The sequence below is a fragment of the Aquamicrobium aerolatum DSM 21857 genome (assembly GCF_900113935.1).
Classification (GTDB): Bacteria; Pseudomonadota; Alphaproteobacteria; order Rhizobiales; family Rhizobiaceae; genus Aerobium; species Aerobium aerolatum.
Genome location: NZ_FORF01000003.1, coordinates 55,313 through 111,618 on the forward strand (window position 1 = coordinate 55,313; position 56,306 = coordinate 111,618).

A 56,306-nucleotide genomic window follows, 5' to 3' on the forward strand; every position below is an offset into this window, starting at 1 on the left:
TTGCGGGTGCCGTCATTGGAAATCTGTTCTTCGACCACTTCAGGGCGGGCAACCGTGAAGTGGCGCGCCAGTTCCGCGCGCAGATCCTTGGAGATGTTGCGCATGTCGGCAAAGTCCGACACGCCGCGCACGTAGAGCCAGTGCCACAGCTGCTGGACGCGCATCTTGCGCTGGCGCTCGGGCACGCCGGCATCGCCAAGAGCAAGCGCCATTTCCTCGCGCGACATGCCGATCAGCGACGGCTTTTCGGGCGCACGGGCGCTTGCGCCAAGCATGGCGCGGGTTTCGGGCGAAGTGAGATCAAATGATAGGGTCATGGCCGCATGATATAGGGGCGGTCGCAGCCGCCTGCCAGTTTTGCCGTGGCCATAGCAGAAGAACGTCGTTGCGTCACGCGTTTAGCGCATGTCTCCCGAAAGTGGGAACCGGTTTCGGGACCAAGACATGCGCAAACCCGGTGACTTGAAGCGATGTCTCCCGAAAGTGGGAACCGGTTTCGGGATAAAGACATGCGCGCATCGGGCGACTTGAAGCTGGTGACGCGAGGCCGAACGCGCGCGATGCTTTCAGACCAGCTGCATTGACGCAAAAAGGCCGGGGGTTAACCCGGCCCTCCAGTCGGCGATGTCAGGCCTGCTCAGGAACAGGACTGGATCGAATTCAGTGCTGCGGTGATGCCCTTGAGCGAGAAGGTGTAGCCGGTTGCGTTGCCGCGGCCTGATGTTGCCTGCACTTTCATGTCCGAGCCGCCCCGCATGGCAGCGATCAGCTGAGGTTCCTCGGCGGCATTTTCGAGCCAAGCCGATTTGCCGCGTGTGAACAGCTGGAAGCTCTTGTCGCCAACGCTGACGCGCACTTTCGAATTCGTCTGGAAATCGTAGGACGCGATGAACTGCGGCTCATAGGCGCCGTTCTGGCCGGGCTTCTGGCTGACAAAGAAGAAGATGTCGCCATGATCGAGCGACGTCGGCTGCTTGTCCGTGGGTACGGTCAGAACATAGCAGACCTTTCCTGCGTTCGACGGATAGGAGTAGGTCCCCCATGCGTTGTGCTGGCCGATCTTGGTTGCTGACTGCGCCATCACCGGGCTGGCGAAAGCCAGCATGGCAAGGCAGGAGATCGTCGTAATGGTTCCGCGCATCTTTATAGCGTTATCCCTGTGCGTGTACGGGTGATCGAAGTGGTCCCGATCTGGTGCCATTCGCTTAATTTTACTTAATCTGGGTTACCAAAGAGTGAACCGTATCCGCATTCGGATTGTTGTCGCCTCGAAAACCCAGCCCTGCCCATCGGCTTCACGCTTCATTTCAAGCGCGGCACCAATGTGCATGGCGTCCCTCACCCGTTCAAACGGCCAAAGAAGGCGAGAATTTGACTGAAATGCGCAAGGCGCGAATGGGGGGCGTCAGCTCTGGCGGTCGAGGTCCTTCAGCGCGGCCTTTGCGGCTCTGCGGTGTTCCGGCCGGATATGGCCCTGAATCGCAGCAATGGCGGCGGTCAGGACGGCCAGATCGTCGGTAAAGCCGAACACAACGAGGAAGTCGGGGATCACGTCGATGGGCATGACGAAATAGGCCAGTGCCGCCAGCAGCGTGCCGCGCACCCGCAACGGCGTCTTGCTGTCGAGCGCGGCATAATAGGCCGCGACGACCTCTTCCATGAACGGAATGTAAGCCGCCGCGCGCTTGAGTGTACGCCAGAAACCCTGGCGCACGCGCTTTTCGCGCCGCGAATCTTCCTTCGCATCGACTGGCTTGAGGATCTGGCTGATGCGGGACTGCGGGAGGATCGTGTTCATGGAGAAAAAGATGGGCAGTCCGATTGTTCAGTGCAAGAGGCCGATGACGCGTCTAAACCATGTCTCCCGAAAGTGGGAACCGGTTTCGGGACAAAGACATGCAAAAAACAAGGAGCTAAAGCGCTCGCAGCGAATCTGAAAGATCGCGACGCGCTTTAGCGCGCCATCTCGACTTCGCGTCCGCGTCCCATCGAGGCCATCCATTTGGGAAGCTCCGGCTGAACCTTGATCTGATGCGCATAATGGCCGCGCAGGGCGTCGACCAGCCGTCCGCTGCGCCCCAGCATGTCGTCGGCCATGCCGATCATCACCGAATTCGGCCAGGCCTGCGGACGGATCGCGCGCAGTTCTTCAAACAGCGCCTCTTCGCTGGCGTCCTCGCGCGCCTGCAACATCAGCGTCACCATCGCAGCGGTCGAGCGCGACACGCCCATATGGCAGTGGACGAGGAGATGGCCCTGTGCGCCCGGTTCGGCGTCGTTGGCAAGGCTGCTGCCAAAATCCAGGATGCTTTCCATATGCGCGCGTTCCGGCATCACCAGCCCGGCCTGCGGGTCGATGATGTCATGGAAGCGCAGCGTCGTGCGGTGATGTTCGCCAAAGCTGGAGAACTCAGTCAGTTCGGGACGGTCCGGATCGATCACCGACAGCACATGCGAAACTGCGCGCGGACCATGCGAGGGGATCTCGGCAATGCCGCAAATGGTAAGAACGGAGATGGCAGGGGTAATCATTGTCTATCCAGTAATTGCTTCAGAGCCGCGACCTTAGCCCATCGTCGCCGGTTCTGTCAGGTCCGCGAGCTATCGCGCCGGTCAACGATGTCGTCCATGGCCTTTGCCAGCGCAAAATCGAGCTGGGTCAGGCCGCGGGCGCTGTGCGTCGACAGTCGCACCTCGACCTTGTTGTAGCTGTTGAACCATTCCGGATGATGATCGAGCGTTTCGGCCGCCAGCGCGGCGCGGGTCATGAACCCGAAAGCCTCGCTGAAACTTGCGAACTTGTAGGTTTTCACGATGGCGGTCGCGCCATGTTCCAGCGCCCAGCCCTCAAGGAGGGCAAGAGCCTCAGTGATCGCCGGTCCGTCGAGGGTGTTGCGCGCCATCGCCTACCTCATCGCCTGGGTCTTGATATAGTCTTCATAGGTCGCCGTGTTGCCCCTTTCGCCGCGTGCGTCGAGCGGCCAGGTTTCCTCGACCACGTAGGGACCGCCGCCGATCGAATCGCGCGACGACATCAGCACGAAACGGCTGACCTTGAAGGCTTCGGTGGCGAAATTTCCGCGCGATGACAGATAGTGCGCGAGATCGCCGACGCTGGTGTTGCGCAGCCGCGCCAGCGTCACATGCGGCACGAATTTGCGTGGGTCTGCCGGCAAGCCGAGGCGCTGGCAGATGCGCTCGATTTCGCCCTGCAACGCGAACAATTCTTCGGAAGGTGCCACCCCCGCATAGATCGAATGTGGTTTCTTGGAGCCGAACGCTTCCACCCCCGCCAGCTTCAGCGTGAAGGCGGGGCGGCGGATGCGGTCGAGCGCATTGGCGATCTCGTCGGCGACGTGGCCCTCGATGTCGCCGAAGAAGCGCAGGGTCAGATGATAATTCTCGACATCGACCCAGCGCGCACCCGGAAGGCCACCGCGCAGAAGCGACAGCGACAGCGTGGCATCACGCGGAATCTCGAGGGCGGTGAAAAGTCGCGGCATGGCTACCTCCTCGAATCGACTGCTTTGATCAGCGAAACACCCTTACGACGCAGGGGCAAGCAGTTTTGTGACAGGCCGGCGCAGCCTGGGGATAGTTTGCGCTCACATTCCGCCCGGCCCATCGGCGAGAACCTCTTCGATCAATGGCAGGAAGTTTTCGACCATCCGATCCACGCCCGCAGCGTTGGGATGCATGCCGTCTTCCAGCAACAAGGCGCGTTCGGCGGCCACGCCCTCAAGGAAAAAAGGGTAGAGCGGCACGTCATAACGGGCCGCCAGTTTCGGGAAGATCGGGTTGAATTGCGCGGCATAATCGGCGCCAAGGTTAGGCGCAGCCACCATTCCGGCCAGAACCACGTCGATGTTGCGCTGGTTCAGCCGCTCGATCATCGCGGTAAGATTGTCTTCGGTTACCTGCGGCGCGATCCCGCGCAGCATGTCATTGGCGCCGAGTTCGAGGATGACCATGTCGGTGTCGTCGGGCACCGACCAGTCGAGCCGCGACAGGCCGCCGGCGCTGGTGTCGCCGGAAACGCCGGCATTGGCGATCACGACATCGTGACCGCGCGCCTTCAACGCCGCTTCAAGCTTTTCGGGGAATGATTGGCCCGCATCCAGCTGATAGCCCGCCATCAGGCTGTCACCCAAGCCGACGATCCTGACCGGATCGGCGAACGCAAACGAGGCTGAGGCGACAAGCGCCACGCCGGCACCAACGAGACCGTTCCAAAATGCTTTGCATGCCATGCGAATAGCCCCATATGTGACCAGCCTGCCGTTTGGGCGCTCGCCCGTCTCTTGCCAATATAGGAAGTCAGCGCCGTGACAGAAGCCGTAATCGCGATGAAGGACGTGCACCTGACGCTCGGCGAGGGCGCATCGTCGGTCGATGTGCTCAAGGGTGTCAGCCTGGAAGTCGTGCGCGGCGAGGCGACCGGCATTGTCGGGCCGTCCGGCTCCGGCAAATCGACGCTTTTGATGGTTCTCGCCGGGCTCGAAAAGGTCGATGCCGGCGAGGTCTGGATCGCTGGCAAGCGCATCGACGGGAAGAGCGAGGATGAGGTCGCCGCCTTTCGTGGCCGCAATATCGGCATCGTGTTCCAGTCCTTTCATCTGATCCCCAACATGACCGCGCTGGAAAATGTCGCCGTGCCGCTTGAGCTTGCCGGTCATCCCGACCCGTTCGGTGTCGCCGCGCGCGAGCTGGAAGCCGTCGGCCTGTCGCAGCGTGTGACCCATTATCCGGGCGAATTGTCCGGCGGCGAGCAGCAGCGCGTGGCAATCGCCCGCGCGCTGGCTCCGGAGCCGGCCATCCTGATCGCCGACGAGCCGACGGGTAACCTCGACCAAGCGACGGGCCGTCAGATCGCCGATCTTCTGTTTGCCAAGGCGCAGGAGCGCGGCATGACGCTGGTGCTGGTCACGCATGACCCGGCACTGGCCGCGCGTTGCGCGCGCCAGATCGCGATGCGTTCGGGCCGCATCGAAACCGCACCCGTTCAAGCTGCGGTCCGCGCATGAGTGCGTCCGGCGGCTTTGCCCAGACCCTGCGGCTGGCGGTGCGGTTTTCGTTGCGCGAGATGCGCGGCGGCCTTTCCGGCTTCCTGATCTTCATCGCCTGCATTGCGCTCGGTGTTGCCGCCATCGGTGGCGTCAATTCGGTGGCGCGCGCGATCACGCTCGGCGTCGAAGCCCAGGGGCGCGATCTTCTTGGCGGCGACATCCGCTTCCAGCTTGTCCATCGCGAGACAGACGCAGCCGAAACTTCGTTCCTTGAAAGCATCGGCACGCTGGCGCATAGCGCCAATATGCGCTCGATGGCGCGACTGGCGGATGGCTCCGACCAGACGCTGGTGGAAGTGAAGGCCGTCGATGCGCTCTATCCGCTCTATGGCGAGCTTGTCGCCGAGCCGAACCTGCCTTTGTCAGAGCTGCTCGAAATCCGCGACGGCGTGGTTGGCGCAATTGTCGCCGACATGCTGCTCGACCGGCTCGGCGTGAAGATCGGCGACAAGATCCGTCTTGGAAACGCCGAAGTGGAGCTGCGCGCGCGTCTTGTCACCGAGCCCGACGCGATTTCGGACGGGTTCGGTCTTGCCCCACGTCTGTTCGTCTCGCTCGATGGCCTGCGTGCTTCCGGCCTGATGCAGCCGGGAAGTCTTGTCGAACACGCCTACAAGATCAGGATGGCTGATGGCACCAGCGATGCCGACATCAACCAGATCCGCGAACGCGCCAGCGCAGAATTTCCCAATGCCGGCTGGAGCATCCGCTCGCGCACCAATGCCGCGCCGGCATTGTCGTCCAATATCGAGCGCTTCTCGCAGTTCCTGACGCTTGTCGGTCTGACCGCGCTGGTGGTCGGCGGCGTTGGCGTCGCCAATGCCGTGCGTGCCTATCTGGATTCCAAGCGTGGCGTCATCGCCACCTTCAAGAGCCTTGGGGCGTCGGGCCGTTTCGTCTTCATCGTCTATCTCGTGCAGATGCTGATGATCGCGCTGATGGGCATCGTGGCCGGCCTGATCCTTGGCGCGCTGATGCCGGTGGCGGCAGGGGCGCTGCTGTCGTCGGTGCTGCCGGTGCCAGCGTCCGGCGGCATCTATCCCGGCGCATTGGCGCTTGCTGCGCTGTTTGGCGTTCTGGTCACGCTGGCTTTCGCGCTGCTGCCGCTCGGCCGCGCGCGCGACGTTCCGGCGACCGCCTTGTTTCGCCAGAGGAGCATGGACGCCAATGGCATGCCGCGCGCGGTCTATGTCGTCGCCACGCTGGTCGTAGCCGTCGCCCTTGCGGTGCTGGCCATCAGCACGTCGGGCGATCAGCGCATTGCGGTGACCTTCGTCGGGGCGGCGATCTTCGCGTTTCTGGTGCTTCGACTTGTCGGCTGGGCGGTTCAGGCGCTTGCACGGCGCAGTCCGCGTGTGCGCTCGACCGCATTGCGGCTGGCCATCGGCAACATCCATCGGCCCGGCGCGCTGACACCATCGGTGGTGCTGTCGCTCGGGCTTGGCCTGACGCTTCTGGTCACGCTGGCGCTGATCGACGGCAATCTGCGCCGCCAGATCGCCGGAAACCTGCCCGAACAGGCGCCGAATTTCTTCTTCGTCGATATTCAGAGCGGCGACGCCGATGCCTTTGCCGATCTCGTTGCGAAAGAGGCGCCAGACGGCAAGCTGATCCGCGTGCCGATGCTGCGCGGCCGGGTGATGGAACTCAACGGCGTCGACGTGCGCAAGGTGCAGGTGCCGCCGGAAGGCGCGTGGGTGCTGCGCGGCGATCGCGGCATCACCTATGCGCGCAACGTGCCGGAAAACTCGACTTTGACCGAGGGCAACTGGTGGCCGCAGGATTATGATGGCGAGCCGCTGGTGTCGTTTGCGGCGCAGGAAGGGCGCGAGATCGGCGTCAAGATCGGCGATACGATCACCGTCAACGTGCTTGGCCGCAACATCACCGCGCGTATTGCCAATTTTCGCGAAGTGCAGTGGGAATCGCTTGGCATCAATTTCGTCATGGTGTTCTCGCCCAACACCTTTGCCGGCGCGCCGCATTCATGGTTGGCCACCTTGTCCGACGACAAGGCGACGCCCGCCGATGATGCGCGGCTTCTCAACGCCATCACCAGAGCGTTTCCGGGCATCACCAGCGTCCGGGTCAAGGACGCCCTCGAAATCGTGAACGACATCGTCGCCCAACTCGCGTTGGCGATCCGGGCCGCTGCCGCCGTCGCATTGATCGCCTCGGTTCTGGTTCTGTCCGGGGCGCTGGCGGCGGGCAACCGCGCGCGGATTCACGACGCGGTCGTCTTGAAGACATTGGGCGCGACACGGCGCACGCTGATTGCCGCCTTCAGCCTCGAATATGCGATCATCGGCCTTGCAACCGCAGTGTTTGCGCTGTTTGCGGGCGGATTGGCGGCGTGGTTCGTGGTGGCCCGCATCATGTCGCTGCCCTCGTCATTCCTGCCGGAAGTCGCGGTCTCGACCGTCGTTCTGGCGCTGGTGCTGACGGTCGGCTTCGGGCTGGTCGGAACATGGCGGGTACTTGGTCACAAGGCGGCGCCGGTGCTGCGCAACCTCTAAACCGTGCGTTTGCCATGACAAATTCTGCAATTCACGACGCATTTCGTGATGCAACAGTCTTGTCCTGATGCTCAAGAATGCGCATATTCTGAACAAGGCTTGCTGGAGTTCCGCCAGCGGCGCCTGGGTTTGGGCCCGACACCCGACGGAACATACAGACAAAGAGGAAAATTATGGCTGATCTTCGCAACTATCAGGCACGCGTCGCGACCGCCGGTTCGCGCGCAGATGCCTCGATCGACGAAGGCCTGCGCGCCTACATGATCAAGGTGTACAACCTGATGGCGCTTGGCCTTGCAATCACCGGTCTAGCCGCGCTCGGCACTGTCGCGCTCGCCACCACAAACGATCCGTCGCTGGCTGTCGCACAGCTCGGCAACGGCAAGATGCTGACCTCGGTCGGCGCGGCTCTCTACGGCTCGCCGCTGCGCTGGGTCGTCATGCTCGCTCCGCTGGCGATGGTGTTCTTCCTGTCGTTCCGCGTTGAAAAGATGAGCCTTTCGGCTGCACAGGCGACGTTCTGGGCCTTCGCGGCTGTGATGGGTATTTCGCTGTCGTCGGTGTTCCTGGTCTATACCAGCGGCTCGATCGTGCAGACCTTCTTCATCACCGCCACCGCCTTCCTGGCGCTGTCGCTGTTCGGTTACACCACCAAGCGTGACCTGACCGGCATGGGCTCGTTCCTGATCATGGGCGTCTGGGGTCTGATCCTCGCCTCGATCGTGAACATCTTCCTTGCTTCGTCGGCGTTGCAGTTCGCCATCTCGGCGATCGGTGTGCTGGTCTTTGCAGGTCTTACCGCCTACGACACCCAGCAGATCAAGGAAATGTACTATGAAGGCGACGGCGCATTGGTTGCCGGCCGCAAGGCGATCATGGGCGCGCTGCGTCTCTATCTCGACTTCATCAACATGTTCATGTTCCTGCTGCAGTTCCTCGGCAACCGCGAGTAATCCGGCGCAGACATGACGCAAATGAAAGGGCAGCTCTCGGGCTGCCCTTTTTCATGGGGTGGACGGGTTTTTCAGACGCGCCACGAGAAGTTTTTCTAAAACAATGGCTTAAACAGAAAGTGCGCCGAAGTGGCGCACTTTTGGTCCAAAACAGGGCGCAGCTGGCAAATCAGTGCGACAACAGGGTCGGGCGCAGCGGTTTCCGGAGCGTATGCAGCGTTGCGCCGCCAAGGAAAAAGTCGCGGATGCGCGAGTGACCGAACGCGCCCATCACGACCAGATCGGCTCCCGCCGACGCCTCTTCGAGCGCCTCGCCGACACTGCGCTTGCCCTTCTCGATTTCCTCGAACGTCACCTTCACGCCATTGCGGGCGAGGCTGACCGCAAGCTCGGCGCCGGAAGCTTCGTCCGGCATCTGCTTGTCATGGGCAATGCTGACGATGCGCACGTCGCCAGCGCGCTGCAGAAGCGGCAAGGCATCCCCGACAGCGCGGGCAGCTGGGCGACCGCCGTCCCAGGCAATGACGACCTTGTCGAGGCGGAAGCCGGCCTGGCTGTCCTGCGGCAGGACCAGCACCGGACGGCCCGATTCAAACACCAGCGCCTGAACCATGTCGCGGCTGGCGTCATTGTCGGCGACGAAGGGCATGATCGTCAGGTCGCGCAGGCGGGCCTGTTCGACGAAAGTGTCGGACATCTGGTTGCCATCCGCGACTTTGATGATGCGGGCGGTCGACAAAATTCCGGTGCGGTTGGCGGTTTCCTCGAACGCTGTCTTCTGGGCGATGGCCGAATCGCGCGCTTCGCTCTGGCGTTCCTCCAGCAGCTTTTCAAGCTGGGGACCGTAGGGCCGGCGCGAGATCGGCATCGGCACGCGTGGCTCGGCAATGATGCAGTTGAGATGCGAGTCGAGAAAATTGGCGATGTTGGCAGCTTTTTCGACCGCAGCTGGCGTGGCCGTGTCGGGCCAGGCCGGCAAGGCGAGCAGGATATCCTTCAGCATGGAACGTTCCCCTTCCTGGATGCCTGAAATGATAAGTGAGAAAGATCAGGGTTCAAGCGCTCATATCATCGAGCGACTGATATTTGATGATGTGGACGCTACGCAGGCCGGGCAGCTTGACGATGCCCTTTTCCTTCAGCCGGGTGAAGGCGCGCGAGACGGTCTCGATGGTGAGGCCAAGATAGTCGGCAATGTCCATGCGCGACATCGGCAGTTCGAACTCGGCAAGGCCGCCCTGACGCTCGGCCATATCGAGAAGGAAGGCGGCGACGCGCTCGATGGCGTGCTGGCGGCCCAGCACCAGGAGATGTTCCTGCGTGCGCACCAGGCTTTGCAGCGCCAGAGGCAGCAGCTTGTGCGAGATTTCGGCGGAAGCGCCAAGGCGCATGACTCGCACGCCGGTTGCGCCGATGGCTTCGGCGAAGAAATGATGGGTGCCGTCGGCTTCGAAGCCGAACACTTCGCCGGCCATGTGAAACGCGGCGATCTGGCGGCGGCCATCGGCCAGCAGGCGGTAGACCCGCACCGCGCCATATTCGACCTCGTAGAGCGCCTTTGCCTGCTCGCCCTGACCATAGATCTGCTCGCCGGCGGCAAGGCAGGTGACCTGCTGCACCGGCGTTGCGGCGCTCAATCCGAGACGACGCCCGGCTGGCATCGCGACGGCTTTGAATTCTGATGCGAATTTGTGCACGGTCATGGCGACCTCCATCGGTTCGAACACCGCAGATGTCGCGCGAAACCGCATTTCGCGAAATTCGGTTTAGTCCCTACGGGAAACTACGTATTTGCGCAGCGTCAGGTCGCAGGGGCGCGAAGCTTTCGACGGTTTCGACGAGAAGCCGCCCGAGCAACGGCTTGGTCAGCACGGCGACGCCTTCAATGTCGGAGCGGGCGCGCAGGCGGTCGACCAGCAGGATCAGCGGTTTGGTGGCATGGCCGATCTGTGCCAAAGCCTCGCGGCGCGCGCCAAGGGCATCCTCATCGACCACAACGCAGGACGCTGCGCCCAGACGATCCTGCGCGATGGCCCCGGCCAGGCTGTCGTGAAATTCCAGCTGCAGGCCCTCGGCCTCGAGCGCAAAGGCGATCGAGCGCTGAAGTTCCCGGTCCGGAACGATCACCAGAACTGTCTGGGCCAGTTGCAAATTGTTCTCCCGACGATCAACGCCATGCGTTTTTGCTCCGCCAACCCCTGCGTAATGCGAGGCAAGAGGACGCGCCTTGAGACAAGTCAATTCGTCGCAGGGCAGGTTTGCGCGCGTGTTGCGCTCCTGCGTCACATGGCTAAAGTCTGTCAGTGCCCCTAGACGGCACGTCTGGACCTCAACTTGCATGGCGGGAAAGATGAGATCGCCGTTTGAAAGCCGGTCGCTGCATGCGCTGCCACGCCAGCTCGACCGCAAGACAGCGCTTGTGCTTGCCATTGCCGCCGTCGGGGTGGCGCTGCTGCTGCGTCTCGTGCTCGACGATGTGCTGGTCGAGCGCGCCGTGTTTGCATTGTTTGCGCCGGCAATTCTTATTGCCGCCTTTTCCGGCGGCACCCTTTACGGGCTGATGGCGCTGGCGCTGTCGCTGGTGGCCACCTTCTACCTGCGCGACCTGAAGGTCGGGCCGGGGACGGAAGCGCTGGAACTGGTCATTGTCGCGGTGGCCGGGCTTGCCATTGCCTGGATCGGCGCGATGATCCACCGCGCCCGCGCCGAAATCACCGCGACCCGGCAGGCGCTCGATGAGCAGGCCGCGCATCTGCGCATGATCCTCGACACGGTGCCCGATGCCACCATCGTCATCAACCGCAACGGCCAGATCGTGTCGTTCAATGCGGCGGCGGTGCGCCAGTTCGGCTATGAGGAAGCGGAAGTCATCGGCAGCAATGTCAATGTGCTGATGCCCGAGCCCTACCACACCAATCATGACGGCTACATCAAGCGCTATCTGGAGACCGGCGAGCAGCGCATCATCGGCGTCGACCGGGTGGTCGTCGGACGGCGCAAGGACGGCTCGACCTTCCCGATGAAGCTGGCGGTCGGCAAGCTGGAATCGGGCGACGACCTGTTCTTCACCGGCTTCGTGCGCGACCTGACCGAACGCCAACGCTCCGCCGAGCAGATCGAGGAGATCGAGGGCGAGCTGGCGCGGCTGGCCCGGCTCAACGAACTGGGCGAAATGGCCTCGACGCTGGCGCATGAACTGAACCAGCCCTTGTCGGCGATCGCCAATTATGCGCAGGGCTGCACCCGTCTGCTGCGCGACCGCACAGACGCCGAGTCCGAACGCATGGGCGAGGCGCTCGACGAGATTTCGCGCCAGTCGCTGCGGGCCGGGCAGATCATCCGGCACCTGCGCGAATTCGTCATGCGCGGCGAAACCGAGAAGGTGCCCGAAGACATGCGCAAGCTGATCGAGGAGGCGGGCGCGCTGGCGCTGGTCGGCTCGCGCGAGCATGGCGTGCGCACCGTGTTCGACTTCCAGCCCGGCGCCGATATGGTGGTGGCCGACCGGGTGCAGATCCAGCAGGTGCTGATCAATCTGATGCGCAACGCCATCGAGGCGATGCGCGACAGCGACACGCGCGAACTGACCGTGCGCACTTTGCCGGGCGACAATGACGACGTGGTGGTCGAGGTCAGCGATACCGGGCCGGGTATTTCCGAAGAGGTCGCGTCGCGGCTGTTCCAGCCCTTCGTGACCAGCAAATCCGGCGGCATGGGCATCGGCCTGTCGATCTCCAAGCGCATCATCGACGCCCATGGCGGCGACATCGAAGCGTTGCGCAATGCGCAGGGCGGCGTCACCTTCCGCTTCACCGTGCCCGCCTTCAGGGAGCTTGTCTGATGAATATCGGCGACTACACCGTTCACATCGTCGATGACGAGGAGGCCGTGCGCCAATCGCTCGCCTTCATGCTGACGATGGCCGGCTTCACGGTGCGGGTCCATGCCTCGGCGACCGACTTTCTCACGGCTGCCCCGTCGATCCGCAAGGGCTGCCTGATCACCGATCTGCGTATGCCGGACCTCAACGGGGTCGAGCTTTTGCGCCAGCTGCGCAGCATCGGCGCGGCGCTGCCCGCCATCGTCGTCACCGGCCATGGCGACGTGCCGATGGCGGTCGACGCGATGAAGGCCGGGGCGCTCGACTTCATCGAAAAGCCGTTCGAGGAAGAGGTGCTGATCGAGGCGATCCACCGCGCCGCCGCCGAACTGGAGCGCACCGTCGACGGGCAGGACGTCGCCGCGATCCGCAGCCGGCTGGAGCAGCTGACCGAGCGCGAGCGCGAGGTGTTGCAGGCGGTCGTGGCGGGGCACGCCAACAAGACGATTGCCTATGATCTCGACATCAGCCCGCGCACGGTCGAGGTTCACCGCGCCAATGTGATGGCGAAGATGGAAGCCCGCAGCCTGCCGGAACTGGTGCGCATGGCGATGGCGGCAGGCGGTTTCGCGGCGCGGTGAGCTGCGTCGTGGCACGATCAATTGTGCCAGCCGGCTAATTTCCCACCCTTGCGGTGAAATCTGCGCTATGGGGATGCAGTCTTGTCCTGCCGCGCTGTTCTGCCGAGCTGTCCTTCATGTCTGCCCCTGCTTCTTCCGATGATCGTTTTGCCGCATTCCGGCATTCCGCCTATCTGCGGTTCTGGTCGGCGCGGTTTCTTGTCACCTTCGCGACGCAGATCGTCTCCGTGTCGGTCGGCTGGCAGGTCTATGATCTGACGCGCGATCCGTTCGACCTCGGCATGGTCGGGCTGGTGCAGTTCGCCCCGGCGCTGGTGCTGGTGCTGATTACCGGCGCGACGGCGGACCGCTTCGGGCGGCGGCTGATCATGGCGCTGGCGATTGTTGTCGAGGCGCTGTGCGCGCTGGCGCTGCTGGTGCTGACGCTGCGCGGCGTGACCAGCGTGGCGCATATCTTTATGGTGCTGTTCGTGTTCGGGGTCGGGCGCGCCTTTTTCGGTCCGGCGGCGGCCTCGCTGGTCGCCAATCTCGTGCCGCCGAAGGATTTCGCCAATGCGGTGGCGTGGAATTCATCGGCCTGGCAGACGGCGACGATTGTCGGCCCGGTGGCCGGCGGCCTGCTCTACGGCATTGCGCCCGAAGCCGGATATTCTCTTGCCGGCCTTTTGATGCTGACAAGCGCGGGGCTGATCCTGTCGATCCCCAAGCCGCAGCAGCATACCCAGGCTGAACGTCCGTCGATGGACACGCTGTTTGCCGGCTTCCGTTACATTCGCAGCGAGCCGATCGTGTTGGGCGCGATCTCGCTCGACCTGTTTGCGGTGCTGCTTGGCGGTGCGGTGGCGCTGTTGCCGGTCTATGCGCGCGACATTCTGGAGCTGGGGCCGTGGGGGCTTGGCCTTCTGCGCTCGGCGCCGGGCATCGGCGCGGTGGTGGTGGCGATCTGGCTTGCCGGTCATCCGATCCGCGACCATGCCGGCATCATCATGTTTGCCGGCGTGGCGCTGTTTGGCCTCTTCACCGCCACCTTCGGCATGTCGACGCTGCCCTGGCTGTCGATTGTCGCGCTGGCGCTGTTGGGCGCGGCCGACATGGTCAGCGTCTATGTCCGCGAAACGCTGATCCAGCTGTGGACGCCGGATCGTGTGCGCGGCCGGGTCAACGCGGTCAACATGGTGTTTGTCGGCGCGTCGAACGAGCTGGGCGAATTTCGCGCTGGCACGATGGCGGCCTTCATCGGCACGGTGCCGGCGGTGGTGTTCGGCGGCATCGGTGCGGTCGGGGTCGCGGCAATGTGGGCGTGGATGTTCCCGGCGCTCAGGAAGGCGCGTCGTCTCGACGGACGGGTGTAGGCTCGCGCGTCACCGCCAGCGTGTGGTCCGGCATTGCGCCGGGCTTGCGGCCTTCGAACACCAGCGCGAGGAAATCTTCCAGCCAGCGCCGCAGCTGCATGTCCCACAGCATGCGCCCTGCCAGATGCTCGCGCCCCGGTTGCGCGCCGGGCAGGACAAAGCGCGATGCGCCGTGGACGACCCAGCGCTGCATCATCACCCGCGTCAGCTCGGCATGAAACTGGATGCCCCAGGCGGTGTCGCCATAGCGGAACGCCTGATTGGGATAGTGTTCGGCCTCGGCCAGAAGGGTTGCGCCTGACGGCAGCGAAAACCCTTCGCGGTGGAACTGGTAGACCATGTCGGGCCAGTCGATCAGGCTGCGGCCAGGATCGGTCGCCTTGAGCGGATACCAGCCGATCTCGACCCGTCCGTCCTCGCGCGGGCCGACGCGCCCGCCGAGGTGATTGACCAGCATCTGCGCGCCAAGGCAGATGCCAAGGAAGGGCTTGTTCTCACGCAAGGGGACGGCGAGCCAGTCGGTCTCGCGCTTGACGAATTCGTCGGGATCGTTGGCGCTCATCGGGCCGCCGAAGATCACCGCGCCCTGATGATGCGCCAGCGTCTCAGGCAGCGGATCGCCGAGCGGCGGGCGGCGAATGTCGAGATGGTAGCCGCTTTCGACCAACAGCTGGCCGACGCGTCCGGGGCTCGAGCGCTCCTGATGCAGCACGACGAGTATCTGGCCCTTGTCGCTCATCTCTTGTCGCCCATTTGCGATCAGGCTTCGGGCTGGTCGAGTGCCGCGCCGCGGCGCGCCTGCACTTCCTGACGCATGCGCACCCGGTCGCGCGAGGACACGCCGATCAGCTCGGCGACGCGCCAGACGGTATTGTCCTCCAGCTCGTGCACCTCGCCATCGGCATAGACCATTTCCCACAGAATGCCGATGAACTCGATCTTGGCTGCCTCGTCGAGCTGGCGGTTGAGGACGCTGGTGGAGGAGAACAGATCGACCGCCTCGCGGTGGGCGTCGTCGCCAGCTTCGACCAGCTTGTCGAGATCGCGGCCCGTCAACCCGTAGGATTGGGCGAGAACCTCGCGCATCTTTGCCTGTTCGCTCGCCTCGCTGACGCCATCGGCCTCGATGACGTGCAGCATCAATGCAACGGCGGCAACGCGCGGATCATCGGCGCGAAAACTCTGCTTCTCACGGTTTTCGGCAAGCGCCCCGAAGAAGGATTTCAGTCTGTCCAGCATGAACGCTCAATTCCCGGCCGCATCGTTCTGTCGTGTCGATCTAACCCGATAATCTCCGTCAGAACAACCGGAAGCGCGATGGTGCGGCCTCGTCCGGTTCCGCCTCCTCGACGCCCGGATCGTCGGGCAGGCGTGTCGGCACCGGCGCTGGCTCGTCTTCCGGGTCAGAGGCGGCAAAGTCGGCCAGCGGCGCAGCGGCCATGGCGGCAGCAACGGGCGGAACGACGGACGCGGGTGCCGGGGTCGCAGCCGGTGCGACGGGTCTGGGGGCAGGCGCTTCGGGCTCGATGATGTCGATCACAGCTGGCGTCGGCTCGGGCGCGCGGGGCGCGGGCTTTGCCACGGGAGGCAACGGGGTGGCGGGCGCAGGCGGTGCGTCCGGCAACGTCTCGACGATCTGGCCAAGCCGCTCGCTTGGCGCTTTCCATTCGAAGGCGTCGAGCTTGCCCGACACCGGCGAGACCGGCGCCCAGCGCTCGGAAACGTAGCCATCGGCGACCCAGGCCGGATCGCGCGGCGCGCGCAGTGCCATGCCGAGCCATTGGCGGATCAGCCCCTGATCGCCGGTCTGGGCTTCCTCGATGTCAGCCAGCACCAGATAGGCACCCTCGCGCGGATCGAGCCGGATCGCGGTCTCGGCCTCGCGGCGGGCGAGATCATATTCGCCTGCGTCGAGCGCGGCGCGGGCGACGGCGAGCGCGGATTCGGCGTTGTTGGGCTTCAGCCCTTGCAGCTTGCGGGCGCGGGTGAGCCGGTCATGGGTCGAATCGCCGGCGCGCGCATGGACATAGGCGTCGGCGACTTCCGGGTGCGGTTGCAGCTTCCAGATTGCTTCGAGCACCTTCGCGCCCTTGCGCGTGTCGTCGAGCCGGAACGCGGCCTTGGCGGCGGTGGTGGCGGCGGGGACAAGATCGGGCACGAGCTTGTTGGCCTCAAGCGCGGCGGTGCGCGCCGCTGCCGGGTCGGCGTCGAGCATTTCAAGCGCCTTGGCGGTCAGAAGCACGGCCTTGCGGCGGTTGGCGACGTCCTTGGCGATCTGATGGGTGGATTTCTGGGTGTCGACCAGACGCAGCGCGTCGTCCCATTCGCCCGCCTGGGTGCGCGCTTCAAGCGTCGCGTCGGACGCCCAGCCAAGCTGCGGCGCGGCTTCGGCGGCGCGGGCGGCATAGTGGCGGGCGGCGGCACGGTCGCCAAGACGGTGCGCTTCAAGGTAAAGACCACGCAGGCCCAGAAGCCGGGTTTCGGGATCGTCCACCATCGATTCGAACTTGGCGCGCGCGGCGGCGTGGTCGCCCTCAAGCAGCGAGGCCTGCGCGTCGAGGAGATGCAACAGCGGCTCCTGATCGGCGCTGAGAAGCTTCAGCGCTTCCTTCTTCTTGCGCCGTGCCAGTGTGGCATCGCCAGCCCCGGCGGCGATCATGCCGGTCGACAGCGCCTGATAGCCACGGTCGCGGCGGCGCACGCGAAAATAGCGGCTGATGGCGTAGGGGCTGGTCCAGATGCTGCGCAGCAGCCACCAGCTTGCCATCACGCCGACGACGATGGCGGCGATGATGACGGCGGCGACCATGACGGTGACCTGATAGCGGTAGCCGCCGAAGGTCAGCACCAAATCGCCGGGATGGTTGGCCAGCCAGCCAAAGCCGATGGCGGCGGCGAAAACGAGCAGGAGGAAGAAAAGGATACGCAACATGGTGGTCGTCCTCAGTTCCGCAACGCTGCGGCCATCGCCTCGTCAACCAGCTGGTCGGCGGCCATGCGGGCTTTCAGCCGCTCGATGAAGGTAGCGCCAGCTGCCTGTGCTTGCCCCGGCAGGGTTTCCACCTCGGTGATCGCGCGGGCGTAGTCGCCGGCCTGAACCGCCGCCTCGATGCGGGCGGTGGTTTCGGGAACGCCTGCCCCTTCGACCATGCCGACCGGGCGCACCTGCACCAGTCCCATCGCGCTGGAGGCGAGGCGGTCGAGGACGCCGGCATTCGGATCGACGGGCCGTGCGGCGGCGATCATCGCATTGGCTGCGGCCTCAGCCTCGGCGGCAATCGCCGTGCGGGTCGGAACGCCGGAGGCAGCCAGATTGCGCAACTCGGCGATCTGCGGCGCATCGGGATTGAGCGTGGCGTAGGTCTCCAGTTCGCTCAGGAACGGCGTGCCACGGTCAATCGCCGCTTTCAGCGACGAGGCGGCGACGATCAGCGCGGTGGAGGGCGCTTGGGCGGCTTCCTCGACCTTGCCGGTCAGCTGGGTCAGCGACTGTTCGAGGCTCGACAGACGCGCATCGGCAGCGACCTGCGCCTGACGCGCGGCGGCAATGTCGTCGCGGATCGCGGACAGGCGCTGGTCGAGCGCGGCTTCATCGACACCGCCATTGGCGATGCTGCCCAGATTGGTTTCAAGCGCGGCGATGCGCTCTTCCAGCGGGGTAGCGTCGAAGGCGGGAGCGGGGGAAGCCGAACCATCCGGCGCTTGAGCGATTTCGTTGCGCAGTGCTTCGATGTCACCGGCAAAGCTTTCGGCACGGGTTTCCAGCGCCTCGATGCGGCCTGTCGTTTCGCCATTGTCACCGGCAGGGGCGGGAAGCTGGGCAATCTGGTTGCGCAAGGTGGCAAGTTCGCTCTCCAGCGCCGCGATGGCAGGGCCGGAATTGTCCTGCGGGACGCTGGCTTGCGGGGCCAGAAGCCCGGAATAAGACAGACCGCCGGCAACAAGAAGCGCAACGACGCCACCGGCAATCGCGCCGGGCACCACCGACGAGCGCGGCTTTGGCGCAGGCGACGGCGGCGGAGAGGATGGCTTGTCGTTGCGCCCGAAGGTCGGGCCGGTTGCGGAACTTGCCGTCTCTTGCGGCTTGGCCGGAGATGGTTTTGCTGGCTCAGGCCTGGTTGCCTCAGGCTTGGCCGGTTCCGCCGTCTTGACGGTTTCAGCCTTTGCCGGTTCCGCTTTGACGGTGTCCTCGTTTGCTGACGATGCAGCGGAAGCGGTTGGCTTCTTTTCCGCCTCGGCCTTTTCGCGTGCGACGTCACCGGGGGCGAGGTCGATGGTCACCGGCTCCCTGGTGCTCTTCGAATGGCGCGTATGGGGGGTCTTGACCATTCCGGCGTTCCTTCAACCTGTGGGTGGGCGGTGTCTCGTCCTGATCTAGAGATAAGCTTGAGGCGTGAAAAGGGCACAGGGCGAAAAGCCCTAATCGTGCGACAGCAACAAGCGCATCACGGCGTCTTCAGTGGGGGTATCGTCCACTACCAGCACCTGACTGGCAAGTTTTCGTAATGGGCGTGCGACCTTTTGCGAGATGCAGAAAAATCTGGTGGTTTCAAACAGCGGCGCGGTTTCGGGTTTTTGAGCGATGTCGGCAAGGAAGATCGCGGCGCGCTCGGACAGGCTCATCGCGCCCCAGACGGGCTCATCGCCAAACGCTGCTTTTAGCGCCTCGCCCGCATAGTCGAGCCTGTCGGCCCGGTAGATCTCGATCACTTCCAGCACGATCCCTCTTGCGGCCAGATCCTCGATGAAGCCCGCCGTGCGCTCGACCGCCGCAAGGTGCAGGACGCGGCTGCCGGGGGCAAGCTTCGATGCCATCAACGGCGCAAGGTCGGCGGCGGTTCCCGCAGCCGCGTGAACGGTGGCAAATCCGGCCGCGCGGGCAGCTTTCGCGCTGATGTCGCCAACGGCGAAAGCCGGCTTGGTGCGAAGGGCGGCGATGAGTTCGGGCGGGGTGTGGCGCACCGCGTTGACGCTGGTGAGCGTGACCGCGTCAAAACGCGACAGGTCGCCAAGATCGCCGGGGGCGAGCGCGACAATCCGGGTGAGCGGCAACAGGATTGGCGCAAAGCCGTGCTCAACGAGCCGCTGCGCTGTTTCGTCGGCGCCCGGCTGGGGGCGGGTTACGAGGACGCGCCGTGTCACGACCAGCTGTCGAAGAAGCGCGGCCCAGCCTTTTCGCGGATGCGTAAGCCGGCATCAAGGCCAAGCGCGGCGGCGTCTGACGCCTTGCCCTCGGCGGCGATCTCGTGGACCTCGCGCCCGTCCGGCGTCAGGATCATGCCGGAAAAGCGCAAATGCTCGCCCTCGATGATGGCGTGACCGGCGAGCGGGGTGCGGCAGGAGCCGTCGAGCGTGGCGAGGAAAGAACGCTCGCAGGTGAGCGCCAGACGGGTCGCCTCGTGGCCGATGGGAGCCAGCATGGCGTTGACCGGCGCATCGCCAATGCGGGTTTCAATGCAGATTGCCCCCTGGCCCGGTGCAGGCGGGAAGGCGTCGAGCGGCAGTAGCTCGGTGATGAGGTCGGCAAGACCGAGACGGCGAAGGCCGGCATTGGCCAGCAGCGTGGCGGCGACCTGGCCCTCCTCGAGCTTGCGCAGGCGGGTCTGGACGTTGCCGCGGAAGATCACGACCTCAAGATCGGGACGCAGGCGGCGGATCAGCGCCTGCCGACGCAGCGAAGACGAGCCGACAATGGCGCCGTGCGGCAGTTCGATCAGCTTGGGCGCGGCGCGGCCGATGAAAGCGTCGCGCGGGTCTTCGCGTTCAAGGAAGGCGGACAGCTCCAGCCCATCGGGCAGTTGCGTCGGCATGTCCTTGGAGGAATGCACGGCGATGTCGATGCGCCGGTCGAGTAGCGCTTCCTCGATCTCCTTGGTGAACAGGCCCTTGCCGCCTGCCTCGGAGAGGGGACGGTCCTGGATCTGGTCGCCGGTGGTGGAGATGACGACGATCTCGAACGCCTCTTGCGGCAGATTGTGGGCGGCCATCAGCCGTCGGCGGGTCTCATGGGCCTGCGCCAGTGCCAGCGCGCTGCCGCGCGTACCGATCTTCAAGACATCCATTTGCATGCGTCGCTTCGTCCGTGATAGTGCCGGCCTGAACCGAGGTCAGGCATTTGACCTCTCTCCTATCGGGGAATGACCGGTACAGCAATGATGCGCATTCTCGGCATTGAGACCAGTTGTGACGAAACGGCGGCTGCGGTGGTGGCGCTCGACGATGCGGGCGCGCCGCAAATCCTGTCCAATGTGGTGTTCAGCCAGATCGAGGAACATACCGCTTTTGGCGGTGTCGTGCCCGAAATCGCCGCGCGTGCCCATGTCGAGGCGCTGGACGGAATCATCGAGGCAGCACTGAGCGAGGCAGGCGTTGAACTGTCGCAGGTCGACGGGATTGCGGCGACGGCGGGGCCGGGGCTGATCGGCGGGCTGATCGTCGGGCTGATGACCGCCAAGGCGATGGCGGCGGCAAGCGGCAAGCCGCTGCTGCCGGTGAACCATCTGGAAGGCCACGCGCTGACGGCGCGGCTGACCGACGATGTGGCGTTTCCCTATCTGCTTTTGCTGGTGTCAGGCGGTCACACTCAGGTGATTCTGGTGCGCGGGGTCGGCGACTATCAGCGCTGGGCCTCGACCATCGACGATGCGCTGGGCGAAGCCTTCGACAAGACCGCAAAGCTGCTCGGCCTGCCCTATCCGGGCGGCCCGAATGTCGAACGCCAAGCGGCGCTGGGGGATGCGAAGCGGTTTGCGTTTCCGCGCCCGCTGCGCGGCGAGGACCGGCTCGACTTCTCCTTCTCGGGCCTCAAGACGGCGGTGCGCCAGACCGCAAGTGCGATCGCGCCGCTGAGCGACACCGACATTGCCGACATCTGCGCCGGGTTCCAGCGTGCGATCACCGAGACGCTGGCCGAACGGGTCGGGCGCAGTCTTGAAAAGTTTCGCACGCTCTACCCGCAGGTCGAACGTCCGGCGCTGGTGGTTGCCGGTGGCGTTGCCGCCAACAAGGCGATCCGCGCCACGCTCGACGAATTATGCCCGCGCCATGAGATGCGCCTCGTTGCGCCGCCGATTGCGCTGTGCACCGACAATGCGGCGATGATCGCCTGGGCGGGGATCGAGCGGATGCGGGCAGGACTGGAGAGCGCGGACGCGCAATCCTTCGCGCCGCGCTCGCGCTGGCCGCTCGATGAGGATGCAGCGCCGATCATCGGATCGGGCAAGAGGGGAGCCAAGGCATGACGCAACGCAGCAAGGTCGCGGTGCTGGGCGGTGGGGCGTGGGGCACGGCGCTCGCCGTCACCTCTTTGCGCGCCGGACACGAGGTTTCGATCTTTGCGCGCGATGCGGAGACTGTCGAGGCGATCAACCAGCGGCGTGAGAATCCGCGCTATCTGCCGGGTATCACGCTTGATGCAGGACTGAAGGCAACCAGCGATGTGGGCGCAGCGCTTGAAGGCGCGGAGTGTATCCTGTCGGTGATCCCGGCGCAGGCAACGCGCGGCGTTTTGCAGGAGGTCGCGCCGCTGATCGGGGCGGATGCAAAGCTGGTGCTCTGCGCCAAGGGGATCGAGCGCGGCACCGGCAAGCTGTTGTCGCAGGTGGTTGCCGACCTGGCGCCACAAGCGCGCGTTGCGGCGCTGTCGGGGCCAAGCTTTGCCACGGACGTGGCGCGCGGCCTGCCGACGGCGGTGACGATTGCGGCGCAGGATGGCGAACTGGCCGCCGAACTGGCGCAGCTTTTGTCGTCCTCGACCTTCCGTTGCTATTCGAGCAGCGACCTGACCGGGGTCGAACTTGGCGGGGCGCTGAAGAACGTGCTGGCGATTGCGGCGGGGGCGACCGCCGGGGCGCAGCTGGGCGCGAGCGCGCAGGCGGCGATGGTGACGCGCGGTTTCGTCGAGTTGCGGCGGGTGGGCGCTGCCTTCGGCGCACAGGCCGAGACGCTGATGGGCCTGTCCGGCCTTGGCGATCTGATCCTGTCCTGCGGCTCGGAACAGTCGCGCAATTTTGCCTATGGAATGGCGCTCGGGCGCGGCGAGAATCTTGACGGCCGTCCGCTCGCCGAAGGCGCGGCCACCGCCGAAATCGCGGCGCGGATCGCCCGCGAAAAGGGCATCGAAGCGCCGATCATCGCGGCGGTCGACCAGCTGCTCAAGGGCGGGATCACGATTCATCAGGCCGTGGCGGCGCTGATGGCACGGCCGCTGCGCAGCGAGCACGACGAGACACAACCCTAAGGGAGACGAACATGCTTTTCGCCATCATCTGCAAGGACAAGCCGGACCATTTGCAGGTTCGCCTCGACACGCGCCCGACCCATGTCGACTATCTCAACGGGCTCAATGCGGCGGGCACGCTGAAATTTGCCGGACCCTTCCTTGGCGAAGACGGCAAGCCGCTCGGCAGCCTCGTCGTGGTCGAAGCGGCGGATCGTGCGGCAGCCGAAGCGCTTGCCGCAGCTGATCCCTATGCAGATGCGGGCCTGTTTGCGTCGGTCGAGATCCTGCCCTGGAACTGGGTGTTCAACGCGCCGGAGGGCAAGTGATGCAGTACTGGCTGTTCAAGTCGGAGCCTGACGTCTGGTCGTGGGAAATGCAGAAGGCCAAGGGCGAGGCCGGCGAGGAATGGACCGGCGTGCGCAACTATCAGGCGCGCAACAACATGCGCGCGATGCAGATCGGCGATCTGGGGTTCTTCTACCATTCCAATATCGGGCTTGAGGTCGTCGGGATCGTCGAGGTCTGCGCCCTGTCGGCACCCGATTCGACCAGTGAAGACCCGCGCTGGGACTGCGTTCACATCAAGGCGGTGCGCGACATGCCCAAATCCGTCACCCTCAAGGACGTCAAGGCCAACCCGCTGCTCGCCGACATGGCGCTCGTGACCTCGATGCGTCTTTCGGTGCAGCCGGTGAAACGCGATGAATGGGAAGAGGTCTGCCGCATGGGTGGGCTGGTTCCGGCGCCCTGACGATGGCGTTGTCGCCCGATCAGGCTGCCCGCTTCATCCGCGACAACACGGCGCTGATCGCGCCGCCGCATGTGCCGGAGATCGCGCTGCATCTTGCCGATGAAGCGCATGATCTGTGGCAGCGCACGGAAGAAGAACTGGATGCGATCGGCCTGCAGCCGCCGTTCTGGGCCTTTGCCTGGGCCGGTGGGCAGGGTCTGGCGCGCTATGTCCTCGACAATCCCGATGTGGTGCAGGGCCGCCGCGTGCTCGACTTTGCCAGCGGCTCGGGACTGGTCGGCATTGCCGCCGCCAGAGCCGGGGCAGCGCAGGTGCTGGCGAGCGACATCGATCCGTTCTGCGCTGCCGCGATTGCGCTTAATGCCAAGGAGAGCGGCGTCGCCATCGCCTTCACCGACCGCGACGTGGTTGGCGAGGCCGGCGACTGGGACGTCGTTCTGGCCGGTGACGTGTTTTACGATCAGGCTTTTGCCGCGCGGCTGGTGCCGTGGCTGACCGCATTGCGGGCACGCGGGGCACTGGTGCTGCTTGGCGATCCGGGGCGCTATTATTTGCCCAAGAGCGGACTGACGGCGCTTGCCACCTATGAAGTGAAGGTGACGCGGGCGCTGGAAGATGCCGAGGTCAAGAAGACGACGGTGTGGCGGATGGATGAGGGCATTTCCTAGAATTGCGGAAACGCGAATGCAAAGCCGCTTCGTATTCTTGCTGGCATTGTTTTAGCGCACCACCTTGATGCGCGTGCGCGGCGACAGGTGCGGCAGCAGGCGTTGCATCACCTGCGGCTCGACCGCGATGCAGCCTTGCGTGGGCGGAAAGCCGGGCTTGGCGATGTGGAAGAAGATCGCGCTGCCCCGGCCGCGCCGGCGTGGGCGGATATTGTAATCCATCACGATGCAGCAATCGTAGAGCCGGTCCTTGCGCTCCATCGTCTCGCTGGAGGCGGGGTAGGGCAGCGTGACGGGACGATTGTAGTTGCGGTCGGCAGGGGCGTCGCACCAGCCGTCGGACGGCGTGATCTGGCGCAGCGCCAGCCCCGAACGCCGCGATTCGATCTTGCCATGACGGAACCAGCCGTAAAGCAGCCGCGTTGAGCCCAGCGGGGTTGCGCCGTCGCCCTCGCGCTTGAGCGCCTTGATGCCGCCACGGCCAAGCGCGCAGGGAAACACGGTGTTGCCCCAGATCAAGAGCCCCTGCGACGGGTGGCCTGGGCGTTGCCGCACAACGATGATGTCGGCCTCGCTGCGGACATGATTGTTTGAAATTGATCGCATGGTGGAACAAAACACCGTGATGAGCCTTCTATGGGCTATGGTTCCGCATAAACCGGAGCGCGGGTCAACCGCATCTCCGTATCACCGCTTGTCCGCAACGGAGCAAACATGAAGTCACGTACTCTCCTCATTGTCGACGACGATGCCGATCTGCGCGAGATGCTGGTCGAACAGCTGTCGCTCTACGAGGAATTCGGCGTGCTTGAGGAAGCCACCGCTTCCAAGGGCATCCAGACCGCGCGCAGCGGTGTGGTCGATCTGCTGGTGATGGATGTCGGCCTGCCCGACATGGACGGGCGCGAGGCGGTGAAGCTGTTGCGCAAGGGTGGCTTCAAGGCGCCGATCATCATGCTGACCGGGCATGACACCGATTCCGACACGATCCTCGGGCTGGAGGCGGGCGCCAACGACTATGTCACCAAGCCGTTCCGCTTCGCCGTGCTGCTCGCGCGCATTCGCGCCCAGCTGCGCCAGCATGAGCAGAGCGAGGATGCGACCTTCAATGTCGGCCATTACGTCTTCAAGCCGAGCCAGAAGCTGATGACCGACCCGAAAGGCGGCAAGGTGCGGCTGACCGAGAAGGAATCGTCGATCATCAAGTATCTTTATCGCGCCGACCGCAAAGTGGTGACGCGCGACGTGCTGCTGGAAGAGGTCTGGGGCTACAATTCCGGTGTGACCACGCACACGCTGGAGACGCATGTCTATCGGCTGCGCCAGAAGATCGAACGCGACCCGTCGAATGCCGAGATTCTTGTGACCGAAAGCGGCGGCTACAAGCTGGTCCCTTGACTGTTTTGTCCCCACAGCGGAAGAACCGAAGACAGTTGATGAAAATCCGCTAGATTTTCTGCTGGCAAACGGCGCATCCGTGGGTGGGGCGCAACGGGGACAGCGACTTGGCGCTTGACGACGACATCCGCATTCTGTCCGGCGTCGGCATCTTTGCCGACTTCACCGACGAACAGCTGCGCCTGCTTGCCTTTGGCGCGGAGCCGGCGCGCTTTGCCGCCGGTCGCGAAATCTATCGCGAGGGCGCGCATGCCGATTGCGCCTATGTGGTCGCCTTGGGCACCGTGGTGCTTTACCGCGAACATGAGGGCGAGGCGGTTGCCGTGTCGCATATCGAGGCCGGCGGCATTCTTTCCGAACTCGCGCTGATCGCGCCGACAACCCGCCTGACCTATGCCGCTGCCGAGACGGATTGCCAGATGATCCGGCTCAAGCGCACGCTGTTTCGCCGCATCCTCGAGGAATATCCAGAAGCTGCGATCGAACTGCACCAGCGCATGACGCAGGATCTGTACGAGTTTTTGAAGAAGATCGAGCGGGTGGCGCCGAGGTTTGAAGAGTAGGGGAGTAGCGGAGGCAATCGGCAGTGGGCAGTCGGCAGTGGGGTAATGCCTGAAGCGCGTCGCTGGATCTGAACGGGGTGTTTATTCCCCTATTGCCCGCTGCCGACTGCCAACTGCCTCTTCCCTATCCCAAATCAAACTTCGCGATCACCGGCACGTGGTCTGACGGGCGCTCCCAGCTGCGGGCGTGGCGCAGGATGTCGATGCCTTGCAGATGCGGAGCAAGATTGGGCGAGGACCAGATATGGTCGAGGCGGCGGCCACGGTCGGAGGCTTCCCAGTCCTTCGAGCGGTAGCTCCACCAGGTGTAGAGCTTTTCTTCCGGCGGCACGATCTGGCGCATCAGGTCGACCCAGTTGCCGGCGCGGCGCATCGCCTCGAAGCTGGTCGTCTCGATCGGCGTGTGGCTGACGACCTTCAGCAGCTGCCTGTGCGACCAGACGTCGTTTTCGAGCGGGGCGATGTTGAGATCGCCGACGAGGATCGAGGACAGATTGTCGCCTTCGACCGCCGGCACGTCATGCATTTCGGCGACGAAATCGAGCTTCTGGCGGAATTTCGGATTGATTTCCGGGTCGGGCTCATCGCCGCCGGCAGGGACGTAGAAATTGTGGATCAGGATGCGCCGTCCGCCGATCTCGACATGCACTGACAGATGGCGGCAATCGTCGCTGTCGCAGAAGCGGCGGCGCTCGACCACTTCGAGCGGATGGCGCGAGACGGTGGCGACGCCGTGATAGCCCTTCTGGCCGCTGAAGGTGACGTGTTCGTAGCCGGCCTTCTGGAACGCCTTGATCGGGAACAGATTGTCGGGAACCTTGGTCTCCTGCAGGCACAAAACGTCAGGCGCGTGTTCGGCAAGCAGCTGCTCGACCAGCGGCATGCGCAATCGGACCGAGTTGATGTTCCAGGTGGCGATGGAGAAGGACATGTCAGGGTTCCACTAGAGCATTTTTTCCAGCAAAAGTGCGAAGCGGTTTTGCGTTCGGAAATGCGGTAAATAACGAATCGGAGCATTTCCTGATTTTTGAGAAATGCGGAAATGCTCCAAGTCTCAGACGCGGCGACCCTGCCAGCGATCTGCCCTTCAAGACAAGGAAAAGGCCGCTTGCGCGGCCTTTGGGGCAGGTAATCCACAGATAGGGCGAGACTACTTCGCCGATTTCGCCTGGCGCATGGCTTCGAGCCGGCGATAGTCGATGGCAAAGACCGAAGGGTCGAAGCGCACGCCCTGCTCGACATTGAAGATCATCACGGTGGTGTCGCGCCCCTGCGCGTCGGTGATCGTCCACTGGCGCAATTCGTAGGAGGCCGGATCGAACATCATGGTGATGGTCGAATCGCCGAACAGCGACTTGTCGGCAAGCTGGATCGTCGTCAGGTCGGCTTCCTCGCGCACGCTGCGCACCTTGCCGCCCGACAGGTCGATGCGCTCATCGAGCAGCACCTTCAGCGGGGTCTTGGACAGGGGATAGATGTCGGCGGTCTTCAGCCTCGTGTTTTCCATCACCAGCGAGGTGCCGTCGGCGGTGACCTTGAAATGGGCCGGGGATTCATAGTTGAAGCGCACCTTGCCGGGGCGCTCGATATAGAACTTGCCGCCGGTCTGCTCGCCGCGCGGGCCGAACTGGACGAATTCGCCCATCATCGTGCGCACGCTGGCAAAATGGTCGGCGATCTTCTGGGCAGCGGCGGACGCGCCCTGCGCCGAGGCGGGGGACAGGAGTGGACCGGCGAACTGGCCAATGGCCACCAGGCCAAGACCCAGCGCAGCATTTCCAAGAAATTTCCGCCGCGACATCTGCACCATCGGGATCATTCCATCTTTATCGTTCAAACTTGCTGAGCGTGTACGCGCCCAGTTGGGCCGAAATACGGCTCGCCAAGGTAACGGCGCGCGCGCCGATTGGTTGCCGGTTCAGAACTTGTCGTCTTCGGTCGGCACCAGAATCTCGCGCTTGCCGGCATGGTTGGCCGGGCCGACGACGCCTTCCTCTTCCATCCGCTCGATGATCGAGGCAGCGCGGTTGTAGCCGATGCCGAGGCGGCGCTGGATGTAGCTGGTCGAGGCCTTGCCGTCGCGCAGCACCACCGCCACCGCCTGATCGTAAGGATCGTCGGACTCATCGAAATTGCCGCCGCCGCCCTTGCCGCCGCCGCTGTCCTCGTCTTCGCCATCGTCTTCGGTGATGGCGTCGAGATATTCCGGCACGCCCTGAAGCTTCAGATGCGCGACGACGTTTTCGACTTCATCGTCGGAGACGAACGGGCCGTGGACGCGCTGGATACGCCCGCCACCAGCCATGTAAAGCATGTCGCCCATGCCGAGCAGCTGCTCGGCACCCTGCTCGCCCAGAATGGTGCGGCTGTCGATCTTCGAGGTGACCTGGAAGGAAATCCGGGTCGGGAAGTTGGCCTTGATCGTGCCGGTGATGACGTCGACCGAAGGACGCTGGGTCGCCATGATGACGTGGATGCCCGCCGCGCGCGCCATCTGCGCCAGCCGCTGCACCGTGCCTTCAATGTCCTTGCCCGCGACCATCATCAGGTCGGCCATCTCGTCGATGATGACGACGATATAGGGCATTGCCTCCATGTCGAGCGTTTCGGTTTCGTAGATCGCCTCGCCGGTCTGGCGGTCGAAGCCGGTCTGCACCGTGCGGGTGATCTGCTCGCCCTTCTTTTCGGCCTGCGCGACGCGCTGGTTGAAACCGTCAATGTTGCGCACGCCGACCTTGGACATCTTGCGATAGCGGTCTTCCATCTCGCGCACGGTCCATTTGAGCGCGACGACCGCTTTCTTCGGATCGGTGACGACCGGGGTCAAAAGATGCGGGATGCCGTCATAGACCGACAGTTCCAGCATTTTCGGGTCGATCATGATCAGGCGGCATTCCTGCGGCGTCATGCGGTAGAGCAGCGACAGGATCATGGTGTTGATCGCCACCGACTTGCCCGAGCCGGTGGTGCCGGCAACCAGCACGTGCGGCATCTTGGCGATGTCGACGATCACCGCCTCGCCATTGATCGACTTGCCGAGCGCCAGCGCCAGTTTCGACTTGGTCTGCTCAAAGTCGCGGCTGGCGAGGATTTCGCGCAAATACACCGTCTCGCGGCGGGCATTGGGCAGTTCGATGCCGATGGCGTTGCGGCCCGGAACGACGGCGACACGGCAGGCAATCGCGCTCATCGAGCGGGCGATGTCGTCGGCAAGGCCGATGACGCGCGACGATTTGATGCCCGGCGCCGGCTCCAGTTCGTACATGGTGACGACCGGACCGGGGCGGACATGAATGATCTCGCCCTTGACGCCGAAATCTTCCAGCACGCCTTCAAGCAGGCGCGCATTCTGTTCCAGCGCGTCCTGCGACAGGGCAGGATCGCGCGCGACATTCTTTGGCTCGGAGAGGAAATGCAGCGATGGCATTTCGAAGCCGTCGCCCGACACGATCGAGCGCTGGGCCTCGCGCTGGACGCGCGCGCCCTGCTGGGGACGTGGCGCCTGGGCCTCGACGCGGGTGGCCGCGTCGGAGCGGAAATGGCGCACCTGCGGGCCGCCGGGGGCGGTGGGCTGGATGATGACGTCGTCGTCGAAATCGTCGTCTTCGTCATATCGATTGTCGTCGAAGACCGGCTCGCCGCGCACCGCAGGCGCGCTTTCAAAGCCCGGCTCGATGCGGCCCCGGCGCGCGGCCGGCTGTGGCGGGGGCAGATCGTCGACATAGTCGTAATCGTCTTCGTGCTGACGCGCGCGCGGCAGAGGCAGCGGCAGGCCGCCCAGCTTGCGCCGCGCGAGCGCGCGCGCCGACAGCCACCAATGAGTGATGTGCCCGACCATCGCCATCAGGCCGCCGCCACGGGCCTCGTCCTCATCGTCTTCGAAATCGTCGTCTTCTTCGACTGTTTCGGCGGCCTTGCGCTTGGAGCGCGAGACGGGCGCGTCTTCGACAGGAATGCGCCCGAGAAGGCCGCAGGCAAAGGCCATCAGCCACAGCGCCGGCATGGCAAAGACGGCGCTGGTGAGGATTGCCGCCGCGCCGGTCGGGTAGCCGCCGGCAAGCCAGGACGGGATCGCCAGCGCCAGATCGCCGATGACGCCGCCAAGGCCGGAAGGCAGCGGCCAGGTCGGCGGCGCGGTGACGCAGCCGACGATCGCGGCGGCCAGAATGGCGCCGCCTGCCCATGCCATGATGCGGCGTGGCATGCGGTCGACACCGCGCGCGGCGATGAACCACAGCGCCCAGGCCATCGCCGGCACCAGCACGATCACCGATGACAGGCCGAAAAACTGCATCAGCAGGTCGGAGACGACCGCGCCCGGATAGCCCATCGCATTGGAGATCGGGTTGCTGGTGGCGTGGCTGAAACTCGGATCGGCGACATTCCACGTGCCCAGACTTGCCAGGCAAAAGCCGGCGATGGCCAGCACGCCGAAGCCGCTTGCCCGCATCATCTGCCGGTGCAGGAATCCCCTCAGGCCGTAGCCGGTGTCACTCATCGCAATCTGCGCAGATGCAGCCGAACGCATGAAAACTCCCCGTGAAGGCATGGCACGCGCGATCATCGCGCATGTAGACTCAAGCCTGCAAAGTAGGAAAGGAAGGTTAAGGCGGCATTAACCATGCATCTGGCGGCGTGGGCGAGGTGGCTTATGTCGACAAGTTACTAAAACATTGACGCCCTGCAGAACTGGCGGTAGCACCGTGATCGGAGCTGGTTTCGCCGTGAGGCGGAAGAAAAAGGGAATGCGGTGCGATCCGAACGGATCCAGGCCGCAGCTGCCCCCGCAACTGTAACCGTTGAGCCCTCTTTCAAGGCCACTGGCGCGAGCCGGGAAGGCGGAAGAACAAGGCGATGACACGGAAGCCAGGAGACCTGCCGGTTCCAGTCACCCATGCCAGGACACGGGGTGTGTCCCGGCGCGGTCGCGTCCGTCGCGGTGACATCGTAATGATGCCGCATGCCGGACTTGACCGGGGATCGACGTTGCCGTCCTGTTTCCTCAAGAAGTTCTGCTGCGGTTCCTGATGCAACCGGAGGCGTCGCACGCCTCCCTCATGTTTGGGGACCGACATGAAGACGATTCTGATTTCCGCCGCCAGCGTGCTGGCGCTGACCGCCGCCGCACAGGCGCAGGTGCAGGGGGCCGCAAGCGAAGCGACGACGCTGGACAAGATTACCGTGACGACGCCACTGCGCCGCGCCTCCGCGCTGGAGCGCAGCACCTCGTCAGTGACCGTGATCACGGAAGAGGAAATCCGCAGCGCCGCGTCGCCGGACCTGCCATCGCTGCTAAAGCATTATGCCGGTGTCTCGATCAGCACCAATGGCGGCATGGGCGCGGTGAGCAATGTGCAGCTGCGCGGCATGTCCTCCAGCCAGAGCCTTGTGCTTGTCAACGGCGTGCGCTCGGCTTCGGCTACCACCGGCACCAGTTCGATCTACAACATTCCGCTGTCGGCAATCGAGCGCATCGAAGTCGCCAAGGGGCCGCACTCGGCACAATATGGCGCGGATGCGATCGGTGGCGTCATCAACATCATCACCAAGAAGGGCGGCACCTGCGAGAATGGCAAGACTGCCTGCGGCAGCGTGACGGCTGGCGTTTCCCATGCCTGGGGCGGAACGGTGTCGGGCGACGTGCGCGGTCAGGTCAACGGCCTCGACTATGCGCTGGGCGCAAGCTTCCTCGGCACGCAGGGCTACGACTTCACCTATCCGGACGCGTGGGGCCATGAGCCGGGCGCCAACGGCTTCCTGCAGGGCGCGGTGAACCTTTCGCTTGGCAAGGAACTCGACTGGGGCCGCGTCTATGCCGATGTGCTGGCCTCGCGCGGGCGCACCGAATATGACAACGCACCCAGCATGTGGGACCCCGCGCCGTTCAATGTCGTCGACACCACGACCCTGTCAGGCCGTATCGGCGCACGAATCGATCATGCGCATGACTGGTCGAGCACCGTGGAACTGACCGGCGGCGCGGACATGACGCGCGACTTCCGTCGGGCAACGCCCGGCTCGGATGAATTTGAGACGAAGCGCTACGGCGTCCTTGCCACCACCGAAAAGACGTTCGAGACCGACAATGCGACCCATGTGCTGGTCGGCGGCTTTGAAGCCTATCAGGAGAGCGTCAAGGCTCCGGCTGCCTATGCGGTGACATCGCGTTCGCTGGTGTCGGGCTTTGCACAATATTCGCTGGAACTGGGCGCGCTGACGCTCGATAGCGGCATTCGCCATGACCACAACCAGCAGTTCGGCGATGCGACGACCTATAATCTGGGCGCCAGCTATGAACTGGTCGACGGGCTGGTGGCGCGCGCCTCCTATGGCACGGGCTTTCGCGCGCCGACCTTCAATGATCTCTACTATCCGTACTTCGACAATCCGAACCTGAAGCCGGAACATTCGGAAACGGTCGAGTTTGGCTTGAACTGGCAGGCCACGGCCGACACGCAGTTTGACGTCGTGTTGTACCAGAGCTGGCTGCGCGACATGATCGTATCGAGCCCGGCGACGTCCTATGTGCCGTTCAATGTCGGGCGGGCGCAGGTGCGCGGACTGGAAGCGTCGATTGCGCATCGCTTCGATGAGCGCTGGAGCGGGCGCGCCTTCCTCGACCTGCGCGAGCCGATCGACCGCAGCACGGGCCTGTTCATCCCCAACCGCGACCGCTTCAAGGCGGGGGCAGAATTGAGCGTTGCCGCGACCGAACAACTCGATCTGTCGGCCAAGCTGCTCTACGTTGGCGCGCGGCACAGCAACGCTGCCAATACCGAAAAGTCCAAGCCCTATGTGACGGTCGATGTAATGGCGAACTACCGTTTCGACGAGGTGTCCAGCCTGAAGCTGGCGGTGGAAAATCTGTTCGACGAGCAGTATTCGACCGCGAGTGGCTATCGCTCGCCAGGACGGACCATCAACTTCAGCTACACGCGCAAGTTCTGATGATGAAGGCGGGGGCGCGCATTGCACTTGTGACAGTGGCAATCGCGCTTGCCTCGCTTGCAAGCTTTCACCCGGCGCGGGCGGAGGATGCGCCGCGCCGGGTTGTTTCGATCAATGTCTGCACCGACCAGATGGCGATGTTGATTGCCGATCCCGAGCAGCTCCATTCGGTGTCGTTTCTGGCCGCCGATGATGGCAGCTCGGTGATGACGGCGCAGGCGCGAAATCATGTGCTCAACCATGCGCAGGCCGAAGAAATCTCGCTGATGCAGCCGGATCTCGTCCTTGGTGGAACCTTCACGTCGCCCGCCACCGTGCAGATGTTGCGGCGGCTCGGGTTCCGGGTGGAGCTTTTCGCGCCGGAAGCCGACTTTGACGATATCCGCGTCAATCTGCGCCGCATCGGCGATCTGCTCGGGCATCGCGACCGCGCCGAGGCGCTGGTGGCAAAGATGGACGCAGCGCTGGACGAAGCGTCGGCGGGCGGCGCGCAAGGCGTAAGCGTCGCGATGTATTCGTCCAACAATTACACCTCCGGCAAGGGCTCGCTGAGCGATGCGGTGATCAAGGCAGCCGGAATGAGCAATATCGCCGACCGGCTTGGCATTGTCGGCATCGGGCAGGTGCCGCTGGAGACGCTGGTGCTGGCACAGCCGGACCTGGTGGTGGTCGGCGAGCAGCGCTTTGAAGCGCCGGCGCTGGCGCAGCAGAATTTCGTCCATCCCGCCTTTGCCGCCATTGCGCCGCCCGACCGGCTGGTCGAAATTCCGGGACGTTACTGGGTCTGCGGCGCGCCGTTCACCGTCGATGCGGTGCGCATGCTGCGGCAGGCCGCGGCGCGTTACAAGGAAATGCATCCATGAGCGAGCAGGCGCGTTTTGCCACGGTCCTCGTGGTGCTCGGCATTGCGGTGGCGGTGCTGTTCGTCCTGTCGCTGACGACGGGACCGGCGCAGTCGGGGATTGCGGCAGGCATATCCGCGCTGCTGTCAGGCGACGAGGGCGCGCTGTCTCTGGTGATGCGCGAAATCCGCCTGCCACGCGCGGTGCTCGGGCTGATGATCGGCGCGACGCTTGGCCTGTCCGGCGCGGTGCTGCAGGGCTATCTGCGCAATCCGCTGGCGGAGCCTGGCCTCCTTGGCATCAGCGCCTCGGCATCGCTCGGTGCGGTGCTGACGATCTATACCGGTCTGTCGCTGACCTTTCCCCTGGCGCTGCCGCTGGCGGCGCTGGCGGGTGCGCTGTGCGCCGTGCTGGTGGTGCGCGCGATGGCGGGCGCGAGCGGCGGTACGTTGACGATCATTCTCGCCGGCATTGCCGTGTCGGCCTTTGCCGGGGCGATGACGTCGCTGGCGCTGAACCTGTCGCCCAACCCGTTTGCGGCGCTCGAAATCGTGTTCTGGATGCTGGGCTCTTTGACCGACCGCTCAATGACTCATCTCTGGCTCGCCGCGCCGTTCATGCTGGTTGGCTGGGCGATGCTGGCGCTGGTGGCGCGTCCGCTCGATCTTCTGACGCTCGGCGAGGACGCGGCGGCAAGCCTGGGCGTCAACCTGCGCCAGGTGCAGTTTCTGGCGGTGACCGGCACGGCGGCAAGCGTTGGCGCGGCAACGGCGGTGGCGGGCGCCATCGGCTTCATTGGGCTGATCGTGCCGCATGTGTTGCGCCCGCTGGTCGGGGCGCTGCCCTCGCGGCTGTTACCGGCCAGCGCGCTCGGCGGTGCGGCAGTGCTGCTTGCAGCCGACATTGCGGTGCGGGTGCTGGCGCCGGGGCGCGACCTGAAGCTCGGCGTGCTGACGGCGCTGGTCGGGGCACCGTTCTTCCTGTGGCTGGTGTGGCGGACACGGAGGCAGATGCTGTGACGATACTGGATGTGGCCGATCTGCGCGCCAGCCTTGGCGGCCAGGAAGTGCTCAAGGGCGTGTCACTGCGCGTCGGGGCGGGCGAATTTGTCGGGCTGATCGGGCCGAATGGCGCGGGCAAGTCGACGCTGCTGCGCGCGGTGCTGGGGCTGACCCGCTCGACCGGCACGGTGACGATCGACGGACGCGCGGCGCGCGAGCTGAACGCGCGGGCGCGGGCGCGAAAAATCTCCTATCTGCCGCAGGAGCGCGAGATCGCCTGGCCGGTGAGCGTCGAGCGGCTGGTGGCGCTCGGCCGCGCGCCGCATCTGCCGCCGTTCAGCCGCCGTAGCGCCAGCGACGATGCGGCGGTGCGCGAAGCGATGGCGCGCATGGAGGTCGGGGAGTTTGCTGACCGCGAGGCGACAAAGCTGTCAGGTGGCGAAAAGGCGCGGGTGCTGATTGCCCGCGCGCTGGCACAGGGCGCGCCGCTGATGCTCGCCGATGAGCCGACGGCAGGGCTCGACCCGGCGCACCAGATCACGCTGATGCGGATCTTTGCCGGTCTGGCGCAGGAAGGCGGAAGCGTCGTTGCCTGCCTGCACGATCTGGGCCTGGCGGCGCGCTGGTGCACGCGGCTGGTGCTGCTCGACAAGGGCAGGATCGTCGCCGATGGCGCGCCCGATGAGGTGCTGACGGCGCAGACCCTGCGCAGCGTCTACAATATCGAGGCGCATCTGGGCAGCATCGACGGACGGCAAATGGTGTATCCGCTGGATTTGGCGGAAGGAGTGGTGAGGGGAGTAAGGGAGTAGGGGAAAAGGGGAAGGGACGAGAGGCGAGGGAAATAGGGAATGGGCAATCGGCAGCGGAAATTGGATTGACGTTGACGGCAGCGGGAGACAGCACTTTCCTACTTTCCTACTTCCCTACTTCCCTACTTCCCTACTTCCCTACTTCCCTACTTCCCTATCTGGCCTTCTACGCCTTTTTCCCCCTGCCTACTCCCTATTGCCTACTGCCCCCTTCACACCTCACGCGCGCACCAGCTTCAGCTGCTTGTCGAAGACGCTGAGAACCCGTGCGAGCTCGTGGCCGCGCTTGAGGATGAGGCCGCCGGCGGCCATGACGCTGTAGGCGCCCTGCTTGCGGGCCAGCGCCGGTGTCTTGATGATCTGGTAGAGCGGAACTTCGCTGGTGCGGCGAAAAACCGAGAAGACGGCGCGGTCTTTGAGATGGTCGATGGCATAGTCGCGCCATTCGGAAGCGCCGACCATCATGCTGTAAACACGAAGGATTTCGTCAAGCTCACGGCGGTGGAAGGTCACCGGGAGGTCATCTTGCTGCCGTCGCGCCTCATGCAGCGCGATCACTATTCCGGAGCCGTCCTTATCCTCCGCATTCGCGTCGTGACTGGTCATGCCCACGCCTTTCGTGACGGTTGTACGACAAAGCAGCGTCGCCCGTTGCCGCCGGAAAAGCAAGGCCATGCTGCGGTCAGGGCGCGGCGGCGTCTGAGAGGCGGCTGCGCTGCTGGATCACGAAGATGCACCCTATGTGACGATAGGTGATGATCGGCCACATTTGCGCCACAAATTGCCCAATCTGCTGCCCCAATGTGTGGCAACATTCGGTCGTTGCCTGAGACGGTTCGGTCCGGCATGGTCCCTGTAACCCCAAGCCCCCCGCCCACGGGGGCCTGTCGGATCGAACCAACTCTCTTCCATAACCGAGATGCCTTGGGCGCGACGATCCCGAATTTCAGAAGCCGGCGCTGACCATTTCAGGGCCGGTTTTTTTATGGGCGCGTATGGCGCGTCTGTATCCCGAAACTGGTTCCCAATTTCGGGATACATGCTTTAGAACTTCCCCACCACATTGAGGAAGAGCCCTCTGTCGTCCATCGTCAAGTCGCGCAGGTCGTCTGAGAAGCGGCCAAAATTGTAGCCGATGCCGACTTTGAAATTGTCGCCGACATGGCGGTAGACCGCAGCGAGAGCTCCGAAATCTGTCGTCTTGGCCTCCGGCGAGTGCAGGATACGTCCTTCGAGCAGAAGATCCCATTTGCGCACGATATGCAGGTCTGCGCGGATGATGCCCAGATGCGCTGACGAGCGCTGCCATTCGGTTTCGAACGGATAGCCAACCGCGTCTGTGCGATACTTCACCTCGGCGAGGCGAACGCCATATTTTGCGCCGACGGACAACCAGGGGACGAGATCATAGGTGAAATCGGCTGACAGGATATGGCTGCGCTGCGCGGGGGCATACATCTCGCCCGTGGCGCCGCTGACCCGCTGACCGTTCCCCGGCAGATCATAGAGCCAAGTATATTTGAACAGCGCGTTGAGCCGGTCATTGTCAACCGGGCGATAGGCCCAGCCAAGCGATGTCTCGGCGTAGCGGGTGTCCTGGTAGGACGTGACCGACGACTGCGTGTCGGACCACACAGCATCCACATTGATCATCGCGCGCCAGTTTTCGCTGGTCTTCCAGAGCAGTCCGCCGGCGAACAGATAGGTGTTCTGATCGCGGGTTCCGTCCTCGGAATCCTCGATGCGTGCCTCACCCCTCATCCGGCTGGCAATGCCGCGTTCGTCGTCCTTGTATGACATCGACAGCGACGGCGCATAGCGCTCGAAATCGGACCTTTCGAGCCCGCTGACAGGGTCGATGGTGTTGTCCCTGATAAGCCCGCCTTCAAACCCGCCATTGACGGTCCACCGTTCATCGGGCGTGTAGACCACGCCATAGGTCTGGTTCAGCGAGCGGCGCTGGCCGTAGAGGTCGTAACTGTTTTCGCTGTAGGCGGACAGCTGGTCGTTGATGCGACGCCTGACACCAGCCACGACGTCGCCGCGATCGGTTCCTGCAAGGTCGAATGTCCGGTTGAGGTCGTAAGCGCGATCCGGATCGAGGCGATAGGCGATATAATACTGATCATTGGCATTTGGATCGTAGGTCAGGCCGGCAAGCCCGCCAAGCCCATGCGTGCCGTAGGAAACCTCACCGTTCAGACCGACCGTATCCGTCAGCTTGAATTCTGTGCCCACGCCAAGCCGGTCGTTTCGGTCAATGTCGTTGGACCGATCGATCGTTGCCTGCCCGAACGCATAATAGAGGTGGTCGTCGTTTGGCCGGTAGTCGAGCCTGACGCCGCCGTCGAGACGCGCGCCGTTGTAGCCGCTCTTGCCGGCTGCGATTGCGTTCGGCGACAGGATGTCGGTGTAGGTCAGGCCGTATGACAGGCGCCAGCGCTCATCCAGATCGTGTTCGAGCGATGATGATCCCTGGCGCTTGGTCTGACCGGTGCCATCGCTGAAGTCGTCATAGGCAAGTCGGGCCCGCATGTTCGGCGCAAGTTCGAGATCTGCATCCATGCCCCAGAGACGCTTATCCGTCGCAGTGGTGCCGTCGAGCGTCGAGAAACCGGCGTCCTGATGCTCGAAATAGCCTCCGACCGTCCCTTTGGGCGCGTTGGGGTCGATGTCCCTCAGATCGAGCCGGCCCTTGAGCCGCCATGCCAGCGCGGTGTTTCCGGCACCGCCCGAGACGAGACTGTCGCTCTGGCTCAGGCCGCCATCATAGGAGCGCGACAAGCCGAAACCTGTCCCGCGCGATGCCGCGACCTCGGCGTCGAGATAGGAGCGCTCGGACATGCGCAGCCGGACATCGACGCCGCCGGCCTTCTGGTCGGCGTCGCCGGATGTTTCCTGCATACCGGTCAAGCCGACGCGGACATGTTCGCCCAGCCAGTGCTGACCACGACCGCCGATGCTGTAGCCATCGACGTCGGTTGCGATCGGTTCATATTCATACTGGGCAATCAGGAAGACTTGGTTGCCGCCAAGGGCCCCGTCACGCACCGGCCCGATGCTGCCGGACGTGGACGAAAGCGGACGGTTGAGAAGGATCACGCCCTGCAGATAGTCGAAGCGATAGTCTTCACCTTCCGTCAGATGACGACGCTCGAGCACCCGACCGGTGATGGGATCGCGGATTTCCACGGTCACGGTCTGCGAACCGCTGATCGTATTCTGGCGCTTCAGGAAGTAGGACGATCCGCCGGTCGCGCGGAACTCGTCGCGTTGCGGCAGCGTGTCGGGCTGCGCCGCATAGACCGAAACCTCGGTTCTGCGCTCGCCGAATTCGGTGCTGTCTGGCGATACATAGACGCCCTGCGCGCCGTAGAGCGCGCGTTCGTTGCGCAGGAACTGCGTGCCGGTGACGTTGGTCTTGAAATTTCCCCACATCGCATGGCTGTCGCCGCGTTCGATGCGAACGTAGAATTTGCCGTTGGTTGGCGCATCCTCGATCATCGTCGAATCGTCGCCATAGACCGGATAATAATCGTCAGGATCGAGGTTGCGGAGAATGTGGCGCGGATTGCGCGCGCCAAGGTTCTTGAAGATCCGGTCGAGATCATCCTCCGCCGTATCGGCGGCGGCGGTCAGCAGATACTCGCCCTTGATCTTGCCCTTCAGATAGAAGGCGAGACGGCCCTTGGTATAGACGGAATCGTATTCGCCCGGACGAACCGCCTCGATATCCTTGCTGCCGGTGCGCTTGCCAACCGTCAGGTCGGCAAGACCGACATAGAACCAGTCATTGTCAGGAATATCGATGTCGCGGCTGAAATGTAGTCCGCCTTCAGTCGTGGTGCCCTGGACCACCACATCGACGCTGTGATCGCCAGGTGCCAGAATGCGCTGGATGACGAAAGCATCGTCCCCGTCCACCGGCACGGTTTCGCCGAAGGCAGAGACCTGGTGGCCCGCAGGGACGTTCTTGCCGTAGACGGTGACGGCACCGCCATGGACGCGAATATTCCGTATGGCAGTGCGATCCTCACCCATGCCGGGCGCGATGGGATCTGTCGTCAGCTTCGGCGTGTCCTGCACCGCGCTGCGACGCAGCGTCAAAGGCGCGGTTTCGTCGTAACGACCCTTGCTGTCGTAGACACGCAGGACATACAGAAATTCCCGCTCATCTCGGGTTTGCGGCATCACCCAGTCAGCGGTCGCGTTTGGCTTTACCGGCAGGACGGCGACAGGGTGCGGCGTCGCCGACGTGTCGTCCGGCAGATAGATGCGGATCTCGCCGCGCTCGATGAAGTCGGGGTAGTTGGTGGTTGCCAGGAAGCTGATGGCATCGCCTGGGCCAAAACTGCGCCGCATGTTCGTCGTTGCCACATTGAGAAGCGGCGTTGCACCGAGGCCATCGAACTTGATCTGGATATCGACGCTGCTGAGGTCGAGATCGGTCCGCCGCTCACGGTCGATCTGGCGCGGTTCGCCAGCGACGATGCGGTCGCCCTTCGCATTGTCCGGCTTGCTCGTTTCCAGCACCGCGCCATCGACGCTGATCGAGAACGGAATGCTGCCCTGATCCGGGATGCGCTGGCGTTCGGTATTTGCCCCGACGGGTAGATCGTGGCTGCGGGCGTCATCGTGGATCTTGCCGCGGATCTGTCCCTCGCAGTTCTCGGCGGCACAGTCTGCATCATTGGCCAGAGACGGTTGAGCAAGTAGTGCGAAACCGATCAGGGCCGTGCCGGCCAGCAGCCGCAAACGCACGGAAGAGAGGTCGGGGCGGATGGAGCGCATTGTTTCTGTTGCCTGTCCCATCAATTTCCAGCCTTCACAGTCGTCTCGATCTCAAGCGGATAGGCCTCGCCTTTGCGCTTCCAGAGATCGGCAATTTGATTGCGCAGCGCCTTGACGCGCTTCTTCGCCAGTTCCTGCTCCGCAGCCGGCGCCACGAAACTGAGCCGAAGAACCGAAGGCTCCTGTTTCAGCACGTCGATGAGCTGATCCAGATTGTCCTGCCATTGCTTCTGCAACTCGGTGCTTTGCGGCTTGAACGCCTCACCCTGCAGGTCGAGACGAACCACACGGCTGATGGACGCACCGAAATTGATCTTCGTCATCTTGCCGGCGGTGAGGCGCACAACGCGCGGGTTCTCCGTGGTCAACCGGTAGCCGGTCGGCAAGGTGCGCTCGTCCAGCTTCATGATGAAGTTCGAACCGATCCGCTGATCCGGAAGCGCTGCGCACGGAACATGGAAGCGGCCGTGCTTGTCGGTCGTGATCAGCCAGCCCTTGACCGTCGCCACCCGGACGCCCGGCAGTCCCGGCTCACCCTGATTTTGATAACCGTCAAAGTTGCGATCGTCGAAGACGGTGCCGATGACCTCGCCGCAGTCGAAGATCGGCTCCGCGACGATCTCGACAGCCGCCTTTGCATCCGGGGCAAGCCGAGTTCCGGCCCGATCGAAGATCGAGGCGACGTTGACATGCGTGCCGGGGCCAGCCGAACTGAGAACCAGAAGATCAAGCCGGATGTCCACGACGCTGTTCGGCCCGAGCGACAAATTGGTGAAATTCACCTGGCGACCGGAGACGTCCGGTACAAAAGGAGCCCCGTCCAGCGTTGCCGAGCCTTCGATGAACCGGAAACCGGAAGGCATCGTGTCCAGAATATTGACCGGACCGGCATTGCTCGAGGAGGTGTTTTCCACCTTGATCACATAGGGAACACGCTCGCCACGTCTGACCTGATGAAGCAGCGCCTGCTTGGTGATGCGCACATCACTCGGCTCCGTGGCCGGCAGGGTCACGACAGCATCGACCGGCGCGGTTTCATAGGGCCGCAGGTTGCGCAGATTGCCCACCGCAACCGCCGTGTTGACGACCGCGTCCATGATACCCGACGCAGCATCGATATCATCCTGCGACAGGATATAGGTCGCCGTGAACCTCTGGCTTTCGTTGGGTGCCAGGGTGACCGGCGCCGGCGAAAAGGCCGACAGCGTGTTGGTTGCGGGCTGCCCCCGGAAAACCGGGCCGTCGTCCTTGGGAGTGACGTTGTAGAGCGTCGCGTTGCCGTTATTGGTGATGTCGAACGTATAGGCGATGGTCTCACCGGGTTCCGGGTAGCCATTGCCGTTCGTATCGTTCCAGGTTCCCTTCTTGACGATCGTCAGTTCCGGCGCCGGCGGAATGACCGGCACGATCAGTGGAAGATCGTCGTCGAACGTCGGCCCGGACTTGTCCTCGATATCTTTCGGACCACTGCCATCATCATAGCGTGCCGCGACAATGGCCTGATTCTCGACCTGCTCATTGTCGATGTCATCTTCGGTAATGGCATAGACCGCCTGGAAGACCTGTTGCTGACCGGGCACCAATACGCTGATTTCCGGGAACACGTTGGGCGACAGGCCTGGAAGTGGGTCGTTGAGCCTGACATTTGTCAGCACCAGATTGCCGGTGTTCTTCACCGTGAAGGTATAGGCGATCAACTGCCCCACCTCGGCCGGCTCGCTCAGCGTCGTGTTCGCGACGTCCTGCTCCTTGATCACAGCGATCGAAGGCAACTGGTCGAGCGGCACCGTGATCCGATCCGATATATTGGGGACGTTTTCGGGCGTTCCGGTCGACGGGTTGGTATAGATGCCATTCACCGACGCCTGGTTGATGACCTCACCGGCGACGATGTCGCTCTGCGTGATCGTATAGGTGCCGTCCAGCGTCACCGCATTGTTCACGCCTGGAAGCAGGAGCGGTATTGTGGTTTGCGGAAGCACGATGCCGGCCAGCGTATCGGTAAGCACGACATCGGTGAGCGTGACATTGCCGATATTGGTGATGACAAAGCTGTAGCTGATTTCATCACCGGCCTGCGGTGGCGTTTGCAGCGCGCTGTCATCGGCCGTTTTGACGATACGGATGCCCTTGTCGAGATCAATCGGGAATGGCGTCGGCGTATCGTTTGTGGTGTCCGTACCGGAGACATCCCTGACATCATCCACGGTGCCGCCAACGCTGGAGCCGATCACCTGCGCCGTATTGGCGAATTCGCCGTTGTCGATGTCCGACTGCTTCAGCGCATAGGTCGCGATGAACGCGGTCGAATTCCGTTCCGTCGGTCCCAGCGGGCCGGTCCAGCCGGTGACGTTGGTGACCTGTACGTCGGCGACAAGGTCCTCGATCCGGATGTTTTCCAGCGTGATGTTGCCGGTATTCTCGATCGTGAAGGCGTAGGTGATGACATCACCGGCCTGAACGGGGCTATCGGGCTGGGTTGCGATCGACTTGACCAGCGTGATCGCGGGTGCCCGCACCAGCGTATTTACGGTCGGGTTGTCGGTGGTGAAATCGGACCCGCTGGCATCTTCAACCGGGGTGTTTGGCCCGCTAACCGGCGTACCGGTGGTCCGCGCCATATTGCTGATGCTGCCATGATCGACATCGGCCTGGGTCAGAACGTAAGTTCCGCGAACCACAAACTCTTCCAGAGGCTGGAGGGTTGCGGCAGACAGCGCCGCCATGTCGGTGGCATTCAGAGCAACGATAATCTCATCGTCACTCACGTTCAGTTCGTCAACCAGCGTGAGATTGTTCAGCGCAATGTTGCCGGTATTGCGGATGGTGAACGTGTAGGAAATGACATCGCCCTGCACTGGCGGCGTCGACAGCGCATCCAAGCTCGCAATCTTCTTCAACGCGATCGACGGCACCGACTTCAACGGCACTGTCACCTGATCTGACGGCACCGGGGGTTGCGGTCCGGTTGGATCGCTGAAGCTGGCGGTCGCAATGTTGAGCACTTGGCCAGCGTTGATCCAGCTCTGCAGGATCGGGGCCGAGACAGTGAACTCAACGTTTGCGCCGGGCAGCAATGACGCAACCACAGCCGGTGAGACGGTCGCTCCATCCAGCGGATCGGCGACGCTCACATTGCTCAACGTGACATTGCCCGTATTCGTAGCAGTGACCTTCCAGCGAAGAATGTCGCCCGCGCGCGGATTGACCGGCTCGGACCCGATCAGCTCCTTGACGAGGGACAGGCCGGGCTGTCTGAAGGTTTCGACATCACGGTCGGACGGATCGCTGGAAATCGGCGTGTTGGTGGGCCCGTAGCTACCCGAGGCCGTCGCGGTGTTCTCGATCAGGCCTGTGTCGATATCGGCTTGTGTCACCGCATAGGTGGCATAGATGACGACGACCTCATCAGGCGCCATGTCGCCGATGACGAAGGAGCTTTCCGGGGTAATGCCCGACAGAAGATCAGCAACCGTGACATTCTTCAGGTTGGTGTTGCCGGTATTGGTGACGGTGAAGCTGTAGCGGACGATATCGCCAACCGCCGTCCGTGGATTCTGGATGTTGTTGGCGGCGATATCCTTGACCAGCTCGATCCCTGGATTGCTCAGGCTTGGAACGGTTGCCGTCGCATCCTTGGTGACGGTCAGTGGCGTTCCGCCAGAGGTGCCCCATTGCCCGACGACCGTGGCCTTGTTGTCGACCTTGCCGCGATCCAGATCATCCTGCGTCAGCAGATAATAGGCTGAGATCTCGCCATTATAGGTCTCGCCCGGTTCCAGTCGCGCGATGTTTGTCGGGCTCAGAGCCTGAAGGCCCGGCAAGGTGTCGGACAGCACGATGTCCACCAACGGTATGTTGCCGGAGTTCCTGATTGTGAAGCTGTAGTTGATCCTGTCGTTCAGTGCGGCAGCGCCGAGCGTGCGCACAGGCGTGGCAGCCTTGGTCAGTTCGATCGCAGGCGCCGGCGTCACCGTCACCGTCGTCGGCGTGTTGGATTTGGGATTGTCCTGGCCGGTCGCCGTGTTGTGAGATGCGTCGCTGGCCGGTTTGCCTGAATAGGTGCCGGTCGCGGTCACTTCAGCCTGATTGACGTGGGTGGTGGAGGTGCCAACCCACGGCACCTGCGGCTGGACCTGAACTGTAAAGGTCATCTCGGCGGTCTGACCGACGGCAAGCGTACCGCCAGTCACGATTTGCGGTGTACCGCTGCCGTCGAAGCCGGCATTCAAGCCAATGCCGGACGCGGTCACGCTCAGTACCTTGTATTGGCCCGGCGAAAGCGTTGCGTTTGCAGCAACCGCCGTTCCAAACAGCTGTGCCGCGTCGTCCATCACGTCGGTGAGGTCGACGTCTTCAAGCGGCTCCTCGGAATGGTTCCGGACCTTGATCGTGTAGGCAAGCCGGTAGCTGCCATCGGCCTGAAACTGCGCGGCGCCAACCGTCTTGCCAAGACCGATCTGCGGCAGCGGCACGAGGGTGAAGTCATTGTTGACGTGGTCATACTCACCCGTCGTGACAATGTTTGTGATGACCGATTTGCCGGTGTTGGTGGCGGTTCCTTCGCCGGCCGGATTGCTTCCCGGAAACGCTCCGCCATCGCCAGCAGCCGAGGAATAGTCGGCCAGATTAGAAACGGTGTAGCTCACCTGATAGGAGCCGGGCGGCAGATCCTGGAATATATAGGTTCCGTCAGATTTCGTCGGGATCGTCAGACTGATGTCAGTGCCGTCGTGCGTCGCCTTGCCGGTGATGGTGACCTGCGCGCCGGCAATCCCGCTATCCGTCTGGTTCAGCGTGCCGTCATTGTTGAAATCCTTGTAGATCTTTCCAGAAACGGAGCTTCCGCGAACAGTGCTGACACTGCCGGTGGAGGTGTTGTTTCCAGGAACCTTGTCGAAGGATTCCGTATCGACCGTGGCCGTGTTGGACGCGGCCTGCGCACCAAGATCGGTGATCTTGGTGTAAAGCCTCACGGTGATTGTGCCGCCAGCCGGAATATCACCGAACGTGCAATCGATCTGACGACCGGTCACCACGCCGGTGCACAGGCCTGCCCCGGCCGGGATGATCTCCGGCAGCCGTGTGAGTTCCATGCCCGCCGGCAACGTATCCGAAAGCGTGACCTCTTCAGCGATATCAAGCCCTGGGCCGGGGATGTTGGTGATGACGAGATCCCAGTAGAACTCCTTGCGAAGATCGACCGCGGCCACAGACGGTGTCTTGACGACACTGATGTCGGCGCGTGTGCGCACCGTGGTCGTCTCCCGCGAGACGTTGTTTGCCGATGGCCCTTCGTAGCCTGCCGCGGTTTCGTCGGACGACACTGAGACGGTGTTCTCCCAGCGGCCATGCTTGAACGACGTCATCTGCAGCTTGAATGAAACCGTTTCGCCAGCTTCCAGCCTTTCCTGGGTACAGTGGATCTGCCCCCCCGGTGCTGTGGTGCTGGTGCCGCTCAACGTGCATGTCAGTCCGGCCGGCACATCGACAAGTCGCGGATCGGTGAAGCCGTCAGACGGAAGCTGATCTTCGATGACGATACCGAATGCGTCGGATGGGCCGGCATTTTCCAGCGAGATCGTGTAGGTGACCGGCGTCGTGATTTCGACTGGATCATAGGGATCGTCCGTCTTGTCGATAATCAGATCGAGGCTCGGCGGCAGGATAGTGATGCCAAGCTGGGTAGAGTTGTTGCCGGTATCAGTCTCATCCGTGTCGGTCGCAACCGACGCTTCGTTGATTATTGCGGCACCAACCAAGTCCGTTGTTGGGACGACAACGATGTCGAGCGTCTTTTGTGAGCCGTTGTTGATGGTTCCGAAGGCACAGGTGATTTCCCTGTTTGTCGTACCAATCAGAGTGCCTCGCGCAGGAACATTCGTGCAGGTCGCCCCCTCGGCTTCTGCGCTGACGAAGATGACCCCTGCGGGCAGCCGCTCGGTGACGACGACATTTTCGGCGTGGCTCAGTCCCGATCGGGGAACAGAGGCGGTCACCGTGTACAGGATCTCCTGACCGGCAAACGCACCCGACGCGGAAGCAGGGCTGATCTTGGAAACAGTGACGTCCGTGAGCGGCGTAACCGTATACGAAACCTGATCCTCGTTATTGTCCAGATCCGGATCCGGGACATCGACGGAATAGGCATTGACCGTATTCGACTTGAGGCCTTGCGATCCCGGACGAACGGTGACCGAGATCGTCGGACAGTCCACACCTTGCACGCAGACCGGCAGCGAGGCGATGCTGCATTCAAGATTGCGGCCGAAATCGCCTGCCGGGGTCGAACTGCACGTCAGGCCGCGCGCCACCCCCGTCGAGACAACCGGGACCACAACGACCGGCTGCCCGCCGCCTGCCGCCCCGACGATGTCGTTCAGGCGGTCGGCGACCTGGACATTCGTCGCCTCGGCGACGCCTTTGTTGTAGACTTCGATGACAAAAGTGACTTCACCGCCAGCCTGAACCGTCTGCGCCGAGACGCTTTTCACCGTGCCGATATCCGCCCAGTTCTTGTCGTCCGCGCTCGTCACCCCGGCATGGGTGGTATTGTCCGGCAGATAGTCGTCGATGGACTCATAGTCCGGGAAAGAGACGACCATTCCGTTCGAGATCGTGCCGACCTGCTGAACTTCAGCCGTGATCGTGATCGGGTCCGTAAAGCTTCCGATCGCAAGGCCGCTGGTCGTGTAGCGGCTCGTCGTGCAGGAGATGCTCGCAGGGCCTTGAATGGGCCCCGAGGACGGGTTGCAGACCCAGCCGTTGGGCGCGTTCACTTGCGTGACAAGCAGCCCCGCCGGCAACAGGTCCGTAATCGTCATCTCATCGGTGAACGGCTTGTTGCCGCGGTTTTCGGCGCGCAGAACGAAGTCGTAGGAGTTTCCGACCGTGACAAGACCGCGAGGCGTTCCGGATTTGTGGGCCTTCAGATCGACGATCGGCGCACGAATGTCGGCCTTGAGATCCTGTGCCTGGTTGTTGTCGCGTGGAGCATCTGCATTTTCGTCAGGCGATGAGATGTTCGCCGTGTTGACGACGCCGCTCGCGTCGGTGACGAGGTCGGCGGTCGCGCTGATGGTGATCGGGCTTGCATAGACCGAGCCAGCGGCTTTCGTATATTCGCAGGTCAGCGTCCGACCAGACAGGTCGCAGCTCCAGCCCGAGCCAGCCGGCACCTGGGTGTCCACAATTCCATAATTGTCCGGAATGACATCCACGATCGTGGCACGTTCCGGTTCAATGCCGGAAAAGGCAGGCGTCAGCGTGAAGGTGACGGGATCGCCAAGCAGCAACAGGCCGCCAGGCGACCGTGTCTTCTGCAGGCGGACATCGGTCCCCGGTGTGACGTTCAGCGTGATGGTGTCATTGTCGTTGGCAGAAACCGGATCCTGCGGCGCACCGCCTTCGACCCGGCCGGGAATCGATATGGTGGAAATGTCGCCTGCGGTCACCTGCGCGGACAGGTCGAATTCATAGCTTTCGCCGACCGCCAGGGCTTGCGGGACAACGCAGATGATATTGCCGCCGGAAAGGGAACAATCTCCAGGAAGCTGCGCAATGGTCATTCCCGACGGCAGCGGGATGACAACTTGCGAACTCGTGGAAGGATAGGGACCGTTATTGGTGACGGTAGCCTTCAACGGTACACTGGAGCCAGCCTGTACCGTCGTTTGCGCAGCGGAGATCTGCAGTTCGAGATCGGCGCCGACCGTGATTGTCGTTGAGCGTTCGGCGGTGGTCCCGCTTCCCGGCGCTCCATTCGGGTCGGAAACACGACCTTCCAGCTTGATGACGCAGTTGCCACCGGAGCATTCCCCCTGCATCGGCGACAGGAGAACTTCCGCGGGCAAATCCTGCCCCGGTGTCAGAACCGGCACATCGCAACTGACCACAAGCGGAGCGGCAAGAACCTGCCCATCCGGCGCCGGCGTACAATTGTCCAGACCAGACACGCCGCGGTAGATCGTCGTTGCCGGGATGGTAAGATCCAGCTTTCCAGCGACTGTATCGTAGTTGCCGTCATTCGTGATCCTGAGATCGTACGGCAGTGTGCCGCCGGCAGGGATGATTGCCGCTCCATGACGATTGTTGATGTTCAGCGTCCATTCGCCAACAGACTGAGCCTGAGCTGCCTGCACGCACAAAAAGGAGGCGAGGGAAACGATCCCAGCCGTCAACGAGATCCGGAACATCTGGCTTAGACTTTCATTTCCAATTTAGGCTCTGGGAGAATTTGAGCGGCCTTGGCGGCCTGCCCGACCAAACCCGAAAAGACGGTTGATCCAACTGGCAGCGATGCGGAACGAGCGACCGCGAGGGTAGGAAAAACGAGACGCCAATGTGAGCGCATGGATTTTCCACGCGGAGCTGCCTGCGACCGCGTCATGTCTACCGCGTCTGCTAGTGAGTGATCCGGCTCATCTAACCAGATCCGGGGTGGCGCGCGGCTGGTGAGGTTGTCAGTTGCACACCCTTGACGTACCAATAACTTGGGGGGTCTTCTGATTCGTTTTGTGAGTGTGGTACGATTTTTTTGCGCTTGATCGGTCGGTGGTTGAGATAGGCATGTCAACCAATAGAGATCAGTTGATTTCAGCAATCTCGGACGGAATACTTCGTTTCGGATTTCAGTCCTTCAATCTGACCTACAATAAATCCAATACTCATGAATTCATGACTGATCCGACTTTGACGGACTGGTCGAAAAGTGATCTTGAAGGCTATCATCGCAACAATCTGATCGATTGCGATCCTTTGCTTGAGCTTCTGGCGGAACGACATGTTCGCAAATTGTGGCGTCCTGCCGATTGGCACGGCAAGCCCAAGGCGCAAGCCTATCGTGCATATGTCGAGCAGATCGGCGTGCGCAGCGGCGTGACAGTAACGCTTGCTGGGCGCGCGGACCGCATCAGCGCCTTTGCGGCCCTCTCCAGAGAAAATGTTGAAGATCCGTCCGTTGCGCCGGCCATTGCCGTCCTGGCGCAAGCCGCGCTCGCAAAAGCGGCGGCTCTGGAAATTCCAGGCGAAGATCTTCCCGCTGCCTGCGCCCGGCAAAGTTCTCTCACCGCCAAGCAACTGGAAATATTGTCGTGGGCACGCGAGGGAAAATCGAACCGCGACATCGCCACGATCCTGAGTATCTCGACGCGGACGGTGAACTATCACATGTCGGAGATCCTGAAAAAGCTCGGCGTTGCCAGCCGCACGCAGGCCATCACGATGACATCATAGCCGGGAACCGGCGGTCCCCGCCCGGTTGAACAACATGCACTCCTTTCGAGCCCTCTGCCGTTGGCGCAGGCCTGCGAAAATCTGGGATCATACAGTTTAGCGGGGAGGCTCGAGGATTGCGGCGCCGAGGATGGCGCCGGGCAGGCCGCCTTCGCGCATTTCCTGCAGCAGCACCGCGCAGCCCCCCGCGCCCTTGCGGGTGATCTCGCTGAGCGGGATTTCCAGCCGGGTGCGCTCTCCCGACCACATGCCGACCGTGTGGAAGCGCGATACCGAATTGACATAGGTGAACTGACGGCCGTTGTCGCGCCCGCGCGTGATCTCGACCCTGGTCGTCGGATTGAAATAGACCAGCACGATCTGCACCTGATCGACGGGATGCGGATAGGCTTCGGTCTGGATGGTCAGAGCGCCGTCGTCATAGGACAGCCGCACCGGGACGCTGAGGCCGTCTTGCGCATTGTCGAGCTGCGAGATCGAGGCCTCGATGTGATTGCGCTTGGCGCCGTTCATCTGCTGGCGGCCATTGATGATCGCCTGCGGGGTATAGACCGAGCGCTCGCCGAAGGCGCGGCTGTAATCCTGCTGGCGCGCGGTGTTGTCGACCGTGGCCAGCGTGTCGCGCCAGCCCAGATAATCCCAGTAGGTGACGTGATAGGCGAGGGCGACGACATCGTCGCGCTCGGCCATTTCGCGCAGCATCTCGTCGGCAGGCGGGCAGGAGGTGCAGCCCTGGCTGGTGAACAGCTCGACCACCGCGCGCGGGCGGGTGTGGCTCTCCTTCGCCCCTGCGCCTGCGGCGGCGGGCAAGGAGACAAGAAATGCAGCCGCGGTCAGGCTCAGACAGGTCAGATGCAACGCTTCATCCCGATCGGTTTTTCGGCCCATGAGGCCCGGTTTGAATTCATGGCGCAAGATTAGGCCTGCGGGGGGCTCGACGTGAAGTCACGTTGAGGTGAAACTTGGCGTCCTGCAAGGGGCGGGCAAGGGGGAGTGTCCATGTTCAGCGATCTTCATGCGCAGCTTGATCTTTATTGCGAGCGGACGGGGCCGGAATTCTGGTCCGAGCCGGTCAACGCGCTGACCAATCTGGCTTTCGTTGCCGCGGGGCTTTGGGGGGTGTCGGTTTCGCGGCGACGTGGAAGGGACGGCTTTGCGCTGCTCCTGTGCTGGTGGGTGGTCGCCATCGGTCTCGGATCGTTCCTGTTTCACACTTTCGCGACGCGGGCAACGATGTGGGCCGACATCCTGCCGATTGCCGGTTTCACGCTGGCCTATACCTTGTTCAACCTGCGCCGCTTTCTCGGCTTTGGCTGGCCGAAGGCGCTGGCGATCTTCGCCGCGTTCTATGCCGTGGCAGCCGTGCTGACGCTGCTGGTGCCCGAATGGCTGCGTGAAGCTTCAAACGGCACTACCGGCTATTTGCCGCCGTTTCTGGCGCTCTTGTTCTTCGGCGCGTGGCTGGTGCGGGTGGGACACCCTGCCGGCTGGTACAATCTCGGCGCGGTGGCGATCTTCGTCGTGTCGGTGACGTTTCGTGCGCTCGACCCGGTGGCCTGCGAGGCGATGCCGCTCGGCACGCATTTCCTCTGGCACAGCTTCAACGGCCTGATGCTGGGCGTGGTGCTCGCCGCTGTGGTCAATCATGGCCGCAGCAAGATTGCGCAACGCTAGATGTGAAGAGACCCGGCATTGCTGCCGGGCCTCTCCTGCGGTTCCCCTCCGCATTATGGGTGATAGGCGACTTCGCCATGGCTCGACAGGTCGAGGCCGACAGCTTCGTCCTCGGCGCTGGGGCGTAGGCCGATGAGGAGATCGACGAGCTTGTAGAGGAGCGCTGAGACGACACCGCACCACAGGACCGTGACGGCGACGGCGGCGAACTGCGTCCAGAGCTGCGCGACCATGGTGACACCTTCCTCGTAGCCGACGCCGCCGAGCGAGGGGGCTGCAAGGATGCCGGTGCCAAGCGCGCCGATGATGCCGGCAATGCCGTGGATGCCGAAGACGTCGAGCGAGTCGTCGTAGCCGAGCCTGTGCTTGACGACAGCGACGAAGTAGTAGGCGACCGCGCTGGCAAGCGCGCCGAGCACCATCGCGCCGACCGGGCCGACAAAGCCGGCTGCCGGGGTGACGGCGACCAGACCGGCGATGACACCGGAGGCGCCGCCGAGCAGCGAGGCCTTGCCACGCATTGTCTTTTCAACCAGCGACCAGGCGATGATGGCACCGGCGGTGGCGGTAAAAGTGTTGATCATCGCAAGCGCCGCGCTGCCGCCTGCCGAAAGCGCCGAGCCGGCGTTGAAGCCGAACCAGCCGACCCACAGGATGGCCGCACCGATGAGCGTCAGAGGCAGGCTGTGCGGGGCCATGTTGTCACGACCAAGACCGCTGCGCTTGCCGATGATCAACGCGCCGACGAGGGCAGCGATGCCGGCATTGATGTGCACCACGGTGCCGCCGGCAAAGTCCATCGCGCCCCAGCCGAAGAACAGGCCGTTGGCGTCCCATGCCATGTGGGCGACGGGGAAGTAGACGAGGCTGACCCAGAGGACGACGAACAGGATCACCGCGCCGAACCTGACCCGCTCGGCAAAGCCGCCGACGATCAGCGCCGGGGTGATGCAGGCAAAGGTCATCTGGAAGCAGATGAAGACGAGTTCGGGGATTGTGCCGGATTCGGATGCAGGGGTGACGCCGGCAAGGAAGAGCTTGCCGAAGCCGCCGAAATAGGCGCTGTCGCTGCCGCCGAAGGCGAAGGAATAGCCCCACAGTACCCAGACGACGATGACCACCGCAGTGATCATCGTCGTCTGCATCAGCACCGACAGGATGTTCTTGGCGCGCACGAGGCCGCCATAGAACAGCGCCAGGCCGGGCAGGATCATGAACAGGACGAGGATGGTCGACATCAGCATCCATGCGGTGTCGCCGCTGTCGATGCCGGATGTGGCGGCGGCGGCTTCTTCCTGCGCCCATGCGGGCGCGGCGGCGATGGTCAAAGCTGCGAATGCCGCGCCTGCCATCGATACAAGGTGTGAACCCTTCATTTCAAATCTCCTGAGGTCGGGTGAGCGTGCCGCTCACAAAGCGTCGGTGTCGGTTTCGCCGGTGCGGATGCGCAGGGCCTGCTCGATGGCGATGACGAAGATCTTTCCGTCGCCGATCTGGCCGGTTCTGGCGGCTGTCGAAATGGCTTCGACGACCTGCCCGACACGTTCGGTGGCAACAGCCACTTCGATCCTGACCTTGGGGAGAAAAGCGACGTCATATTCGGCGCCGCGATAGATTTCAGTGTGGCCCTTCTGTCGCCCGTAGCCCTTGACCTCGGTGACCGTGAGGCCTTCGATGCCGATGGCGGTGAGTGCTTCGCGCACCGCGTCGAGCTTGAATGGCTTGATGATTGCCATGATGAATTTCATCAAGATTTCCCCTTGCTGTGCGGCTTGCCGCGTTGCAATTGCAGCCGCTGCCGAAGCGGCGCTGTTCGGGGATATTCAAGCGGCGTGCCAGTTGCCGATAGAAAACGACAAGCTCTTGAAAACAAAAGAAATAAAAATGAAACGCCGCGCTCCGGGATAGCCGGGCGCGGCGCTTTTGTCTAAAATTCAGGCATATTTACGCCAATGATTATTTCTTGGGCTGCGTGCGCAGGCGAACCAGCCCTTCCTGTGCGGTGGAGGCGATCAGGGTACCGTCGCGGGCATAGAGGAAGCCGCGGGCAAGGCCGCGCGCGCCAATCGTGGTGGGGCTGTCCTGCGTGTAGAGCAGCCAGTCGTCGAGCTTGTGCGGGCGGTGGAACCACATTGCGTGGTCGAGGCTGGCCATCTGGATCTGCGGGTCGAAGCCGACCTTGCCATGGGCGAAGGTGGTGGTTTCCAGCAGCGTCATGTCTGACAGATAGGCAAGGATCGCCGCCTGCAAACGACTGTTGTCCGGGACCGGCCCGACCGTGCGCAGCCAGACATTCTGGCGCGGCGGCAGCTTGTCGGTGCTGGTGTAGTGCTCGGTGTTGACCGGGCGGATGTCGAGCGGGCGCTCGCGCGACCAGAACTTGCGCACGGCGTCCGGGACGGGATGACCGGTCTGCTCCAGAAGCTGCACCTGCGTTGGCAGGTTTTCGGGATCCGGCACGTCGAGCGGCATCGGCATCTGATGCTCAAGCCCGTCCTCAACCACCTGAAACGAGGATTCGAGCGAGAAGATTGCGTGGCCATGCTGGATCGCGGTGACGCGGCGGGTGGTGAACGAGCCGCCATCGCGCAGTCGGTCGACCTGATAGATGATCGGCACCTGCGGATCGCCGGGGCGCATGAAATAGCAATGAAGGGAATGTACCGCGCGGCTGTCATCGACGGTTCGCTGGGCGGCGACAAGCGCCTGCCCGATAACCTGGCCGCCAAAGACGCGCTGCCAGCCGACCTTGTGACTGCGACCACGATACAGGTTGTGTTCCAGCTGCTCGAGATCGAGAATATCGAGTAGCTCTTGCATGGCCTGTGTCATAGAGAGTTCCTAAGCATTCATCTGGTCCGGATTTCCGACACATTGGCACATCAAGTCAAGGCAGGTGGAGCTGCCGGCAGCAAAAGGACAAAGCATGGCTGACACATCCGCGCGTTTCGACGTGATCATCGCCGGGGCAGGCTATGTCGGCCTCGCCATCGCCGTCTCCATTGCGCAGGCGCGACCCAGCCTCGCTATCGCCATCGTCGATGCAGCGCCGGAAGGCGCGTGGCAACGCGACCGGCGCTGTGCCGCGATTGCCGCTGCGGCGACGCGGATGCTCGACCAGCTCGGCTGCTGGGAAGAAATCGCCCCCAAGGCACAGGCGATGACCGATATGGTGATCACCGATTCGCGCACCGCCGATCCGGTGCGCCCGGTGTTCCTGACTTTCGACGGCGAGGTCGCGCCGGGCGAGCCGTTTGCCCATATGGTCGCCAATCTCGACCTGACGACCGCGCTGCGCCGCCGCGCCGGCGAACTTGGCGTGCACATGATCGAGGGCGTCGGCGTCACCGGTTTCGACACCGACCCGGCAAAGACCAATGTTCACCTTGCCGATGGGCGCGAACTGGAAACCCGCCTGCTGGTTGCCGCCGACGGCGTGCGCTCGCGCCTGCGCGATATGGCCGGCATTAGGACGGTGAAGTGGGAATATGGCCAGTCGGGCATTGTCTGCACCGTCGGCCATGAGCGCCCGCATGGCGGCCGCGCCGAAGAGCATTTCCTGCCAGCGGGACCATTTGCAATCCTGCCGCTGACGCCGGACGAGAACGGCACCAACCGTTCGTCGATCGTCTGGACCGAGCGGACCGAGGACGCCGACCGGCTGGTGGCCGAGGATGAACTGGTGTTCGAGGCCGAACTGGAAATGCGCTTCGGGCTCAAGCTCGGCGAGATCCATGTGATGGACAAGCCGCATGCCTGGCCGCTTGGCCTGACGCTGGCGCGCGACTTCGTCAGGCCGCGCTTTGCGCTGGCGGGCGATGCGGCGCATGGCATCCACCCGATTGCGGGGCAGGGGCTCAATCTTGGCTTTCGCGATGCGGCGGCGCTGGCCGAAGTGGTGGTCGAAGCCGACCGGCTCGGACAGGATATCGGTACGCTCGACATCCTCGAGCGCTATCAGGAGTGGCGTCGCTTCGACACGCTGCAGATGGGCGTGACCACCGATGTTCTGACGCGGATGTTCTCCAGCGATTTCGGCCCCTTGCGCATGGCGCGCGATTTCGGCCTCGGGCTGGTCGACCGCATGCCGAAGCTGAAGGACTTCTTCATCCGCCAGGCCTCAGGCCTTTCGGACAAGGCACCGCGGCTGTTGCGCGGCGAGGCGATCTGAGGGAGGGGAGTAGGCAGTAGGGGAGGATATGATCCGCCCCTCTACCTTCAAGCTTATTCCAGCCCACCTGTTCCCCTACTCCCTTATTTCCCCTATTCCCCTCACGGCTCTCCCCGCTTGCATCCCCGGCAATTCTGGCTATCTTGCCCGCCATGAGCCTTGAATCCGTACGTGCCTTCCTCGCCGATAAAGCCCCCGATATCGAGATCATCGTCACCGAGCAGAGTTCTGCCACGGTGGAACTCGCCGCACAGGCGCATGGTGTCGAGCCTGCCCAGATCGCCAAGACGATCTGTGTGCGTGTCGGGGAGCAGGCAATGCTGATTGTCGCTGGCGGCACCGCGCGTCTCGACAACAAGAAGTTCAAGGCGCAGTTTTCCGGCAAGCCGCGCATGCTCGGCGCCGAAGAGGTGGTGGAACTGACCAGCCATCCGGTCGGCGGCGTCTGCCCGTTCGGTGTTGCAACGCCGATGCCGATCTATTGCGACGAGTCCCTGCGCGCCTTTGACGAGGTGGTTCCGGCTGCCGGCGCGACCAATGCGGCGGTGCGCATCGGCACCGAGCGTCTCGCCGAAATCACCGATGCCAGCTGGGTCGACGTCTGCCAGTAGACGGCGACTACCTATAGGCACTGGGCCTGCATCCCCTAAAGCGTGTCGCGATCCTTCGGATTCGCTTCACACGCTTTAAGTTCCTGCATTGACGCATGTCTTTATCCCGAAACCGGTTCCCACTTTCGGGCGACATGCGCTATCTTGCAGCGTAGCCACCACTACAAACCAGGGAGATGATCATGGATCGCCACGCAACTGCCGTCTGGAAAGGTGCTCTCAAGGACGGGTCGGGAACGCTCGACACCCAGAGCGGTGTCCTGTCGGCCAATC

At 63.3% G+C, this 56,306-nt stretch carries 50 protein-coding genes and 1 riboswitch (2 of these 51 running past the window's edge); of the genes, 23 read left to right on the plus strand and 27 right to left on the minus strand.

Features of this window, described 5'->3' with window-relative positions:
* The 7 genes from rlmN to BMZ42_RS03305 all read right to left on the minus strand — a co-directional run.
* Positions 1 to 317 carry the 5' end (the start) of a dual-specificity RNA methyltransferase RlmN gene (gene rlmN, locus BMZ42_RS03275; protein ID WP_091518578.1) on the minus strand. 916 nt of this gene lie to the left of the window's left edge, so only the first 317 of its 1,233 coding nucleotides appear in the window; it begins with the start codon at positions 315 to 317; its stop codon lies off the left edge, out of view.
* 320 nt (positions 318 to 637) lie between these two features.
* Positions 638 to 1,105 carry an invasion associated locus B family protein gene (locus tag BMZ42_RS03280; RefSeq protein ID WP_420492438.1) on the minus strand — a complete coding sequence of 156 codons (468 nt, stop codon included), beginning with the start codon at positions 1,103 to 1,105 and terminating at the stop codon, positions 638 to 640.
* A gap of 300 nt (positions 1,106 to 1,405) precedes the next feature.
* On the minus strand, positions 1,406 to 1,798 hold the full coding sequence (locus tag BMZ42_RS03285) for a YkvA family protein (RefSeq protein ID WP_091518583.1): 393 nt from the start codon (positions 1,796 to 1,798) through the stop codon (positions 1,406 to 1,408).
* 155 nt (positions 1,799 to 1,953) lie between these two features.
* The gene (locus BMZ42_RS03290) at positions 1,954 to 2,532 is read right to left on the minus strand and encodes a tyrosine phosphatase family protein (RefSeq protein ID WP_091518585.1); all 579 of its coding nucleotides are present in this window, start codon (positions 2,530 to 2,532) and stop codon (positions 1,954 to 1,956) included.
* 56 nt (positions 2,533 to 2,588) lie between these two features.
* Positions 2,589 to 2,903 (minus strand): 4a-hydroxytetrahydrobiopterin dehydratase, encoded by a 315-nt coding sequence (locus tag BMZ42_RS03295; protein ID WP_091518588.1) that lies wholly within the window; start codon positions 2,901 to 2,903, stop codon positions 2,589 to 2,591.
* Positions 2,904 to 2,906: 3 nt separating this feature from the next.
* Positions 2,907 to 3,503, minus strand: a complete 597-nt coding sequence (gene thpR, locus BMZ42_RS03300) for an RNA 2',3'-cyclic phosphodiesterase (RefSeq protein WP_091518591.1) — start codon at positions 3,501 to 3,503, stop codon at positions 2,907 to 2,909.
* Positions 3,504 to 3,605: 102 nt separating this feature from the next.
* The gene (locus BMZ42_RS03305; RefSeq protein WP_091518594.1) at positions 3,606 to 4,250 is read right to left on the minus strand and encodes an arylesterase; all 645 of its coding nucleotides are present in this window, start codon (positions 4,248 to 4,250) and stop codon (positions 3,606 to 3,608) included.
* A 75-nt stretch (positions 4,251 to 4,325) separates the two neighbouring features.
* Between BMZ42_RS03305 and BMZ42_RS03310 the strand changes: the two genes are divergently transcribed.
* The 3 genes from BMZ42_RS03310 (at position 4,326) to BMZ42_RS03320 (ending at position 8,535) form a co-directional block, all read left to right on the plus strand.
* The gene (locus tag BMZ42_RS03310) at positions 4,326 to 5,024 is read left to right on the plus strand and encodes an ABC transporter ATP-binding protein (RefSeq protein WP_091518596.1); all 699 of its coding nucleotides are present in this window, start codon (positions 4,326 to 4,328) and stop codon (positions 5,022 to 5,024) included.
* Positions 5,021 to 7,582 carry an ABC transporter permease gene (locus BMZ42_RS03315; RefSeq protein WP_091518599.1) on the plus strand — a complete coding sequence of 854 codons (2,562 nt, stop codon included), beginning with the start codon at positions 5,021 to 5,023 and terminating at the stop codon, positions 7,580 to 7,582. The genes BMZ42_RS03310 and BMZ42_RS03315 overlap by 4 nt, the downstream gene beginning before the upstream one ends.
* Before the next feature lie 173 nt (positions 7,583 to 7,755).
* On the plus strand, positions 7,756 to 8,535 hold the full coding sequence (locus BMZ42_RS03320; protein WP_091518601.1) for a Bax inhibitor-1/YccA family protein: 780 nt from the start codon (positions 7,756 to 7,758) through the stop codon (positions 8,533 to 8,535).
* A 169-nt stretch (positions 8,536 to 8,704) separates the two neighbouring features.
* Here BMZ42_RS03320 and BMZ42_RS03325 read toward each other — a convergent pair whose 3' ends face one another.
* The 3 genes from BMZ42_RS03325 to BMZ42_RS03335 all read right to left on the minus strand — a co-directional run bounded on the left by BMZ42_RS03325 (position 8,705) and on the right by BMZ42_RS03335 (position 10,686).
* On the minus strand, positions 8,705 to 9,538 hold the full coding sequence (locus BMZ42_RS03325; RefSeq protein WP_091518603.1) for a universal stress protein: 834 nt from the start codon (positions 9,536 to 9,538) through the stop codon (positions 8,705 to 8,707).
* A gap of 52 nt (positions 9,539 to 9,590) precedes the next feature.
* Positions 9,591 to 10,196 (minus strand): helix-turn-helix domain-containing protein, encoded by a 606-nt coding sequence (locus BMZ42_RS03330; RefSeq protein WP_420492439.1) that lies wholly within the window; start codon positions 10,194 to 10,196, stop codon positions 9,591 to 9,593.
* A gap of 112 nt (positions 10,197 to 10,308) precedes the next feature.
* Entirely contained in the window at positions 10,309 to 10,686 is a 378-nt protein-coding gene (locus BMZ42_RS03335; RefSeq protein WP_139207830.1) for a response regulator, read from the minus strand.
* 199 nt (positions 10,687 to 10,885) lie between these two features.
* On the opposite strand from BMZ42_RS03335, the gene BMZ42_RS03340 reads away from it, so the two are divergent.
* From BMZ42_RS03340 to BMZ42_RS03350, 3 genes are all read left to right on the plus strand, one after another.
* The gene (locus BMZ42_RS03340; protein ID WP_244523137.1) at positions 10,886 to 12,376 is read left to right on the plus strand and encodes a two-component system sensor histidine kinase NtrB; all 1,491 of its coding nucleotides are present in this window, start codon (positions 10,886 to 10,888) and stop codon (positions 12,374 to 12,376) included.
* A 5-nt stretch (positions 12,377 to 12,381) separates the two neighbouring features.
* Positions 12,382 to 12,996 carry a response regulator FixJ gene (gene fixJ, locus BMZ42_RS03345; protein WP_175556624.1) on the plus strand — a complete coding sequence of 205 codons (615 nt, stop codon included), beginning with the start codon at positions 12,382 to 12,384 and terminating at the stop codon, positions 12,994 to 12,996.
* A 116-nt stretch (positions 12,997 to 13,112) separates the two neighbouring features.
* Positions 13,113 to 14,348, plus strand: coding sequence for an MFS transporter (locus tag BMZ42_RS03350; protein WP_091518623.1), 1,236 nt, complete (start codon positions 13,113 to 13,115; stop codon positions 14,346 to 14,348).
* Here BMZ42_RS03350 and BMZ42_RS03355 read toward each other — a convergent pair.
* The 6 genes from BMZ42_RS03355 to hemC form a co-directional block, all read right to left on the minus strand.
* Positions 14,314 to 15,087 (minus strand): glutamine amidotransferase, encoded by a 774-nt coding sequence (locus BMZ42_RS03355; RefSeq protein WP_091518625.1) that lies wholly within the window; start codon positions 15,085 to 15,087, stop codon positions 14,314 to 14,316. The two genes, BMZ42_RS03350 and BMZ42_RS03355, sit on opposite strands and share 35 nt — an antisense overlap.
* A 20-nt stretch (positions 15,088 to 15,107) precedes the next feature.
* Entirely contained in the window at positions 15,108 to 15,587 is a 480-nt protein-coding gene (locus tag BMZ42_RS03360) for a tellurite resistance TerB family protein (protein ID WP_091518627.1), read from the minus strand.
* A gap of 58 nt (positions 15,588 to 15,645) precedes the next feature.
* Positions 15,646 to 17,280: a heme biosynthesis protein HemY gene (locus BMZ42_RS03365; RefSeq protein ID WP_091518629.1), complete on the minus strand. Its 1,635-nt coding sequence runs from the start codon at positions 17,278 to 17,280 to the stop codon at positions 15,646 to 15,648.
* A gap of 11 nt (positions 17,281 to 17,291) precedes the next feature.
* Positions 17,292 to 18,677 carry a COG4223 family protein gene (locus tag BMZ42_RS03370; protein ID WP_091518630.1) on the minus strand — a complete coding sequence of 462 codons (1,386 nt, stop codon included), beginning with the start codon at positions 18,675 to 18,677 and terminating at the stop codon, positions 17,292 to 17,294.
* A gap of 90 nt (positions 18,678 to 18,767) precedes the next feature.
* Complete coding sequence (locus tag BMZ42_RS03375) at positions 18,768 to 19,490, minus strand: uroporphyrinogen-III synthase (protein ID WP_175556620.1); 723 nt, start codon at positions 19,488 to 19,490, stop codon at positions 18,768 to 18,770.
* Positions 19,487 to 20,416 carry a hydroxymethylbilane synthase gene (gene hemC / locus BMZ42_RS03380; protein ID WP_091518635.1) on the minus strand — a complete coding sequence of 310 codons (930 nt, stop codon included), beginning with the start codon at positions 20,414 to 20,416 and terminating at the stop codon, positions 19,487 to 19,489. The genes BMZ42_RS03375 and hemC overlap by 4 nt, the downstream gene beginning before the upstream one ends.
* Positions 20,417 to 20,503: 87 nt before the next feature.
* Between hemC and tsaD the strand changes: the two genes are divergently transcribed.
* The 5 genes from tsaD to BMZ42_RS03405 are packed head-to-tail and all read left to right on the plus strand — an operon-like array spanning position 20,504 to position 23,988.
* The gene (tsaD, locus tag BMZ42_RS03385; protein WP_175556625.1) at positions 20,504 to 21,589 is read left to right on the plus strand and encodes a tRNA (adenosine(37)-N6)-threonylcarbamoyltransferase complex transferase subunit TsaD; all 1,086 of its coding nucleotides are present in this window, start codon (positions 20,504 to 20,506) and stop codon (positions 21,587 to 21,589) included.
* Entirely contained in the window at positions 21,586 to 22,587 is a 1,002-nt protein-coding gene (locus BMZ42_RS03390) for an NAD(P)H-dependent glycerol-3-phosphate dehydrogenase (protein ID WP_091518638.1), read from the plus strand. The genes tsaD and BMZ42_RS03390 overlap by 4 nt, the downstream gene beginning before the upstream one ends.
* An 11-nt stretch (positions 22,588 to 22,598) precedes the next feature.
* A complete protein-coding gene (locus BMZ42_RS03395) occupies positions 22,599 to 22,895 on the plus strand; it encodes a YciI-like protein (protein WP_091518640.1) in 297 nt (98 codons plus the stop codon).
* The gene (locus tag BMZ42_RS03400; protein ID WP_091518642.1) at positions 22,895 to 23,320 is read left to right on the plus strand and encodes an EVE domain-containing protein; all 426 of its coding nucleotides are present in this window, start codon (positions 22,895 to 22,897) and stop codon (positions 23,318 to 23,320) included. Before BMZ42_RS03395 ends, BMZ42_RS03400 begins: the two co-directional genes overlap by 1 nt.
* A gap of 2 nt (positions 23,321 to 23,322) precedes the next feature.
* Positions 23,323 to 23,988 (plus strand): class I SAM-dependent methyltransferase, encoded by a 666-nt coding sequence (locus BMZ42_RS03405; RefSeq protein ID WP_244523138.1) that lies wholly within the window; start codon positions 23,323 to 23,325, stop codon positions 23,986 to 23,988.
* Between the two features lie 51 nt (positions 23,989 to 24,039).
* Here BMZ42_RS03405 and BMZ42_RS03410 read toward each other — a convergent pair whose 3' ends face one another.
* Positions 24,040 to 24,594, minus strand: a complete 555-nt coding sequence (locus BMZ42_RS03410; protein ID WP_091518647.1) for a L,D-transpeptidase family protein — start codon at positions 24,592 to 24,594, stop codon at positions 24,040 to 24,042.
* 108 nt (positions 24,595 to 24,702) lie between these two features.
* Between BMZ42_RS03410 and BMZ42_RS03415 the strand changes: the two genes are divergently transcribed.
* The gene (locus BMZ42_RS03415) at positions 24,703 to 25,386 is read left to right on the plus strand and encodes a response regulator transcription factor (RefSeq protein ID WP_091518650.1); all 684 of its coding nucleotides are present in this window, start codon (positions 24,703 to 24,705) and stop codon (positions 25,384 to 25,386) included.
* A gap of 107 nt (positions 25,387 to 25,493) precedes the next feature.
* The gene (locus BMZ42_RS03420; protein WP_091518958.1) at positions 25,494 to 25,949 is read left to right on the plus strand and encodes a cyclic nucleotide-binding domain-containing protein; all 456 of its coding nucleotides are present in this window, start codon (positions 25,494 to 25,496) and stop codon (positions 25,947 to 25,949) included.
* Between the two features lie 124 nt (positions 25,950 to 26,073).
* Here the strand turns inward: BMZ42_RS03420 and BMZ42_RS03425 are convergent, their stop codons facing one another.
* From BMZ42_RS03425 to BMZ42_RS03435, 3 genes are all read right to left on the minus strand, one after another.
* A complete protein-coding gene (locus tag BMZ42_RS03425; RefSeq protein ID WP_091518652.1) occupies positions 26,074 to 26,880 on the minus strand; it encodes an exodeoxyribonuclease III in 807 nt (268 codons plus the stop codon).
* Between the two features lie 219 nt (positions 26,881 to 27,099).
* Positions 27,100 to 27,759: an outer membrane lipoprotein carrier protein LolA gene (locus tag BMZ42_RS03430; RefSeq protein WP_420492440.1), complete on the minus strand. Its 660-nt coding sequence runs from the start codon at positions 27,757 to 27,759 to the stop codon at positions 27,100 to 27,102.
* 108 nt (positions 27,760 to 27,867) lie between these two features.
* Positions 27,868 to 30,477 carry an FtsK/SpoIIIE family DNA translocase gene (locus BMZ42_RS03435; protein ID WP_091518961.1) on the minus strand — a complete coding sequence of 870 codons (2,610 nt, stop codon included), beginning with the start codon at positions 30,475 to 30,477 and terminating at the stop codon, positions 27,868 to 27,870.
* A gap of 169 nt (positions 30,478 to 30,646) precedes the next feature.
* A riboswitch (cobalamin riboswitch) is annotated at positions 30,647 to 30,846 on the plus strand.
* A gap of 176 nt (positions 30,847 to 31,022) precedes the next feature.
* On the opposite strand from BMZ42_RS03435, the gene BMZ42_RS03440 reads away from it, so the two are divergent.
* From BMZ42_RS03440 to BMZ42_RS03455, 4 genes are read left to right on the plus strand one after another with little or no spacing between them, the layout of a single operon-like run.
* The gene (locus BMZ42_RS03440) at positions 31,023 to 32,897 is read left to right on the plus strand and encodes a TonB-dependent receptor domain-containing protein (protein ID WP_091518657.1); all 1,875 of its coding nucleotides are present in this window, start codon (positions 31,023 to 31,025) and stop codon (positions 32,895 to 32,897) included.
* Positions 32,897 to 33,760, plus strand: coding sequence for an ABC transporter substrate-binding protein (locus BMZ42_RS03445; RefSeq protein ID WP_244523139.1), 864 nt, complete (start codon positions 32,897 to 32,899; stop codon positions 33,758 to 33,760). Before BMZ42_RS03440 ends, BMZ42_RS03445 begins: the two co-directional genes overlap by 1 nt.
* Positions 33,757 to 34,758: a FecCD family ABC transporter permease gene (locus tag BMZ42_RS03450; protein WP_091518660.1), complete on the plus strand. Its 1,002-nt coding sequence runs from the start codon at positions 33,757 to 33,759 to the stop codon at positions 34,756 to 34,758. Before BMZ42_RS03445 ends, BMZ42_RS03450 begins: the two co-directional genes overlap by 4 nt.
* On the plus strand, positions 34,755 to 35,552 hold the full coding sequence (locus tag BMZ42_RS03455; protein WP_091518662.1) for an ABC transporter ATP-binding protein: 798 nt from the start codon (positions 34,755 to 34,757) through the stop codon (positions 35,550 to 35,552). The genes BMZ42_RS03450 and BMZ42_RS03455 overlap by 4 nt, the downstream gene beginning before the upstream one ends.
* Positions 35,553 to 35,771: 219 nt before the next feature.
* Here the strand turns inward: BMZ42_RS03455 and BMZ42_RS03460 are convergent, their stop codons facing one another.
* The 3 genes from BMZ42_RS03460 to BMZ42_RS03470 form a co-directional block, all read right to left on the minus strand.
* A complete protein-coding gene (locus BMZ42_RS03460) occupies positions 35,772 to 36,158 on the minus strand; it encodes a DUF2794 domain-containing protein (RefSeq protein WP_091518664.1) in 387 nt (128 codons plus the stop codon).
* A gap of 438 nt (positions 36,159 to 36,596) precedes the next feature.
* Entirely contained in the window at positions 36,597 to 40,364 is a 3,768-nt protein-coding gene (locus BMZ42_RS03465; RefSeq protein ID WP_244523140.1) for a TonB-dependent receptor, read from the minus strand.
* Positions 40,364 to 48,538 carry a DUF7507 domain-containing protein gene (locus tag BMZ42_RS03470; protein ID WP_091518675.1) on the minus strand — a complete coding sequence of 2,725 codons (8,175 nt, stop codon included), beginning with the start codon at positions 48,536 to 48,538 and terminating at the stop codon, positions 40,364 to 40,366. The genes BMZ42_RS03465 and BMZ42_RS03470 overlap by 1 nt, the downstream gene beginning before the upstream one ends.
* A gap of 373 nt (positions 48,539 to 48,911) precedes the next feature.
* Between BMZ42_RS03470 and BMZ42_RS03475 the strand changes: the two genes are divergently transcribed.
* The gene (locus tag BMZ42_RS03475) at positions 48,912 to 49,577 is read left to right on the plus strand and encodes a helix-turn-helix transcriptional regulator (protein WP_091518677.1); all 666 of its coding nucleotides are present in this window, start codon (positions 48,912 to 48,914) and stop codon (positions 49,575 to 49,577) included.
* Between the two features lie 96 nt (positions 49,578 to 49,673).
* Here the strand turns inward: BMZ42_RS03475 and BMZ42_RS03480 are convergent, their stop codons facing one another.
* On the minus strand, positions 49,674 to 50,465 hold the full coding sequence (locus tag BMZ42_RS03480; protein WP_091518679.1) for a DUF1223 domain-containing protein: 792 nt from the start codon (positions 50,463 to 50,465) through the stop codon (positions 49,674 to 49,676).
* Positions 50,466 to 50,576: 111 nt separating this feature from the next.
* On the opposite strand from BMZ42_RS03480, the gene BMZ42_RS03485 reads away from it, so the two are divergent.
* Positions 50,577 to 51,251 (plus strand): ceramidase domain-containing protein, encoded by a 675-nt coding sequence (locus BMZ42_RS03485; RefSeq protein ID WP_091518681.1) that lies wholly within the window; start codon positions 50,577 to 50,579, stop codon positions 51,249 to 51,251.
* Between the two features lie 53 nt (positions 51,252 to 51,304).
* Here the strand turns inward: BMZ42_RS03485 and BMZ42_RS03490 are convergent, their stop codons facing one another.
* Together BMZ42_RS03490 and BMZ42_RS03495 are read right to left on the minus strand one after the other, a co-directional pair.
* Positions 51,305 to 52,627, minus strand: coding sequence for an ammonium transporter (locus BMZ42_RS03490; protein WP_091518682.1), 1,323 nt, complete (start codon positions 52,625 to 52,627; stop codon positions 51,305 to 51,307).
* Positions 52,628 to 52,660: 33 nt separating this feature from the next.
* A complete protein-coding gene (locus BMZ42_RS03495) occupies positions 52,661 to 52,999 on the minus strand; it encodes a P-II family nitrogen regulator (protein ID WP_091518685.1) in 339 nt (112 codons plus the stop codon).
* Here BMZ42_RS03495 and BMZ42_RS17915 point away from each other — a divergent pair.
* Positions 52,986 to 53,159: a hypothetical protein gene (locus BMZ42_RS17915; protein WP_175556621.1), complete on the plus strand. Its 174-nt coding sequence runs from the start codon at positions 52,986 to 52,988 to the stop codon at positions 53,157 to 53,159. The two genes, BMZ42_RS03495 and BMZ42_RS17915, sit on opposite strands and share 14 nt — an antisense overlap.
* A gap of 48 nt (positions 53,160 to 53,207) precedes the next feature.
* Here BMZ42_RS17915 and tesB read toward each other — a convergent pair whose 3' ends face one another.
* Positions 53,208 to 54,083, minus strand: a complete 876-nt coding sequence (gene tesB / locus BMZ42_RS03500) for an acyl-CoA thioesterase II (protein ID WP_091518688.1) — start codon at positions 54,081 to 54,083, stop codon at positions 53,208 to 53,210.
* A gap of 94 nt (positions 54,084 to 54,177) precedes the next feature.
* Here tesB and BMZ42_RS03505 point away from each other — a divergent pair, with 94 nt between their 5' ends.
* The 3 genes from BMZ42_RS03505 to BMZ42_RS03515 form a co-directional block, all read left to right on the plus strand.
* Complete coding sequence (locus BMZ42_RS03505; protein ID WP_091518689.1) at positions 54,178 to 55,422, plus strand: ubiquinone biosynthesis hydroxylase; 1,245 nt, start codon at positions 54,178 to 54,180, stop codon at positions 55,420 to 55,422.
* 152 nt (positions 55,423 to 55,574) lie between these two features.
* Positions 55,575 to 56,033, plus strand: coding sequence for a YbaK/EbsC family protein (locus BMZ42_RS03510; protein WP_091518692.1), 459 nt, complete (start codon positions 55,575 to 55,577; stop codon positions 56,031 to 56,033).
* A gap of 182 nt (positions 56,034 to 56,215) precedes the next feature.
* Positions 56,216 to 56,306, plus strand: partial view of an OsmC family protein gene (locus BMZ42_RS03515; RefSeq protein WP_091518694.1) — the beginning only. It continues 338 nt past the right edge of the window; only the first 91 of its 429 coding nucleotides appear in the window; its start codon is at positions 56,216 to 56,218; its stop codon lies beyond the right edge, outside the window.

Bases quoted from the DNA above. Each gene is read 5' to 3' on its own strand.
- BMZ42_RS03280 (WP_420492438.1), bottom strand. From the start codon at position 1,105: ATGCTGGCTTTCGCCAGCCCGGTGATGGCGCAGTCAGCAACCAAGATC.
- BMZ42_RS03285 (WP_091518583.1), bottom strand. From the start codon at position 1,798: ATGAACACGATCCTCCCGCAGTCCCGCATCAGCCAGATCCTCAAGCCA.
- BMZ42_RS03290 (WP_091518585.1), bottom strand. From the start codon at position 2,532: ATGATTACCCCTGCCATCTCCGTTCTTACCATTTGCGGCATTGCCGAG.
- BMZ42_RS03295 (WP_091518588.1), bottom strand. From the start codon at position 2,903: ATGGCGCGCAACACCCTCGACGGACCGGCGATCACTGAGGCTCTTGCC.
- thpR (WP_091518591.1), bottom strand. From the start codon at position 3,503: ATGCCGCGACTTTTCACCGCCCTCGAGATTCCGCGTGATGCCACGCTG.
- BMZ42_RS03305 (WP_091518594.1), bottom strand. From the start codon at position 4,250: ATGGCATGCAAAGCATTTTGGAACGGTCTCGTTGGTGCCGGCGTGGCG.
- BMZ42_RS03315 (WP_091518599.1), top strand. From the start codon at position 5,021: ATGAGTGCGTCCGGCGGCTTTGCCCAGACCCTGCGGCTGGCGGTGCGG.
- BMZ42_RS03320 (WP_091518601.1), top strand. From the start codon at position 7,756: ATGGCTGATCTTCGCAACTATCAGGCACGCGTCGCGACCGCCGGTTCG.
- BMZ42_RS03325 (WP_091518603.1), bottom strand. From the start codon at position 9,538: ATGCTGAAGGATATCCTGCTCGCCTTGCCGGCCTGGCCCGACACGGCC.
- BMZ42_RS03330 (WP_420492439.1), bottom strand. From the start codon at position 10,196: ATGCCAGCCGGGCGTCGTCTCGGATTGAGCGCCGCAACGCCGGTGCAG.
- BMZ42_RS03340 (WP_244523137.1), top strand. From the start codon at position 10,886: ATGAGATCGCCGTTTGAAAGCCGGTCGCTGCATGCGCTGCCACGCCAG.
- BMZ42_RS03350 (WP_091518623.1), top strand. From the start codon at position 13,113: ATGTCTGCCCCTGCTTCTTCCGATGATCGTTTTGCCGCATTCCGGCAT.
- BMZ42_RS03355 (WP_091518625.1), bottom strand. From the start codon at position 15,087: ATGAGCGACAAGGGCCAGATACTCGTCGTGCTGCATCAGGAGCGCTCG.
- BMZ42_RS03360 (WP_091518627.1), bottom strand. From the start codon at position 15,587: ATGCTGGACAGACTGAAATCCTTCTTCGGGGCGCTTGCCGAAAACCGT.
- BMZ42_RS03365 (WP_091518629.1), bottom strand. From the start codon at position 17,280: ATGTTGCGTATCCTTTTCTTCCTCCTGCTCGTTTTCGCCGCCGCCATC.
- BMZ42_RS03370 (WP_091518630.1), bottom strand. From the start codon at position 18,677: ATGGTCAAGACCCCCCATACGCGCCATTCGAAGAGCACCAGGGAGCCG.
- hemC (WP_091518635.1), bottom strand. From the start codon at position 20,416: ATGCAAATGGATGTCTTGAAGATCGGTACGCGCGGCAGCGCGCTGGCA.
- tsaD (WP_175556625.1), top strand. From the start codon at position 20,504: ATGCGCATTCTCGGCATTGAGACCAGTTGTGACGAAACGGCGGCTGCG.
- BMZ42_RS03390 (WP_091518638.1), top strand. From the start codon at position 21,586: ATGACGCAACGCAGCAAGGTCGCGGTGCTGGGCGGTGGGGCGTGGGGC.
- BMZ42_RS03395 (WP_091518640.1), top strand. From the start codon at position 22,599: ATGCTTTTCGCCATCATCTGCAAGGACAAGCCGGACCATTTGCAGGTT.
- BMZ42_RS03400 (WP_091518642.1), top strand. From the start codon at position 22,895: ATGCAGTACTGGCTGTTCAAGTCGGAGCCTGACGTCTGGTCGTGGGAA.
- BMZ42_RS03405 (WP_244523138.1), top strand. From the start codon at position 23,323: ATGGCGTTGTCGCCCGATCAGGCTGCCCGCTTCATCCGCGACAACACG.
- BMZ42_RS03410 (WP_091518647.1), bottom strand. From the start codon at position 24,594: ATGCGATCAATTTCAAACAATCATGTCCGCAGCGAGGCCGACATCATC.
- BMZ42_RS03415 (WP_091518650.1), top strand. From the start codon at position 24,703: ATGAAGTCACGTACTCTCCTCATTGTCGACGACGATGCCGATCTGCGC.
- BMZ42_RS03425 (WP_091518652.1), bottom strand. From the start codon at position 26,880: ATGTCCTTCTCCATCGCCACCTGGAACATCAACTCGGTCCGATTGCGC.
- BMZ42_RS03430 (WP_420492440.1), bottom strand. From the start codon at position 27,759: ATGGTGCAGATGTCGCGGCGGAAATTTCTTGGAAATGCTGCGCTGGGT.
- BMZ42_RS03435 (WP_091518961.1), bottom strand. From the start codon at position 30,477: ATGCGTTCGGCTGCATCTGCGCAGATTGCGATGAGTGACACCGGCTAC.
- BMZ42_RS03440 (WP_091518657.1), top strand. From the start codon at position 31,023: ATGAAGACGATTCTGATTTCCGCCGCCAGCGTGCTGGCGCTGACCGCC.
- BMZ42_RS03445 (WP_244523139.1), top strand. From the start codon at position 32,897: ATGATGAAGGCGGGGGCGCGCATTGCACTTGTGACAGTGGCAATCGCG.
- BMZ42_RS03450 (WP_091518660.1), top strand. From the start codon at position 33,757: ATGAGCGAGCAGGCGCGTTTTGCCACGGTCCTCGTGGTGCTCGGCATT.
- BMZ42_RS03460 (WP_091518664.1), bottom strand. From the start codon at position 36,158: ATGACCAGTCACGACGCGAATGCGGAGGATAAGGACGGCTCCGGAATA.
- BMZ42_RS03465 (WP_244523140.1), bottom strand. From the start codon at position 40,364: ATGGGACAGGCAACAGAAACAATGCGCTCCATCCGCCCCGACCTCTCT.
- BMZ42_RS03470 (WP_091518675.1), bottom strand. From the start codon at position 48,538: ATGTTCCGGATCTCGTTGACGGCTGGGATCGTTTCCCTCGCCTCCTTT.
- BMZ42_RS03475 (WP_091518677.1), top strand. From the start codon at position 48,912: ATGTCAACCAATAGAGATCAGTTGATTTCAGCAATCTCGGACGGAATA.
- BMZ42_RS03480 (WP_091518679.1), bottom strand. From the start codon at position 50,465: ATGGGCCGAAAAACCGATCGGGATGAAGCGTTGCATCTGACCTGTCTG.
- BMZ42_RS03485 (WP_091518681.1), top strand. From the start codon at position 50,577: ATGTTCAGCGATCTTCATGCGCAGCTTGATCTTTATTGCGAGCGGACG.
- BMZ42_RS03490 (WP_091518682.1), bottom strand. From the start codon at position 52,627: ATGAAGGGTTCACACCTTGTATCGATGGCAGGCGCGGCATTCGCAGCT.
- BMZ42_RS17915 (WP_175556621.1), top strand. From the start codon at position 52,986: ATGATGAATTTCATCAAGATTTCCCCTTGCTGTGCGGCTTGCCGCGTT.
- BMZ42_RS03495 (WP_091518685.1), bottom strand. From the start codon at position 52,999: ATGAAATTCATCATGGCAATCATCAAGCCATTCAAGCTCGACGCGGTG.
- tesB (WP_091518688.1), bottom strand. From the start codon at position 54,083: ATGACACAGGCCATGCAAGAGCTACTCGATATTCTCGATCTCGAGCAG.
- BMZ42_RS03505 (WP_091518689.1), top strand. From the start codon at position 54,178: ATGGCTGACACATCCGCGCGTTTCGACGTGATCATCGCCGGGGCAGGC.
- BMZ42_RS03510 (WP_091518692.1), top strand. From the start codon at position 55,575: ATGAGCCTTGAATCCGTACGTGCCTTCCTCGCCGATAAAGCCCCCGAT.